Annotated in this window: 49 protein-coding genes (1 of these 49 running past the window's edge); 33 read left to right on the top strand and 16 right to left on the bottom strand. The window is 72.3% G+C overall.

Features of this window, described 5'->3' with window-relative positions; genetic code table 11:
* From ACFQ7Q_RS18880 to ACFQ7Q_RS18865, 4 genes are all read left to right on the top strand, one after another.
* Positions 1-198 carry the final stretch of an anti-sigma factor family protein gene (locus tag ACFQ7Q_RS18880; protein ID WP_383556275.1) on the top strand. It extends 768 nt beyond the left edge of the window, so only the last 198 of its 966 coding nucleotides appear in the window; the start codon falls outside the window, past its left edge; it ends in the stop codon at positions 196-198.
* A gap of 77 nt (positions 199-275) precedes the next feature.
* Positions 276-2,279 carry a trypsin-like peptidase domain-containing protein gene (locus tag ACFQ7Q_RS18875; RefSeq protein WP_383556273.1) on the top strand — a complete coding sequence of 668 codons (2,004 nt, stop codon included), beginning with the start codon at positions 276-278 and terminating at the stop codon, positions 2,277-2,279.
* A gap of 91 nt (positions 2,280-2,370) precedes the next feature.
* Positions 2,371-2,841: a sec-independent translocase gene (locus tag ACFQ7Q_RS18870; RefSeq protein WP_383556271.1), complete on the top strand. Its 471-nt coding sequence runs from the start codon at positions 2,371-2,373 to the stop codon at positions 2,839-2,841.
* A gap of 93 nt (positions 2,842-2,934) precedes the next feature.
* On the top strand, positions 2,935-3,561 hold the full coding sequence (locus tag ACFQ7Q_RS18865) for a hypothetical protein (protein WP_383556269.1): 627 nt from the start codon (positions 2,935-2,937) through the stop codon (positions 3,559-3,561).
* Positions 3,562-3,698: 137 nt separating this feature from the next.
* On the opposite strand, the gene ACFQ7Q_RS18860 is transcribed toward ACFQ7Q_RS18865, so the two are convergent.
* From ACFQ7Q_RS18860 to ACFQ7Q_RS18850, 3 genes are read right to left on the bottom strand one after another with little or no spacing between them, the layout of a single operon-like run.
* Positions 3,699-4,832: an Mrp/NBP35 family ATP-binding protein gene (locus tag ACFQ7Q_RS18860; RefSeq protein WP_383556267.1), complete on the bottom strand. Its 1,134-nt coding sequence runs from the start codon at positions 4,830-4,832 to the stop codon at positions 3,699-3,701.
* A gap of 42 nt (positions 4,833-4,874) precedes the next feature.
* On the bottom strand, positions 4,875-5,453 hold the full coding sequence (locus ACFQ7Q_RS18855; protein ID WP_383556264.1) for a DUF1003 domain-containing protein: 579 nt from the start codon (positions 5,451-5,453) through the stop codon (positions 4,875-4,877).
* Positions 5,443-6,717 carry a magnesium transporter MgtE N-terminal domain-containing protein gene (locus ACFQ7Q_RS18850; RefSeq protein WP_383556262.1) on the bottom strand — a complete coding sequence of 425 codons (1,275 nt, stop codon included), beginning with the start codon at positions 6,715-6,717 and terminating at the stop codon, positions 5,443-5,445. The genes ACFQ7Q_RS18855 and ACFQ7Q_RS18850 overlap by 11 nt, the downstream gene beginning before the upstream one ends.
* Positions 6,718-6,903: 186 nt before the next feature.
* On the opposite strand from ACFQ7Q_RS18850, the gene ACFQ7Q_RS18845 reads away from it, so the two are divergent.
* Positions 6,904-7,707, top strand: a complete 804-nt coding sequence (locus ACFQ7Q_RS18845; protein WP_383556260.1) for a hypothetical protein — start codon at positions 6,904-6,906, stop codon at positions 7,705-7,707.
* Between the two features lie 114 nt (positions 7,708-7,821).
* Here ACFQ7Q_RS18845 and ACFQ7Q_RS18840 read toward each other — a convergent pair whose 3' ends face one another.
* Both ACFQ7Q_RS18840 and ACFQ7Q_RS18835 read right to left on the bottom strand, forming a co-directional pair.
* A complete protein-coding gene (locus tag ACFQ7Q_RS18840) occupies positions 7,822-8,331 on the bottom strand; it encodes a hypothetical protein (RefSeq protein ID WP_383556257.1) in 510 nt (169 codons plus the stop codon).
* Between the two features lie 36 nt (positions 8,332-8,367).
* Complete coding sequence (locus ACFQ7Q_RS18835; RefSeq protein ID WP_383556254.1) at positions 8,368-9,507, bottom strand: magnesium and cobalt transport protein CorA; 1,140 nt, start codon at positions 9,505-9,507, stop codon at positions 8,368-8,370.
* 413 nt (positions 9,508-9,920) lie between these two features.
* On the opposite strand from ACFQ7Q_RS18835, the gene ACFQ7Q_RS18830 reads away from it, so the two are divergent.
* The 4 genes from ACFQ7Q_RS18830 (at position 9,921) to ACFQ7Q_RS18815 (ending at position 13,558) form a co-directional block, all read left to right on the top strand.
* Positions 9,921-10,505, top strand: a complete 585-nt coding sequence (locus ACFQ7Q_RS18830; protein ID WP_383556252.1) for a suppressor of fused domain protein — start codon at positions 9,921-9,923, stop codon at positions 10,503-10,505.
* A gap of 164 nt (positions 10,506-10,669) precedes the next feature.
* A complete protein-coding gene (locus ACFQ7Q_RS18825) occupies positions 10,670-11,308 on the top strand; it encodes a DUF6758 family protein (RefSeq protein WP_383556250.1) in 639 nt (212 codons plus the stop codon).
* A gap of 114 nt (positions 11,309-11,422) precedes the next feature.
* Complete coding sequence (locus ACFQ7Q_RS18820) at positions 11,423-12,283, top strand: PHP domain-containing protein (RefSeq protein ID WP_383556304.1); 861 nt, start codon at positions 11,423-11,425, stop codon at positions 12,281-12,283.
* A gap of 669 nt (positions 12,284-12,952) precedes the next feature.
* Entirely contained in the window at positions 12,953-13,558 is a 606-nt protein-coding gene (locus tag ACFQ7Q_RS18815) for a MarC family protein (protein ID WP_383556248.1), read from the top strand.
* Between the two features lie 94 nt (positions 13,559-13,652).
* Here ACFQ7Q_RS18815 and ACFQ7Q_RS18810 read toward each other — a convergent pair whose 3' ends face one another.
* Entirely contained in the window at positions 13,653-13,805 is a 153-nt protein-coding gene (locus tag ACFQ7Q_RS18810) for a hypothetical protein (RefSeq protein WP_318103221.1), read from the bottom strand.
* A gap of 180 nt (positions 13,806-13,985) precedes the next feature.
* On the opposite strand from ACFQ7Q_RS18810, the gene ACFQ7Q_RS18805 reads away from it, so the two are divergent.
* A complete protein-coding gene (locus tag ACFQ7Q_RS18805) occupies positions 13,986-14,912 on the top strand; it encodes an NYN domain-containing protein (RefSeq protein WP_383556246.1) in 927 nt (308 codons plus the stop codon).
* A gap of 19 nt (positions 14,913-14,931) precedes the next feature.
* On the opposite strand, the gene ACFQ7Q_RS18800 is transcribed toward ACFQ7Q_RS18805, so the two are convergent.
* Together ACFQ7Q_RS18800 and ACFQ7Q_RS18795 are read right to left on the bottom strand one after the other, a co-directional pair.
* Entirely contained in the window at positions 14,932-15,792 is an 861-nt protein-coding gene (locus ACFQ7Q_RS18800) for an alpha/beta fold hydrolase (protein WP_383556244.1), read from the bottom strand.
* A gap of 95 nt (positions 15,793-15,887) precedes the next feature.
* Entirely contained in the window at positions 15,888-17,906 is a 2,019-nt protein-coding gene (locus tag ACFQ7Q_RS18795) for a DEAD/DEAH box helicase (protein WP_383556241.1), read from the bottom strand.
* Between the two features lie 490 nt (positions 17,907-18,396).
* Here ACFQ7Q_RS18795 and ACFQ7Q_RS18790 point away from each other — a divergent pair, with 490 nt between their 5' ends.
* The gene (locus ACFQ7Q_RS18790; protein WP_383556239.1) at positions 18,397-19,155 is read left to right on the top strand and encodes a ferritin-like fold-containing protein; all 759 of its coding nucleotides are present in this window, start codon (positions 18,397-18,399) and stop codon (positions 19,153-19,155) included.
* Positions 19,156-19,191: 36 nt separating this feature from the next.
* Here ACFQ7Q_RS18790 and ACFQ7Q_RS18785 read toward each other — a convergent pair whose 3' ends face one another.
* The 4 genes from ACFQ7Q_RS18785 to ACFQ7Q_RS18770 all read right to left on the bottom strand — a co-directional run bounded on the left by ACFQ7Q_RS18785 (position 19,192) and on the right by ACFQ7Q_RS18770 (position 21,056).
* Complete coding sequence (locus ACFQ7Q_RS18785) at positions 19,192-19,458, bottom strand: hypothetical protein (RefSeq protein ID WP_383556237.1); 267 nt, start codon at positions 19,456-19,458, stop codon at positions 19,192-19,194.
* Between the two features lie 194 nt (positions 19,459-19,652).
* Positions 19,653-19,880, bottom strand: coding sequence for a DUF3107 domain-containing protein (locus ACFQ7Q_RS18780; RefSeq protein ID WP_383556234.1), 228 nt, complete (start codon positions 19,878-19,880; stop codon positions 19,653-19,655).
* A 154-nt stretch (positions 19,881-20,034) separates the two neighbouring features.
* Positions 20,035-20,694 carry a TetR/AcrR family transcriptional regulator gene (locus ACFQ7Q_RS18775; protein WP_383556232.1) on the bottom strand — a complete coding sequence of 220 codons (660 nt, stop codon included), beginning with the start codon at positions 20,692-20,694 and terminating at the stop codon, positions 20,035-20,037.
* Between the two features lie 146 nt (positions 20,695-20,840).
* Positions 20,841-21,056, bottom strand: a complete 216-nt coding sequence (locus tag ACFQ7Q_RS18770; RefSeq protein WP_383556229.1) for a hypothetical protein — start codon at positions 21,054-21,056, stop codon at positions 20,841-20,843.
* A gap of 134 nt (positions 21,057-21,190) precedes the next feature.
* Here ACFQ7Q_RS18770 and ACFQ7Q_RS18765 point away from each other — a divergent pair, with 134 nt between their 5' ends.
* The 12 genes from ACFQ7Q_RS18765 (at position 21,191) to moeZ (ending at position 35,701) form a co-directional block, all read left to right on the top strand.
* Positions 21,191-22,177: an alpha/beta fold hydrolase gene (locus ACFQ7Q_RS18765; RefSeq protein WP_383556225.1), complete on the top strand. Its 987-nt coding sequence runs from the start codon at positions 21,191-21,193 to the stop codon at positions 22,175-22,177.
* Between the two features lie 8 nt (positions 22,178-22,185).
* On the top strand, positions 22,186-23,583 hold the full coding sequence (locus tag ACFQ7Q_RS18760) for a DUF3152 domain-containing protein (protein WP_383556222.1): 1,398 nt from the start codon (positions 22,186-22,188) through the stop codon (positions 23,581-23,583).
* A 112-nt stretch (positions 23,584-23,695) separates the two neighbouring features.
* Positions 23,696-23,791, top strand: coding sequence for an Ms4533A family Cys-rich leader peptide (locus ACFQ7Q_RS18755; protein ID WP_376445070.1), 96 nt, complete (start codon positions 23,696-23,698; stop codon positions 23,789-23,791).
* Between the two features lie 208 nt (positions 23,792-23,999).
* The gene (locus tag ACFQ7Q_RS18750; protein ID WP_383556219.1) at positions 24,000-25,730 is read left to right on the top strand and encodes an ABC transporter substrate-binding protein; all 1,731 of its coding nucleotides are present in this window, start codon (positions 24,000-24,002) and stop codon (positions 25,728-25,730) included.
* The gene (locus ACFQ7Q_RS18745; RefSeq protein ID WP_383556216.1) at positions 25,727-26,794 is read left to right on the top strand and encodes an ABC transporter permease; all 1,068 of its coding nucleotides are present in this window, start codon (positions 25,727-25,729) and stop codon (positions 26,792-26,794) included. Before ACFQ7Q_RS18750 ends, ACFQ7Q_RS18745 begins: the two co-directional genes overlap by 4 nt.
* Complete coding sequence (locus ACFQ7Q_RS18740) at positions 26,791-27,780, top strand: ABC transporter permease (protein WP_383556213.1); 990 nt, start codon at positions 26,791-26,793, stop codon at positions 27,778-27,780. Before ACFQ7Q_RS18745 ends, ACFQ7Q_RS18740 begins: the two co-directional genes overlap by 4 nt.
* A complete protein-coding gene (locus ACFQ7Q_RS18735) occupies positions 27,777-29,378 on the top strand; it encodes a dipeptide ABC transporter ATP-binding protein (RefSeq protein ID WP_383556211.1) in 1,602 nt (533 codons plus the stop codon). The genes ACFQ7Q_RS18740 and ACFQ7Q_RS18735 overlap by 4 nt, the downstream gene beginning before the upstream one ends.
* A gap of 189 nt (positions 29,379-29,567) precedes the next feature.
* Positions 29,568-31,187, top strand: coding sequence for a DUF3492 domain-containing protein (locus ACFQ7Q_RS18730; RefSeq protein ID WP_383556209.1), 1,620 nt, complete (start codon positions 29,568-29,570; stop codon positions 31,185-31,187).
* A gap of 13 nt (positions 31,188-31,200) precedes the next feature.
* Positions 31,201-32,625, top strand: a complete 1,425-nt coding sequence (locus ACFQ7Q_RS18725) for a hypothetical protein (RefSeq protein WP_383556206.1) — start codon at positions 31,201-31,203, stop codon at positions 32,623-32,625.
* Between the two features lie 128 nt (positions 32,626-32,753).
* A complete protein-coding gene (locus ACFQ7Q_RS18720; RefSeq protein ID WP_383556204.1) occupies positions 32,754-33,722 on the top strand; it encodes an NAD-dependent epimerase/dehydratase family protein in 969 nt (322 codons plus the stop codon).
* Positions 33,710-34,459, top strand: coding sequence for a spherulation-specific family 4 protein (locus ACFQ7Q_RS18715; RefSeq protein WP_383556202.1), 750 nt, complete (start codon positions 33,710-33,712; stop codon positions 34,457-34,459). Before ACFQ7Q_RS18720 ends, ACFQ7Q_RS18715 begins: the two co-directional genes overlap by 13 nt.
* Positions 34,460-34,522: 63 nt before the next feature.
* Positions 34,523-35,701, top strand: coding sequence for an adenylyltransferase/sulfurtransferase MoeZ (moeZ, locus tag ACFQ7Q_RS18710; RefSeq protein ID WP_383556200.1), 1,179 nt, complete (start codon positions 34,523-34,525; stop codon positions 35,699-35,701).
* A gap of 65 nt (positions 35,702-35,766) precedes the next feature.
* Here moeZ and ACFQ7Q_RS18705 read toward each other — a convergent pair whose 3' ends face one another.
* The 3 genes from ACFQ7Q_RS18705 to ACFQ7Q_RS18695 all read right to left on the bottom strand — a co-directional run bounded on the left by ACFQ7Q_RS18705 (position 35,767) and on the right by ACFQ7Q_RS18695 (position 41,829).
* The gene (locus ACFQ7Q_RS18705) at positions 35,767-37,308 is read right to left on the bottom strand and encodes an alpha/beta hydrolase (RefSeq protein WP_383556197.1); all 1,542 of its coding nucleotides are present in this window, start codon (positions 37,306-37,308) and stop codon (positions 35,767-35,769) included.
* Positions 37,309-37,360: 52 nt separating this feature from the next.
* Entirely contained in the window at positions 37,361-38,929 is a 1,569-nt protein-coding gene (locus ACFQ7Q_RS18700; protein ID WP_383556195.1) for an alpha/beta hydrolase, read from the bottom strand.
* Between the two features lie 227 nt (positions 38,930-39,156).
* Complete coding sequence (locus ACFQ7Q_RS18695; protein ID WP_383556301.1) at positions 39,157-41,829, bottom strand: lysylphosphatidylglycerol synthase domain-containing protein; 2,673 nt, start codon at positions 41,827-41,829, stop codon at positions 39,157-39,159.
* Between the two features lie 195 nt (positions 41,830-42,024).
* Here ACFQ7Q_RS18695 and ACFQ7Q_RS18690 point away from each other — a divergent pair, with 195 nt between their 5' ends.
* The 6 genes from ACFQ7Q_RS18690 to nudC all read left to right on the top strand — a co-directional run bounded on the left by ACFQ7Q_RS18690 (position 42,025) and on the right by nudC (position 52,938).
* Positions 42,025-42,402 (top strand): MGMT family protein, encoded by a 378-nt coding sequence (locus ACFQ7Q_RS18690; RefSeq protein ID WP_383556193.1) that lies wholly within the window; start codon positions 42,025-42,027, stop codon positions 42,400-42,402.
* A 149-nt stretch (positions 42,403-42,551) separates the two neighbouring features.
* Positions 42,552-46,007 (top strand): ATP-dependent helicase, encoded by a 3,456-nt coding sequence (locus ACFQ7Q_RS18685; protein ID WP_383556190.1) that lies wholly within the window; start codon positions 42,552-42,554, stop codon positions 46,005-46,007.
* Between the two features lie 103 nt (positions 46,008-46,110).
* Positions 46,111-46,953 carry a hypothetical protein gene (locus ACFQ7Q_RS18680; RefSeq protein ID WP_383556187.1) on the top strand — a complete coding sequence of 281 codons (843 nt, stop codon included), beginning with the start codon at positions 46,111-46,113 and terminating at the stop codon, positions 46,951-46,953.
* A gap of 63 nt (positions 46,954-47,016) precedes the next feature.
* On the top strand, positions 47,017-50,511 hold the full coding sequence (locus tag ACFQ7Q_RS18675) for a UvrD-helicase domain-containing protein (RefSeq protein ID WP_383556185.1): 3,495 nt from the start codon (positions 47,017-47,019) through the stop codon (positions 50,509-50,511).
* Positions 50,512-50,521: 10 nt separating this feature from the next.
* A complete protein-coding gene (locus ACFQ7Q_RS18670) occupies positions 50,522-51,955 on the top strand; it encodes a dipeptidase (protein WP_383556182.1) in 1,434 nt (477 codons plus the stop codon).
* Positions 51,956-51,990: 35 nt separating this feature from the next.
* Entirely contained in the window at positions 51,991-52,938 is a 948-nt protein-coding gene (nudC, locus tag ACFQ7Q_RS18665; RefSeq protein ID WP_383556179.1) for an NAD(+) diphosphatase, read from the top strand.
* 29 nt (positions 52,939-52,967) lie between these two features.
* Here the strand turns inward: nudC and ACFQ7Q_RS18660 are convergent, their stop codons facing one another.
* Positions 52,968-53,210 (bottom strand): mycoredoxin, encoded by a 243-nt coding sequence (locus ACFQ7Q_RS18660; protein WP_147981115.1) that lies wholly within the window; start codon positions 53,208-53,210, stop codon positions 52,968-52,970.
* 161 nt (positions 53,211-53,371) lie between these two features.
* Here ACFQ7Q_RS18660 and ACFQ7Q_RS18655 point away from each other — a divergent pair, with 161 nt between their 5' ends.
* From ACFQ7Q_RS18655 to ACFQ7Q_RS18640, 4 genes are all read left to right on the top strand, one after another.
* The gene (locus ACFQ7Q_RS18655) at positions 53,372-55,561 is read left to right on the top strand and encodes an ATP-dependent DNA helicase UvrD2 (RefSeq protein WP_383556176.1); all 2,190 of its coding nucleotides are present in this window, start codon (positions 53,372-53,374) and stop codon (positions 55,559-55,561) included.
* A gap of 180 nt (positions 55,562-55,741) precedes the next feature.
* On the top strand, positions 55,742-56,104 hold the full coding sequence (locus ACFQ7Q_RS18650) for a hypothetical protein (RefSeq protein WP_383556298.1): 363 nt from the start codon (positions 55,742-55,744) through the stop codon (positions 56,102-56,104).
* 173 nt (positions 56,105-56,277) lie between these two features.
* Complete coding sequence (locus ACFQ7Q_RS18645) at positions 56,278-56,646, top strand: WhiB family transcriptional regulator (RefSeq protein WP_137993472.1); 369 nt, start codon at positions 56,278-56,280, stop codon at positions 56,644-56,646.
* Positions 56,643-56,966 carry a hypothetical protein gene (locus tag ACFQ7Q_RS18640; RefSeq protein ID WP_329116269.1) on the top strand — a complete coding sequence of 108 codons (324 nt, stop codon included), beginning with the start codon at positions 56,643-56,645 and terminating at the stop codon, positions 56,964-56,966. The genes ACFQ7Q_RS18645 and ACFQ7Q_RS18640 overlap by 4 nt, the downstream gene beginning before the upstream one ends.
* Positions 56,967-57,104: the final 138 nt, after the last annotated feature.

Here is a 57,104-nt window from a genome sequence, read left to right as displayed (position 1 = left end):
GCGGTGGCCGGCCGGCTCCAGGACCAGGCTCCGCCGTCGCTGCTGGCCCTCTCGCCGTTCATACGGCCGACGGGACCGGCGCTGCACCTGGCGTTCACGTCCGGGCTCAACACGCTCGGCGCCCCGACCGCCACCGCGGCCCCGACCACGTCGACGGCCTCCGGCTCGTCGACGATCCCGCTCACCTCCCAACGCTGACCCGGGACCTGGTTGAATCCAGGTCACGAGTGCCCGACGCAGTCGGGCGCGGACAGGCCAGCTGTTGCGGGGAGAGCATGAACGACGGGAAGCCCACCGGCCAGAAGCCGAAGTGGTGGAGCCGGCCCACGACGCCGTCGGCCGGGGGTCACCCCGGACGGGGGCAGGCCGAGATATCGGAGCCGCCGGCCACGGACGAGGGAGACTTCACGCTCGCCGCACCCGCGGCCACGGACGGCCCCGCGGTCTCCGAGCCACCCGCCGACGCGGCACCCGCGGACCAGGGCGCGTCCCTGGGGCAGGTCCAGGACCAGGCCGACGTCTCGGGCCAGGACCGGGACCAGGCCGACGTCTCGACCCAGGACCGGCTCCGGAAGCCGGACCAGGACCAGGTCACGATCCCGAACCGGGATCACGGCGCGATCCCGAACCAGGACCAGGTCGCGCTTCCGAACCAGGACCACGTCGTCCCGGACCAGGACCACGGCCTGATCCCGGACCATGACCAGGGCCCGGTTCCGGCTCATGTCTCCGGCGAGGTCCATGCCCAGGCCCCGGCTCACGATGCCGTGCCGCCCCTCGCCACGGTTCCGGGCTCCGGGGCGGACACGGCTCCCGGGCCCGTCGCCGCGCCGCAGCCGCTTCACGAGCCCGACGAGTACCGGACCCCGCCCTACGGCGGGCCCGGCCCCTGGGCGCCCGCCCCGCCGGTGCAGCACCCGGTGACGACTCCGGCCCACGGGGTCGCCGTACCTCCGCAGCCCGCACCCCCGCAGGCCGCGCCCGCGGCGCCCCACCCGGCGCCCGCACCGCAGCCGATGCCGCAGCATGCCGCGCCACAGCCCCACCCCCAGCCTCAGCAGCCCGCGCAGTGGGTGCAGTACGACCCCTGGGGCGCCCCAGGGGCCGCCGCTGGCACCCCGCTCTCCCCGCTGACCATCGGCGCGGAGCCGCCCGTCAAGCGGCGCCGCTCCCGGCGCGGACTCGCGCTCACGGGCGCGCTGGTCTTCGCGATGATCACGGGCGTGCTCGGCGGCGCGGTCGGTGCCTACGTCGAGCGCCACGGGGGCATCAGCACGATCGAGCTGCCCCAGGCCGACGTCGAGGACTCCGGACGCGCCCCCGACAGCGTCGCCGGTATCGCCGCCAGTGCCCTGCCCAGCGTGGTCACCCTCCACGTCAGCGGCGGCGGCGCCTCGGGCACCGGCACCGGCTTCGTCCTGGACACCCAGGGCCACATCCTGACCAACAACCACGTGGTCGACGCGGCCTCCTCCTCCGGGGACATCTCGGTCACCTTCAGCAGCGGTGAGACCGCGAGCGCCAAGCTGGTCGGCAAGGACAGCGGCTACGACCTCGCCGTCGTGAAGGTCACCGGCGTGTCGGGGCTCAAGCCCCTGCCGCTGGGCAACTCCGACAACGTGCGGGTCGGCGACCCCGTCGTGGCCATCGGCGCCCCCTTCGACCTCCAGAACACCGTCACCTCCGGCATCATCAGCGCCAAGGAGCGGCCCATCACGGCCGGCGGCGAGAAGGGCGACGGCAGCGACGTCAGCTATGTCGACGCGCTCCAGACCGACGCGCCGATAAACCCCGGCAATTCGGGCGGTCCGCTGGTCGACTCGAAGGCCCGGGTCATCGGCATCAACAGCGCCATCCGCGCCGCCGGTGGCGGCGAAGGCGGCGAGAGCGGCGGCCAGTCCGGCTCCATCGGCCTGGGCTTCGCCATCCCGATCAACCAGGGCAAGCGGGTCGCCGAGGAGCTGATCAACACCGGCAAGGCCACCCACCCCGTGATCGGTGTGAGCCTCGACATGCAGTTCAACGGCGACGGCGCGCGCGTGGGGGAGAAGGGCAAGGACGGCTCGGCCTCCGTCACCCCCGGCGGCCCGGCCGCCAAGGCGGGCGTCCGTCCCGGCGACGTGATCACCAAGGTCGACGGCCAGCGGGTGCACAGCGGCGAGGAGCTGATCGTCAAGATCCGCGCCCACCGCCCGGGGGACCGGCTGGAGCTGACGCTGACGCGCGGTGGCAAGGAGCAGACCAAGACGTTGACGCTCGGTTCCTCGCAAGGCGACTGAGCGCCATGTGGGAGACACCGCAAGGTACCCGCCCGGCGGTTTCGGCGGGTACCGTGGAGCGGGCCCCGGACCCCGTGTAAGGAGCAGCAAGGTGTTCAACGACCTAGGCATACTCGAGCTCGTGACGCTCGTGGTCCTCGCTGTGCTCGTTTTCGGCCCGGACAAGCTGCCGAAGGTCATCCAGGACGTCTCGCGCTTCGTCCGGAAGGTCCGGGACTTCTCGGAGAGCGCGAAGGCCGACATCCGCACCGAGCTGGGGCCCGAGTTCAAGGACTTCGAGTTCGAGGACCTCAACCCGAAGACGTTCCTGCGCAAGCAGCTCGACGGCAACGAGGACTTCAAGGAGCTGAAGGAGCTGCGCGGCAGCTTCGACCTCAAGAAGGAGATGAACGAGGTCGCCGACGCGGTGCACGGCCGCGAGACGGAGACCCCGTCGGTTCCGGCCGCCGTTGGGGGCACCTCCCGTGCCGAAGGCCACGGGGGAGGTTCACCGGACCTCCTCAAGAAGCAGGACAAGCCGGGCACGGGCGAGCGGCCGCCGTACGACTCCGACGCGACCTGACCACCTGGGCTGACACCACCGGACGCACACCGGTGGCTATCCTCCATCTGTTGTCCGCCGACGCGGGCACAACGGATCGAGGAGGCGGCCGAGATGGAGACGACGAGTCGGGTGGAGGGAGTGCCCGCTGCCCGGCGCACGGCCGAAGGCTTTCTGCGCGCGCCCTTCACCTGGTACGGACTTGACGAGGCGTTCACCGGGCCTCGCTGGCTGATGCAGGTCGGCACGGCGGCGGACGGGACCGTCCAGCACGGGTCGATGGGCCACGGGGACGAGCCGTCCATAAAGTCCGACGCGAGCGGGGTCGAGAAGGAGCGCTTCGCGGTCGTCGTGACGGTCGCCGCGAACCCGGTGAGGCGCTCTGCCGACGGTACGGGGGTCCTGGACGCCACCACGGTCGCCTCGGCCGCCTGGCTGGCCGGCTCGGGGCTTCTCGCGTACACCTGGCCGGCGCAGCTGGATCACACGCTGCGGGACGACTGGCTGGACCAGCAGACGGAGACGGCCTTCGAGCTCGCGGACGACCTGACGGGGCCGGAGTGGTCGACGCTCTCGCTGCCGGTGGACGGGGTTCCGGTGCCGTTCCACTACCGGGAGTCGGAGTTCGGGTGGGTGCTGGCCGGGTCCGCGGGTGAGGTGCACATCGGGGCGTACGGGCGCGGCATGAGCGCGTACGGGTTGGGTTTCTCGGGCGTCGAGGACCTCGACGCGTACGCGTAGACCCGAGGCGCGCAGGCACGACGAAAGGGGCACCCCGGACCGGGGTGCCCCTTTTCGCGTCGCGCGGCCGGCCGGAGGCCGGTGGGCGGGTTGTGCCCACCCTGCGGAACGGCGGCCCGCGACCGGGCCGCCGTGTTCTAGAACTTGTTGCGCGGGGTGATGCCCAGGCTCATGCCCGACAGGCCCCTGGCGCGGCCGCCGAGCTTGCCGGCGATGGCGCGGAGGGCCGAGCCCGCGGGGGAGTCCGGGTCGGTCAGGACGACCGGCTTGCCCTCGTCGCCGCCCTCGCGCAGGCGGACGTCGATCGGGATGGACCCGAGGACCGGGACCGTCGCGCCCGTGGTCCTCGTCAGGCCGTCCGCGACCCTCTGGCCACCGCCCGTGCCGAAGACGTCGACCATCTCGTCGCAGTGAGGGCACGGCAGGCCCGACATGTTCTCGACGACGCCGACGATCTTCTGATGGGTCTGGACGGCGATCGAGCCGGCGCGCTCGGCGACCTCGGCCGCCGCCTGCTGCGGGGTCGTGACGACCAGGATCTCGGCGTTCGGCACCAGCTGTGCCACCGAGATCGCGATGTCGCCGGTGCCCGGGGGCAGGTCGAGCAGCAGGACGTCCAGGTCGCCCCAGTACACGTCCGCGAGGAACTGCTGGAGCGCGCGGTGGAGCATCGGGCCGCGCCACACGACCGGGGCGTTGCCCGGGGTGAACATGCCGATGGAGATGACCTTCACGCCGTTCGCGGACGGCGGCATGATCATGTTCTCGACCTGGGTCGGACGGCCGTCCGCGCCCAGCATCCGGGGCACCGAGTGTCCGTAGATGTCGGCGTCGACGACACCGACCTTCAGCCCGTCCGCGGCCATCGCCGCGGCGAGGTTCACGGTCACCGAGGACTTGCCGACGCCGCCCTTGCCGGAGGCGACCGCGTACACGCGGGTCAGCGAGCCGGGCTTGGCGAATGGGACCTCACGCTCGGCCGTCGTGCCGCGCAGCGCCGCCGCCAGCTCCTTGCGCTGTTCGTCGCTCATCACGTCGAGCGTCACGTCGACGCCGGAGACGCCCTCGACCCGGGAGACCGCGTCGGTGACGCGCTGGGTGATCGTGTCGCGCATCGGGCAGCCGGAGACGGTGAGATAGACCGTGACGGCGACCCTGCCGTCGGATCCGATCTCCACCGATTTGACCATGCCGAGCTCGGTGATCGGTTTGTTGATCTCGGGGTCGTTCACCGTCGCCAGTGCTTCACGCACCGCGTCTTCCGTAGCCATATGGAGATGGTACGGCGCGGACCACCGGCGCCGGAAAGTCTCTCAGCGGTCGGGTACGTCACTTCCGCGATCGCCGGCGGGGGGGAATAGATCGCGAGGACCCCGGTGGCCGTCGCTCCGCTCCTCCATCTCCTTGATCAGATCCTGGAGCTCCGAGCGGATCCAGTCGCGGGTCGCCACCTCTCCCAGACCCATCCGCAGCGCCGCGATCTCCCGGGTCAGGTACTCGGTGTCGGCGATGGACCGCTCGTTCTGCTTGCGGTCCTGTTCGAGATTGACCCGGTCCCGGTCGTCCTGGCGGTTCTGGGCGAGCAGGATCAGCGGGGCCGCGTACGAGGCCTGGAGCGACAGGGCGAGCGTCAGGAAGATGAACGGGTACTCGTCGAACTTCAGTGACGACGGCGCGAAGATGTTCCACAGCACCCAGACGATGATGGTGATCGTCATCCAGACGATGAAGCGTCCCGTCCCCAGAAAGCGCGCGATCCGCTCGGAGATCCGGCCGAAGGCCTCCGGGTCGTACTCCGGCAGCAGCCTGGCCCGCCGCTCGCGCGGGAGGTCGAGCCGGATCCGCGGCATGGAGCGCTCGCGCTCCCTCTCCTGCGCACGCTCAGCCCCCATGCGCGGCCTCCTCGCCGTGGAACTCCGTCTCCCGCCAGTCCTCCGGCAGCAGATGGTCGAGTACGTCGTCGACGGTGACCGCGCCGAGCAGCGACCCGCTCTCGTCCACCACCGGCGCCGCGACCATGTTGTACGCGGCGAGATAGCTGGCGACGCCGGGCAGCGGGGTGTCCGGGGACAGCGGCGGCAGATCGCTGTCGGCCAGCGAGCTGACCAGCGTGAACGGCGGGTCGCGCAGCAGCCGCTGGAAGTGCACCGTGCCCAGGTACTTGCCCGTCGGGGTCTCGTCCGGCGGCCGGCAGACGTACACCTGCGCCGCGAGCGCCGGGGACAGGTCCTGCTGGCGTACGCGCGCCAGGGCGTCCGCGACCGTGGCGTCGGGGCGCAGCACGATCGGCTCGGTCGTCATCAGGCCGCCCGCGGTCCGCTCCTCGTACGACATCAGCCGGCGCACGTCGGCGGCGTCGTCGGGCCGCATCAGGGTGAGCAGCCGTTCCTTGTCCTCCTCCGGCAGTTCGGAGAGCAGGTCGGCGGCGTCGTCCGGGTCCATCGCCTCCAGGACGTCGGCGGCCCTCTCCTCCTTCAGCTTGCCCAGGATCTCGATCTGGTCGTCCTCCGGCAGCTCCTCCAGGACGTCGGCGAGCCGGTCGTCGTCGAGGGCGGCGGCGACCTCGGCCCGCCGCTTGGGGGAGAGGTGGTGCAGCACGTTGGCCAGGTCGGCGGGGCGCAGCCGCTCGAAGGTGGCGACCAGGTTCTCGGCGCCCTGGCCCTCCTCCTCCAGCGAGAAGCCGGTGACGGCCGACCACTCCACGGTCAGGGTCTCGCCCTTGCGGCGCAGCGCGCCCGGCTTGCCGCGCCGTACGAAGACCTTGTCGATCTCCCAGTCGCGGCGGGCCGGCAGCTGCTGGATGGCCACGTCCAGGACGGTGACCTCCTCGTCCGTCTCCACGAGCCGCACCCGGCGGTCGAGGAGCTCCCCGAGGACGAGCCGTTCGGTGGGGCGCTGCTCGAAGCGGCGCATGTTGACCACGCCCGTGGTGATGACCTGGCCGGACTCGACGCCGGTGATACGGGTCATCGGGACGAAGACGCGGCGGCGGCTGAGGACCTCGACGACCATGCCGAGCAGCCGGGGCGGCCGGCGGCCGCCCACCCGGAGCATGGCGACGAGGTCGCTGACCCGGCCGACCTGGTCACCGTTGGGGTCGAACACGGGGACGCCGGCGATGTGCGAGACGAAGACCCGGGGGGCGCCTGCCACCATGCCACGCGCCTCCTCGATGTCGCACGATTCGGGTCATTGCCGAGATATGCCGGGTTCAGGCTAGCCCGTGCCCTTCCGTGGCGCCCCGGCAGAGCGCCCGTACGGCTGCCTGCGGGGACGACGCGCCGCCCGGGTACGCTGCGGTCTGCCGTCCCCCCCACCGACGACATTCGAGAGGCAGCGCAGGTGACCGCACTCCCCACTGCATCGCGCATCCGCCGGGCCGTCCTGCCCGTGGCGCTCTGCGCCGGGCTCGTGGCGGGTCTGACCGCCTGCGCATCGGACCCGGACGAGGGGACGAACGGGGTCGGGAAGCTGGAGGCGACCGTCATCGAGCAGAAGGCCCAGTCCGCGGCCGATGCGGCGAAGGCGGTACGGCTGGCCGGGACCCTGGTCAGCAAGGGCGGCACGTACAAGCTGAACATGCGGCTCAAGCAGGACGGCGCGAGCGGTTCGGTGACGACGAAGAACAGCACGTTCGAGCTGCTGCGGATCGGCGAGGCGCTCTATCTGAAGGCCGACGCGGGGTTCTGGGCGCACGACGAGGGGGCGTCCGACGGCAAGGCGAACGGTGGCTCGGCCTCCGGCGGCGCGGAGCCCGAGGCGCCGACCGAGTCGGACAGCGAGGCCGCCGACAAGCTCGACGACAAGTACGTGAAGGTGCCGCAGGACGACCCCTCGTACAAGCAGCTGCGCGGCTTCACCGACATGGACCTGCTGCTCGACGGGCTCATCGGGCTGCACGGCGACGTCGTCAAGGGCGACCGCGACAAGATCGGCGGCATCCGCACGGTCAAGGTCAAGGGCGGCGAGGACGGCGAGGGCGGCACGCTGGACGTCGCCCTGGAGGGGACTCCGTTCCCGCTCCAGTTCGCGCGCGGTGGTGGTGCGGGGGTGGTGGTGCTGTCCGAGTGGGACAAGGACTTCCCGCTGGAAGAGCCGTCGAAGGACCAGACCCTGGACTACGGCAAGCAGTTGCCCCGTACGTGAGGCGCCGCGTCGGGCCGGCGCCCGCGTGGTTGAGGTACCGCGTCGGCCGGCGCCCGCGTGGGTGAGGCCCACGTCGGGGCAGCGCCCGCGCGCGTGAGGGCCCCGCGTCGGGTGTCAGCGCTTGCGGCGCTTCAGGAGCAGGCGGGGCAGCGCGGCCGGTACCGGGCGCCTCGTCGTGGCGTCCGACGGCTGCGGGACCGCCGCCAGGGACCCGTCCGGCAGCTCGGTCGTCGAGTCCCGCGGAGTGAGCCGCAGCACCCGGCACTCCCGCGCCCACCGGTCCGGCATCGCCTCGCCGTCCGTCGCGTTCAGGCGCTTGCCCTTCAGCTCGGCGACCGCGGCGTCCCACTCCTCCGTACCCGGAGCCAGTTCGCTCACCGCGGCCGTCCAGGCGACGATCCGGCCGCCCTTGTCCTTGCTGCGGACCGTGACCTCGGCCGTCGCGCCGTCGACGAGGCCGGGGAGCGGCTGCTCGCCCGGGCCGTCGCCCACGACGTGCGCCGCGCCCTCGTGCCAGACGTGCCACAGCGCCCGGGCCGCGGGGGCGTCGCCCCGGACCCAGATGAGGCCGGACTTCTTGGTGGCCTCCTCGACGAGGGCGAGGCCCAGCAGCGTGTCTGTCATGCCCCGCAGCCTATCCAGTGCCGAACGGTGCGCCGCCTAGAGCCAGCCGTTGCGCTTGAGGGTGCGGTGGATGGCGAAGCAGGCCGTGGCGATGCCGACGAGCACCATCGGGTAGCCGTACTTCCACTCCAGCTCCGGCATGTGGTCGAAGTTCATGCCGTACACCCCGCAGACCGCCGTCGGGACGGCGATGATGGCCGCCCAGGAGGTGATCTTGCGCATGTCCTCGTTCTGCGTGACGGTCGCCTGGGCCAGGTTGGCCTGGAGGATCGAGTTGAGGAGTTCGTCGAAGCCGACGACCTGCTCCTGTACGCGCGCGAGGTGGTCGGCGACGTCGCGGAAGTACTTCTGGATGTCCGGGTCGACCAGCCGCATCGGGCGCTCGGACAGCAGCTGCATCGGGCGCAGCAGCGGGGTGACGGCCCGCTTGAACTCCAGTACCTCGCGCTTGAGCTGGTAGATCCGGCCGGTGTCGGTGCCGCGCGTGGAGCCCTTGGCGGGCGGGGAGAAGACGTCGATCTCGATCTGGTCGATGTCGAGCTCGACCGCGTCGGCGACCGCGATGTAGCCGTCGACGACATGGTCGGCGATGGCGTGCAGGACGGCGGAGGGGCCCTTGGCGAGCAGTTCGGGCTCGCCCTGGAGGCGGTGGCGCAGGTTGCGCAGTGAACCCTGGCCGCCGTGCCGGACGGTGATGACGAAGTCGGGGCCGGTGAAGCACATCACCTCGCCGGTCTCGACGACCTCGCTGGTGGCGGTGAGCTCGGCGTGCTCGACGTAGTGGATCGTCTTGAAGACGGTGAAGAGGGTGTCGTCGTACCGCTCCAGCTTGGGCCGCTGGTGGGCGTGGACGGCGTCCTCGACGGCGAGCGGGTGGAGCCCGAACTCGGCGGCGATACCGGCGAATTCGGACTCGGTCGGCTCGTGCAGACCGATCCATGCGAAGCCGCCGCTCTCCCGCACCTGGCGCATGGCGCCGCGGGGCGTCAGGCAGGCGCGGTCGTCGATGCGACGGCCGTCGCGGTAGACGGCGCAGTCGACGACGGCGCTGGAGGCGGAGGGGTCGCGGGTGGCGTCGTAGTTGGCGTAGGGGGAGGCGAGGGTGGAGCCGCCCTTGCGCAGCGAGGGGCGCAGGGAGGGGCGGACCGCGGCACGGAGGTCACGGATCATCGACATTTGGCATGCTCCTTCACGGAGAAGCCGTCGGCGAGGCGTGGCACAGCCCGGAATGGGGACGTGGAGCTACGTCGTCCACAAAGCGGGCGGCACCGCGGGATCGCGGTGACGGCGTTCGCTACAGACAGGCAAAGGCGAAGTGCTCTTCCGTCGTGCGAGATGCCGGATGACGGGGCGGACCGGGGTGCGGAAGGCCTCAGATCACCGGGAGGAACGCACCGGGCTCGGGTGCGGGGCGGAAGAGCGGTTGGTACTGCCCGATCGACTTCGATCCACGCAGCCCCACCTCCTCCAGCCGGTCCCCCATGGGGGATGACGAGTAGTCGGGAGTCCCGACCAGCGGCCAAGACTATCAGCCGACAGAGGGTCAATCCCTTCCTTTGCCCGTTCCGTACGCGCTTTATGCTCGCGTCATGGGAGAAGTTCTTGCTCTGGTCGAGGCCCGGCTACGTACGGCGCTCGGTGAACCGGACGCGCGGGCCGCGGTGACGTTCCTCGGTACGGATCGGATCGAGGTGCTCCGCTTCGTCGACGGCGATGTCGTGCGGTACGCCACCCTCGGTATGTCCGCGCACCCGATGACCGATCCGACGTCCGCGCTCGCCGACCCCGTGAAGGGCCCGCGCGCGGAGTTGGTGCTGTCGGTACGGGGCGGGCTCGCCGACACCGACAAGGTGCTGCGCCCGCTCGCCGTCCTCGCCTCGACCCCGCAGGTCGAGGGCGTGGTGGTGGCCGCCGGCGCCTCGCTCGACGTGGGTGAACCCCTGTGGCCGGGGGCCCCGTTCAGCTCGGTCCTCGTCGCGGAGCCGGGTGGTCTGGTGGAGGACCTGGAGCTCGACGAACCGATGGAACCGGTGCGGTTCCTGCCGCTGCTGCCGATGACGTCCAACGAGGCGGCGTGGAAGCGGGTCCACGGCGCGGAGGCGCTCCAGGAGCGCTGGCTGACGAACGGCACGGATCTGCGGGACCCGCTGCGCAGGTCCGTGTCGTTGGACTGAGGGCGCGCCGCCCTCGCGTGGGTGCGTCGGTGGGTGAGGCGTACACGGAACGGGCCGGTCGAGTCGATGTGTGTCTACGGCATCTATTACTGGGGGTGAACTGGTCGGTCCGGACGGGTGATCGTCCTTGACGTGGACGCGGTGGGGTAGGACCGTTGGGCTCTATGAGGGGCGAACCCAGTTGCCCGAAGTGTGGTGGCCGGGTCAGGGCGCCCGGTCTTTTTGCCGACTCGTGGCAGTGCGACGTGCACGGCTCGGTGCACCCGCTGCAACCCGTGATCCCGCCCAGCGTCGAGGCCCTCGGTGTCGTGGTGCACCGGACCCAGGTGCCCGTGTGGATGCCGTGGCCCCTGCCCGTCGGATGGCTCTTCACCGGGGTCGCCTACGCCGGCGACGACCGCAGCGGAGGGCGCGCTACGGCCGTCGCCTGTTCCGGTCCCGGGCCGCTCGGCGGGATCGGTGAGCTGCTGCTCGTCGCGGAGGAGCTCGGCGTCGGACTCGGTGCGCGGTACGCCGGGATCGACGGACCCGACCCCGGTCCTCACATGGCCATCGAGAAGGCCGCCCAGACGAAGGTGCTCGCGGCCGGCCGCCCGACGCCGCTCTGGCACGTGAACGGAGCGCCGCAGGACCGCGCCGTGTTCGCGGGGGAGGCGCGCGGGCTGTGGCTCTGGGCGATCGTGTGGCCCGAGCAGTCCGGACTGCTGATGTACGACGAGCTGGTGCTGACGGATCTGCGGGACGCGGGCGCGGAGGTCGAACTGCTGCCGTGCGGGGCGCTGACGCCGCGTTTGCTGACGTAGAGGGCCCGCCGGGCCCGGGCCTGCGGGCGGGACGCCGCGGGGGCGGGGGTGTTCGATTCCCCCGTTATGCTGGAGCGTCCCCTTCGTCCGCCCCGAGCCCTGGAGTACCGCGTCGTGCGCATCGATCTGCACACCCACTCCACCGCCTCGGACGGTACGGACACCCCGGCCGAGCTGGTCCGCAACGCGGCGGCCGCCGGACTCGACGTCGTCGCCCTCACCGACCACGACACGACGCGTGGGTACGCCGAGGCGATCGCCGCGCTTCCCGCGGGGCTGACCCTCGTCACCGGAGCCGAACTGTCCTGCCGGGTCGACGGGGTCGGGCTGCACATGCTCGCCTACCTCTTCGACCCCGAGGAGCCCGAGCTGGCCGCCGAGCGCGAGCTGGTCAGGGACGACCGGGTGCCGCGCGCCCGCGCGATGGTCGGCAAGCTCCGGGAGCTCGGCGTCCCGGTCTCCTGGGAGCAGGTCGCCCGGATCGCGGGGGACGGCTCGGTGGGCCGCCCGCACGTCGCGGAGGCGCTCGTCGAGCTCGGCGTCGTACCCGACGTGTCCGGAGCGTTCACGCCGGAGTGGCTGGCGGACGGCGGACGGGCGTACGTGGAGAAGCACGAGCTCGACCCGTTCGACGCGATCCGGCTCGTCAAGGCGGCCGGCGGCGTCACGGTCTTCGCGCACCCGCTCGCCGTCAAGCGCGGCGAGGTCGTGCCGGAGTCCGCGATCGCGCGGCTCGCGGAGGCCGGCCTCGACGGCATCGAGGTGGACCACATGGACCACGACGAGGCGACGCGGGCGCGGCTGCGGGGGCTGGCGAAGGAGCTCGGGCTGCTGACGACGGGCTCCAGCGACTACCACGGCAGCCGCAAGACGTGCCGCCTCGGGGACTTCACCACGGATCCCGAGATCTACGGCGAGATCACCCGCCGCGCCACGGGCGCCTTCCCGGTCCCGGGCACGGGCGGACCGGCGTAGTCCCTACCGGGACCACCAACCGGAGACCCCCACGCCGACCCTCCCGGGGCCTTGCCCCGGGAAGCCCTGCGTCCCCCGCGACCCGGCCCTGACGGAGCCCTCCGTCGAAACCCTCGTGGAACCCGACTGGGGCCGGAGCCCCTGAGGGAGCCGACTGGGACCACCTGAGGGAGCCGTTGTCGGAGCCTTTGCGGGACCCGACTCGGCCACCTGACGGAGCCGTCGTCGGCGCCCCTGCGGGGCCCGACTCGGCCCCGACGGAGACCTTCCGGAACCCTGCCGGATCCGACCCGGCCCCTGACGGAGCCTTCCTCGGACCCTGCGAGACCCGACTCGGTCACCTGACGGAGACCTTCCCGGAGCCCTGCGGAACCCCGGTCCGGGGCCCGGCGGTCCCGGCGGAGGCCTTCCGGCGGCGAGCCGCCCGGGGCGCTGGGCCGGTGGGTTCCTGACGGCCTCCGTATGGTCCGGCGTTCGTCCTCGGTGGTCGCCGGGCCGGTTCGGGCGGTCCCGTCGGGTGCCGTCCGGTGGTCTCCGGCCGGGGCCTCCCGCCGGTCCCGGCGAAGGCCCACTCCGGAGCGTCCGGGATGCCGCCCACGCTCTCCACACGCCGCCCGCCAAGGGCGCCGCGTCCCCACCCCTCGTACACCCCATATCGCAAGGCTCAACGTGTTCGACGTCGCCGTATTCGGCTCGCTCTTCCTGACCCTGTTCGTGATCATGGATCCCCCTGGGATCACCCCGATCTTCCTCGCCCTCACCTCCGGACGGCCCGCCAAGGTCCAACGGCGCATGGCCTGGCAGGCCGTCGCCGTGGCCTTCGGGGTCATCACCGTCTTCGGGATCCTCGGGCAGCAGATCCTCGACTATCTGCACGTGTCCGTCCCCGCGCTGATGATCGCGGGCGGTCTGCTCCTGCTGCTCATCGCGCTCGACCTGCTCACCGGCAAGACCGACGAGCCCAAGCAGACCAAGGACGTCAACGTCGCCCTCGTCCCCCTCGGGATGCCGCTGCTCGCCGGGCCCGGCGCGATCGTGTCCGTGATCCTCGCCGTGCAGCACGCCGACGGCGCCTCCGCCCAGGTCTCGGTCTGGGCCGCCATCGTGGCCATGCACGTCGTGCTCTGGCTGACCATGCGCTACTCGCTGGTGATCATCCGCGTCATCAAGGACGGCGGCGTCGTGCTCGTCACCCGGCTCGCCGGGATGATGCTGTCGGCCATCGCCGTCCAGCAGATCATCAACGGCGTCACCCAGGTCGTCCAGGGCTCCTAGGGAGCCTGGGACCCCCAGGACGCCACTGCGCCCCCGTACGGATTCCGGTTCACGGAGTCCATGCGGGGGCGCGGTGCGTCTGAGCGTTGCCTTGCTACGAGGCCGTGGTGTCGGCCGGGCGGATCCAGATGCGCTGGCCGATCGATGCGGCCTGCTGCACGATCCGGTTGACGGAGGCGGCGTCCACGACGGTCCGGTCGACGGGCGTGCCGTCGATGTCGTCCAGTCGCAGGATTTCGAAGCGCACAGGCTTCTCCCTTCGTCTGAGTTGATCCTCCTGCTGGAGAACTGCGATGCGAGTTACACCTGTCCAACGGGATGCAGCCTGCAAACATTCCCTACGCTAAGGAAAATTTTCGAATGACTAACTACTAAGCGGTAGGGGACGTTGGCCATGGAGCCGGGACCGGCGGAGAATGAGGCCCGTATGAACGACGCAGAGATACCTCAGACGGCGCCCGGCGACCCGGTCCACGACCTCGCCGCCCGCCTGGAGCGCACCAATGAGCTCCTCCAGCGGATGCTCGCCGAAGTGGCCAAGACCCCCTCGACGCATGCCATCTTCGTCGACGCGGGTTACGTCTATGCTGCGGCCGGGTTGCTGGTGGCGGGCACCGAGGACCGTCGCTCCTTCGACCTTGACGCCGAGGGACTGATCGAGGCCTTCATCGACAAGGCCCGCACGATCTTCGCGGACAGCCGGCTGCTGCGCGTCTACTGGTACGACGGCGCACGGCGCAGGATCCACACCCCCGAGCAGCAGTCGATCGCCGAGCTGCCCGACGTCAAGGTCCGCCTCGGCAACCTCAACGCCAACAACCAGCAGAAGGGCGTCGACTCCCTCATCCGCTCCGATCTGGAGTCCCTCGCCCGCCACCGCGCCATCAGCGACGCCGCCCTCGTCGGAGGCGACGAGGACCTCGTCTCGGCCGTCGAGGCGGCCCAGGGGTACGGGGCCCGCGTCCACCTCTGGGGCATCGAGGCCGCCGACGGCCGCAACCAGGCCGAGCCGCTGCTCTGGGAGGTCGACAGTCAGCGCACCTTCGACCTCGACTTCTGGCGCCCCTACGTCACCCGGCGCCCCGTCACCACGTACGAGAACGAGGGCGAGCCGCCGCCCTCGCGCGACGAGGTCCGCTTCGTCGGCGCCCAGATCGCCGCTACCTGGCTCGTCGAGCGAGGCCCCGACGCCCTGGCCGAGCTGCTGCCCGGGCATCCGTATCTCCCGGGACCGGTCGACCAGGACCTGCTCATCGAGGCGGAGAGGCTCCTCAGCCGCTCCCTGCGGGGACACGCGGCGCTGAGAAGGGCGCTGCGGGACGGGTTCTGGCAGCACATCCAGGCCCAGTTCTGACGGCCGGCCCGCCGGGGCGCTACGAGCAGCGTTCCCAGAACGCGGTCAGCCGGTCGGCCAGCTCCTGCGGGTGGGACACGTTGGGGGAGTGCCCCGCACCCGCGACCACCGTGTGATGCGCCCCGGTCCGCCGCGCCGCCTCCGCGAGGGCCGCCGTCGGCCAGACCATCTCCTCGTCCCCGTACGCGATGTGCAGCGGCACGGTCAGCTGCGCCAGTTGAGCCGTGCCGTCCCGGTCGCGCCTCAACAGCCGCCCCGTGGCGGACAGTTGGACGATCCGCGTACGCATCCAGCGGCGCCGCAGGAAGCTCACGATCTCCGGCGGGTCGGTCACGCCCGGCTCCTCGCCCCGGCTGTCCAGCCAGCGCGTCGCCAGCCAGACGCGCTCCTTGGGCAGCAGCGCGAGCGCCCCGCGCAGCACCCGGACGCGGACGCGCTGCGGCCGGGCCACCCGGCCGGGCCCCGACGAGAGCAGGGTCAGCGAGAGGAACGCCTCCGGTGCCACCGAGACCGCGGCCCTCGCCACCAGCCCGCCGAAGGAGTGGCCCAGAAGGTGCACGGGCCCTTCGCCGAGCGCGAGGGCCTGCGCCACGGCGTCGAGCGCCAGCGCACGCCGGCTGTACGCGCCCCGGTGCCGCGGTCCCGGGCTCTCGTGCTGGCCCCGGCCGTCGACCGCGACGGCACGGTAGCCGGCGTCGCTCAGCGGCCCGAGCAGCGCGAGGAAGTCCTCCTTGCTGCCGGTGTAGCCGGGCAGCAGCAGCACCGTTCCGCGGGCCTCGCCCTCGGGCACGGTGTCCAGGACGGCGAAGACGCCGCGGGCCGTCATCAGCCGGTAGGCACGGGTGCGCGGCGGCGGTGCCAGGGACCGGGGCTTGCTCATAGAGGGACTGTAACCGCTGTTCGAAAGGGGTCGGACAGCACGGCGGCCCGGCCCCTGAGCAGGGACCGGGCCGCCGAGTGCGGTGCGACGACGCGTCAGCTCTCGGGCTGCGCGGCCGCGGCCTTCTTCGTCGTGCGGCGGCGCGGGGCCTTGGGGGCCTCGGCCGTCTCGGTGGCCTCCGCCGGAGCGGCGGCCGCCTTCTTCACCGTGCGGCGGCGCGGCGCCGCCTTCGGCTCCGAGGCGTCGGGGGCCTCGGCGGCGACGGTCTTCTTCGTCGTACGGCGACGGGGAGCCTTGGGAGCCTCCTCGACGACCGGGGCGGCCTCGACGACCGGGGCGGCCTCGACGGCCACGGGGGCCGTCTCGACGACCGCGGCGGCGGCCTTCTTCGTCGTACGGCGACGAGGCGCCTTCTTGGGCTCCTCGACCGTCTCGACCGGGGCGACGATGGCGACGGTCTCCACCGGTGCGGACGCCGCGAGGGCGGCGGCGGCCGTCTCCGGAGTCTGGAAGGACACGGTCTCGTCGGCCTTCACGATGCGCGTACGGCGACGGCGTGGAGCCTTGGGGGCCTCCTCGACCGCGGGAGCCTTGGCGGCGGCGGGAACCACCGGAGCGGCGGGAGCCTTGGCGGCGGGAGCCTTCGTGGCCACGGCGACCCGGGCCGCGGGAGCCTCGGTCACCGGGGCGACGGTGGCCTCCGCGACCGGCACGCCCGTCGCGCCGGCCGTACGGGTACGGCGACGGCGGCGCGGGGTGCGCGGCTCCGCGGCGGCGTCCTCCGCCACCGGAGTGGCGACGGCGGCCGCCGTCTCGTCCACGGTGGATCCGCCACGCGTACGGCGGCGCTGGCGCGGGGTGCGCGTACGCTCCGGACGCTCCTCGGCAACCGGTGCGGCGGCCTTCTTGCGACCGCGCCCGCCGGGCTCGCCCAGGTCCTCCAGCTCCTCCGCGCCCAGACCCGCACGGGTCCGCTCGGCGCGGGGCAGGACGCCCTTGGTGCCCGCCGGGATGTCCAGCTCCTCGTACAGGTGCGGGGAGCTGGAGTACGTCTCCACCGGCTCGTGGAAGTCCAGCCCGAGCGCCTTGTTGACGAGCTGCCAGCGCGGGATGTCGTCCCAGTCGACCAGGGTGACGGCCGTGCCCTTGGCGCCCGCGCGGCCGGTGCGGCCCACGCGGTGGAGGAACGTCTTCTCGTCCTCGGGCGACTGGTAGTTGATGACGTGCGTGACGCCCTCGACGTCGATACCGCGAGCGGCGACGTCGGTGCAGACGAGCACGTCGACCTTGCCGTTGCGGAACGCGCGCAGGGCCTGCTCGCGTGCGCCCTGGCCGAGGTCGCCGTGGACCGCGCCGGAGGCGAAGCCGCGACGCTGCAGCTGCTCGGCGATGTCGGCCGCCGTGCGCTTCGTACGGCAGAAGATCATCGCGAGCCCGCGGCCGTTGGCCTGCAGGATGCGGGAGACCATCTCCGGCTTGTCCATGGAGTGCGCGCGGAAGACGTGCTGCTTGATGTTGGCGACGGTGACGCCCTCGCCGTCGGGCGACGTGGCGCGGATGTGCGTCGGCTGCGACATGTAGCGACGGGCCAGACCGATGACGGCGCCCGGCATGGTCGCCGAGAACAGCATGGTCTGACGCTTCGCCGGAAGCATGTTCATGATCTTCTCGACGTCGGGCAGGAAGCCCAGGTCGAGCATCTCGTCGGCCTCGTCGAGGACGAGGGCCTTGACGTGCGACAGGTCCAGCTTGCGCTGGCCGGCCAGGTCGAGCAGGCGGCCCGGGGTGCCGACGATGACGTCGACGCCCTTCTTGAGCGCCTCGACCTGGGGCTCGTACGCCCGGCCGCCGTAGATGGCGAGCACGCGGACGTTACGGACCTTGCCGGCGGTCAGCAGGTCGTTGGTGACCTGGGTGCACAGCTCGCGCGTGGGGACGACGACCAGGGCCTGCGGGGCGTCGGTCAGCTGCTCGGGCTTGGCCCGGCCGGCCTCGACGTCCGCGGGGACGGTGACGCGCTCCAGGAGCGGCAGACCGAAGCCGAGCGTCTTGCCGGTGCCGGTCTTGGCCTGGCCGATGACGTCGGTGCCGGAGAGCGCGACCGGAAGGGTCATCTCCTGGATGGGGAAGGGGGACACGATGCCGACGGCTTCGAGCGCCTCGGCCGTCTCGGGAAGAATCCCGAGCTCTCGGAAAGTCGTAGTCAGGGTGCTGCCTCTTCTGTGAGACGCGGCGCGAGGCGAACGCTGGGGGTCGTACCGTGCCGATTCGCTTCCGGCCGGATCGACGAATGGATCACAGCCGGGTGGCGCGGGACCACTGCCGTCGCTCGAGCGTCGTGCCGCTTGAGGGACCCTCTCCTGCAGGTGCGCGGGGAGGGCTGTCGGGTCGGAGCCAGTCGGGCCACCGACCGGGCATCCTCATTCATGAGTCGGCCCACCGGGTACGTCCGAACGTGCGAAAGCATGTCCGCATACTCAGCAGGCGCTTTACCACTGTACCCCGGATTCGCGCATGTGTGTTGGGGGAATTCGTGATGAGGGCGCGGTCACAGTGACTGACCAGGGCCTTACGCCGGTCGGGGAGCGGGCTATTGTGCGCTTCATGGAGACGCCTGACAACGCCACGCCCGCCGGAGAGACCGCCGCGGAGTCCGCCGAAGAGTTCACCGGGATCGCCGCCCAGGACTGGGCCACGGCTTCCGCCGAGCCGCAGTACCGCGCCGCGGTCGTCGATCTGCTCGGGGCACTGGCCTACGGCGAGCTGGCGGCCTTCGAGCGGCTGGCCGAGGACGCCAAGCTCGCGCCGACGCTCGCGGACAAGGCGGAGCTGGCGAAGATGGCCTCCGCGGAGTTCCACCACTTCGAGCAGCTGCGGGACCGACTGGCCGCCGTCGACGCCGAGCCGACGGCCGCGATGGAGCCGTTCGCCAAGGCGCTGGACGACTTCCACCGGCAGACCGCGCCGTCGGACTGGCTGGAGGGCCTGGTCAAGGCGTACGTCGGCGACTCGATCGCCTCGGACTTCTACCGGGAGGTCGCGGCGCGCCTCGACTCCGACACGCGCCGGCTGGTGCTCTCGGTGCTCGACGACACGGGTCACGGCAACTTCGCCGTGGAGAAGGTCCGTGCCGCGATCGAGGCCGACCCGCGCGTCGGCGGGCGGCTGGCGCTGTGGGCCCGCCGGCTGATGGGCGAGGCGCTCTCCCAGGCGCAGCGCGTGGTCGCCGAGCGCGACGCGCTCTCCACGATGCTGGTCGGCGGTGTCGCCGACGGGTTCGACCTGGCGGAGGTCGGCAGGATGTTCTCCCGAATCACCGAGGCGCACACCAAGCGCATGGCGGCGCTGGGTCTGGCGGCCTAGGCGCGTCGACCGCGGGGGCGTGTGTGGCGGCGCTGTTCACGCCGCCGCTGATCGCCGCAGCCGCGAGGCGGGGCGGATCAGCAGCGAGAGCAGGACCGTGGCGACCGCGACCGCGCCGAGCAGCGTGGCCAGGGCGTGACCGGGGCCCAGCGCCCCGTGTGTCACCAGGGCGCCGAAGACGGCACCCAGCGAGCCCGTGGTGAGGACGACCCCACGTGCGGGGAGCCGGTCGGGGAGCCGGTGCACGGCGGCCCAGGCCAGGGCGAGTCCGAGCAGGGCGGAGCCGAGAGCTTCCAGGAACACGGGATCACCTCGCGTGCGGTGCGGGGCGGGCAATTCGGTCACAGGCCGTCCTACCCGGGCCGCCCCGGACGCAATCCTCTTCGGCATCCCTCACCAGGACATTCGCCCATGGCTCAGGCGCCGGCCGGGGCCAGGACGCACGGAAGGCCCGGCGGATCGGATCCGCCGGGCCTTCCCCTGTTCGGCCGTACGTCTCAGAGCGCGCCGAAGCCGACGCGGCGGACCGCGGGCTCACCGATCTCCACGTACGCGATCTTCTCGGCCGGGACCAGGACCTTGCGGCCCTTGTCGTCCGTGAGGCTGAGCAGCTGCGCCTTGCCGGCCAGCGCGTCGGCCACGGCGCGCTCGACCTCCTCGGCGGACTGCCCGCTCTCCAGAACGATCTCCCGGGGTGCGTGCTGCACGCCGATCTTGACCTCCACGGCTATGTCCCTCCGAACGGTCAGCGTTGCGCGTCTCCCGCGCCGTACGCTGCACACATTAGCCCGGTGAGGGGACCCGCACGGCGCACCTGGCGAACGCCAGGAGCGAACAGCCGGGAGGGAATAGGCCGGACCGAGGGGCCGGGAGCGGGGCTCAGTCGCCGTCGGTGACCGACTGGCCGTCGGTCGGGTGCAGCGGGAAGCCCGCGATACCGCGCCAGGCCAGCGAGGTCAGCAGCGCCACCGCCTTGTCGCGGGGGATGGCGGACTCGCTGGAGAGCCAGTACCGCGCCACGACCTGCGAGACGCCGCCCAGGCCCACGGCCAGCAGCATCGACTCGTCCTTGGACAGGTTGGTGTCCTCGGCGATGACGTCCGAGATCGCCTCGGCGCACTGGAGGCTGACCCGGTCCACGCGCTCGCGCACGGCCGGCTCGTTGGTCAGGTCGGACTCGAAGACGAGACGGAAGGCGCCGCCCTCGTCCTCGACGTACGCGAAGTAGGCGTCCATCGTCGCCTCGACCCGGAGCTTGTTGTCCGTCGTCGACGCCAGCGCCGTGCGCACGGCCTGGAGGAGCGCCTCGCAGTGCTGGTCGAGCAGGGCCAGGTAGAGCTCGAGCTTCCCCGGGAAGTGCTGGTAGAGCACCGGCTTGCTGACGCCGGCCCGTTCGGCGATGTCGTCCATCGCGGCGGAGTGGTACCCCTGTGCGACGAACACCTCCTGGGCCGCACCCAGAAGCTGGTTCCGTCGGGCTCGGCGCGGAAGGCGCGTGCCCCGAGGGCGTGCTGCCTCTGTCTGCTCGATGGCTGTCACGCCGCCTCCCAAAAATCGATCCATGCGCACTGTGGTGCCGCGCCGCCATCGTACTTTTGGGTAACCCGGCTGTGCGCGGTGCGGACGCAGAATTTCACGGACCGGACGTCCGAGGCGACAGGCGATTCAACGTTAAACCGAACAAATCAGCGGTAGTCGTCTTCGTCCAGGGTGACGACCCGTGCCTGCTCGGACGCGTCCGCCGGGTTCGCGGAGTCCTGTTCGAGATGGGTGGGCCGGTCCTCCTCCTGCTGCTGGACATCCGTGTGCTGCTCGGCGGCGTCGGCCTCCGGGATTTCCTCGTCGAGCACTGCGACCTCTTCCACGGCGAATGTGTCCGGCTCGGTCGGATCGACAGTCATGCGATTCCTTCCGGCATGCGGGTCCTCTCCGATGGCCCTCTCTTCGAGCGTAGGAGCACACCTGGCGCGGCGCACCCGTACCTGTGACGCCACACACACGCGCCGCCGCGTGATCGTCTCGTAATATTGCGGCCATGTCGTCGACCGAGCTGCCGGAAACCCGGACCGCTGCCGCACCGCCCGCGTCGCGAACCCGCGCCGTACGGGTGGCGGACGGCGAGGAGTTGCGGTCCGTCGCGCTGCCCGGGCTCACGCTGACCGTGCGCGCCCGCCCAGGTGACCGGCCGGGCCTGCCGCCCGCTCTCTACGTCCACGGGCTCGGCGGCTCCTCGCAGAACTGGTCGGCACTGATGCCGCTGCTCGCCGACCGGGTCGACGGCGAGGCCGTCGACCTGCCCGGCTTCGGAGACTCCCCGCCGCCCGACGACGGCAACTACTCGGTCACGGGACACGCCCGGGCGGTCATCCGATTTCTCGACGCCGCCGGCCGCGGCCCGGTCCACCTGATCGGCAACTCGCTCGGCGGCGCCGTCTCCACCCGCGTCGCCGCGGTCCGACCCGACCTGGTCCGCACCCTCACCCTGGTCTCCCCGGCCCTGCCCGAGCTGCGCGCCCAGCGCACCGCCTGGCCGACCGTGATGCTCGCCGTTCCGGGCGTCGCGCCCCTGTTCTCCAGGCTGACCAGGGGCTGGACCCCGGAGCAGCGGGTCCGCGGGGTGCTCTCCCTCTGTTACGGAGACCCCGCCCGGGTCTCCGACGAGGGCTTCCGCCACGCCGTGGAGGAGATGGAGCGGCGCCTGGAACTCCCGTACTTCTGGGACGTCATGGCCCGCTCCTCGCGTGGCATCGTCGACGCGTACACCCTCGGCGGTCAACACGGTCTGTGGCGGCAGGCGGAACGGGTGCTGGCGCCGACGCTCCTCATCTACGGGGGCCGTGACCAGCTGGTTTCGTACCGGATGGCGCGCAAGGCGGCCGCCGCGTTCCGCGGCTCGCGCCTCCTGACGCTCCCGGACGCCGGGCATGTGGCCATGATGGAGTACCCCGAGACGGTCGCGAAGGCCGTCCGGGAACTGATCGAAGCCGACGAAGACGGCACAGACGACAGCGGCGGGAGCTGATCCGGGGCGTGGGACGACATAGTCGGAAGGGCCCCGCGCCCGCTCCCCCCGTCGATACGGGGCGGCGCGAAGCGGCGGAGTCGGGGACGGGACGCCGAAGGCGCGCGCCGGGCCAGGACGGGTACGCCCCGCCGGCCCAGGAACAGCAGAGTCCGTACGGGCAGAGCGGTTACGGCCGCCCCGGACCGCACCAGGGCGCCGGGCAGACCGGCTACGCCCAGGGCACGTACGGGCAGGGCCCGCGCCCACAGGGCCAGGGCACGCAGAGCCCGCGTACCCAGAGCGGCTACGGGCAGAGCGGGTACGGGCAGGGGGCGTACGGGCCCGGTGGCGGTCGGCCGGTCTGGGACACGCCGATGCACGGCACGCCGATCTACACCGCACCCGGCGACACGGCGGTACGGGGCGGGCATCCCGAGCACACCGACACTCCGGCGCGGCCCCAGCGCTACCTGGACTTCCAGGAGGCGCCCTCGCCGACCCGGGAGGAGAGCGCGCCACAGGCCCCCTTCATCCCGGGTCAGCGGCGCGAGTCCCGCCCCGAGGAGCTTCCCGAGGAACCGCCCGCCAGGACCGGCGGCAAGGGCCGGGCCTTCACCGGCATCGCGGCCGCCGCCGTCACCACCGTCCTCGCCGTCGTCGTGGCCGGTCAGGTGGCCGAACGGGAATCCGGCAGCCCGCTGGCCCACTCGGCCGACGGCTCAGCCGACCGGGCCATCGAGGACGACGGCGCCTCGCGCTCCGACATCCGGCCGACACCCGCGCAGGCAGCGCCGGCCGCGCCCAGCGCCCCCGCCGCGCCGCCCACGTACGAGCAGTTGATGTCACGTCAGTTCCCCATCGACCCCAAGCTCAAGGGCTCCGGCGAGTTCGAGGCCGTCGGCGGCTTCGACAAGGCGCCGGGCAAGGGGAAGAAGATCCGCTATCGGGTCGACGTCGAGAAGGGACTCGGACTCGACGCGGCGCTCTTCGCGCAGGCCGTGCAGAAGACCCTCAACGACGAACGGAGCTGGGCCGGTCAGGGCGAGATGACCTTCGAGCGGATTTCCAGCGGGGAACCGCAGTTCGTGATCACACTCGCCAGTCCCGGTACCACCGGCGTCTGGTGCGCGAAGTCCGACCTGGACACCACCGTCGACAATGTCTCCTGCGACTCCGCGTCCACCTCCCGGGTGATGATCAACGCATTCCGCTGGGCGCAGGGCTCGGAGACCTTCGGCCCCAAGGCGATGTTCGCCTATCGGCAGATGCTCATCAACCACGAGGTCGGACACCGGCTCGGACACAGCCACGTGACCTGCCGTACGCCCGGCGCCCTCGCCCCCGTGATGCAGCAGCAGACCAAGTCCCTGGACATCGACGGCGTCAAATGCCGCCCCAACCCCTGGGTGCATCCCGGGAGTTGAGGCTGCGTCCGCAGGGTCGGTCCCGTCAGGGGTGTCCGCATCGCGAGACGGGTGTCTCGAATTCACTGACGACGCGTTGACATCGGTCGCGCGTTCGTAGATATTTCTCGGCATGTCGCACCGTCACGTCACCTTCGAGCGCGCCGCCATTGAGCTGGCGCTCATCGGCGTGACCGGACACACCGTGTCCGACATTCTCTGTAGCTGACTCCGCCCGAGCGCGCGTCGGCCCTTCACCTCCTTTCCGGACTCTGCCGCCGCATTTTCCGCGCCCGGGCTTTCATCCGCTCGCAGGCGCGGCTTTCACGTACTCACCGGGGTTCTCCCTCTCGTCGCCGCTGCCCGCGTGCGGAAATTCCGCATTCCCTTCTGCGCCGCACCGCGCGGTATCGGCATTCATCCGAGAGGTCTTTCCCATGCGTCAACCGTCCGTCATATCGCGCCGCCTGGCGGCGGCCGCCATCGGTCTCGTCCTGGCCTCGGGCGCCGTCGCCTGCGCCGGACCCCAGGGCGGATCGGGCGACAAGGCCGCCGGTGGCACGAGCGAGGGCGCGCCGCAGAAGGGCGGCACTCTCACCGTCCTCAACGCCGATGCGCAGTCCGACTTCGACCCCGCCCGCCTCTACACCTCCGGCGGCGGCAACGTTCCCTCCCTCGTCTTCCGTACCCTCACCACCCGCAACCGCGAGGCGGGCGCCGCCGGTACGCAGGTCGTCCCCGACCTCGCCACCGACACCGGCCGCGCCAACAAGGACGCCACCGAGTGGACGTACACGCTGAAGGACGGCCTGAAGTTCGAGGACGGCACGCCGATCACCAGCGCCGACGTCAAGTACGGCATCGAGCGCTCCTTCGCGGCCGAACTCTCCGGCGGCGCACCGTACTTGCGTGACTGGCTGATCGGCGGCGACAGCTACCAGGGCCCGTACAAGGACAAGAAGGGCCTCGCCTCGATCGTCACGCCCGACGCGAAGACGATCGTCTTCAAGCTGAAGAAGCCCGAGGGCGAGTTCCCGTTCCTCGCCACCCAGACCCAGTTCGCCCCGGTCCCCAAGGCCAAGGACACCGGTGCGAAGTACGAGGAGCACCCGGTCTCCTCCGGCCCGTACAAGGTCGTCACGAACAAGAACGACGGCGAGCACCTCGTCCTGGAGCGCAACGAGCACTGGGACCCCAAGACCGACGAGGAGCGCAAGGCCTACCCCGACAAGATCGACGTCAGGTCGGGTCTGGACGAGGCCGTCATCAACCAGCGCCTGTCCACCTCCTCGGGCGCCGACGCCGCCGCCCTCACCACCGACACCAACCTCGGCCCGGCCGAACTGGCCCAGATCGGCTCCGACAAGGAGCTCGCCGCCCGCGTCGGCACCGGCCACTTCGGCTTCACCAACTACATCGCCTTCAACCCGAAGGTGAAGCCCTTCGACAACATCAAGGTGCGCCAGGCGATCTCGTACGCGATCAACCGCACCAGCGTCGTCAACGCGGCCGGCGGCTCCGCGCTCGCCGAGCCCGCCACCACCTTCCTGCCCGAGCAGAAGGCGTTCGGCTTCACGCCCTACGACCACTTCCCGGCAGGCAAGACGGGTGACCCGGCCAAGGCCAAGGAGCTCCTGAAGGAAGCCGGCTACCCGAACGGCCTCACCGTCACGCTGCTGCACTCCACCGCGCAGAACCGCACCACCAGCCCGGAGATCGCCACCGCCGTCCAGGAGGCGCTCGGCAAGGCCGGCATCACGGTGAAGCTGGACGGCCAGGAGCCCAACTCCTTCAACGAGAAGCGCTGGAGCGTCAAGGACGCGCCCGGCTTCTTCCTCTCCCGCTGGGGTGCCGACTGGCCCGCCGGCGGCCCGTTCCTCGCGCCGATCTTCGACGGGCGCCAGATCGTCACCAACGGCTCCAACTACAACCACGCGCAGCTGAACGACCCGGCGGTCAACAAGGAGATCGACGAGATCAACAAGCTGTCCGACCTCAAGGCCGCCGCCGCCCGCTGGGGCGCCCTCGACAAGAAGATCGGCGAGCAGGCGCTCGACGTGCCGCTCTTCCACCCCGTCTACAAGCAGCTCGTCGGCAAGGACGTCAAGAACATCGTCATCAGCGACTGGACCGGCGTCCTCGACATCTCGCAGGTCGCGGTCAAGTGACCGCGCTGACCGAAGCGACGGTGCCCGTGGCGGAGATCCCCGCCACGGGCGCCGCCCGGCAGGTCTGGCGGCGCCTGCGCACCCGCCCCTCGGCGCTCGTCGCCGCCGGGGTCCTCGCCCTTCTCGTCCTCCTCGCGGCCGCCGCACCGCTCCTCGCCGCGTTGTCCGGCCAGGACGCCACCACGTACCACGACGACCTCGTCGACTCGGCCCGCGGCGGGGTCCCGCTCGGCTCCTTCGGCGGGATCAGCGCCGACCACTGGCTCGGCGTCGAACCGGGCACCGGCCGCGACCTCTTCGTACGGCTCCTGTACGGCGCACGGATCTCCCTGCTCGTCGCCGTCGGCGCGACCGTCGTCCAGGTGCTCCTCGGGCTCGTGATCGGCCTGGCCGCCGGGCTCGGCAACCGTGCCGTCGACGCCGTCCTCGGCCGTCTCACCGATGTCCTGGTCGCGCTGCCGATGCTCGTCCTCGCCATCGCCCTGACCGCCGTCGTCCCCCCGGACTTCCCGCGCCCGCTGCTGCTGATCCTCGTGATCGGCGTCCTCGGCTGGGGCGGTACCTCCAAGATCGTGCGGGCGCAGACCCTCACCCTCAAGAGCCTGGACTTCGTGGCCGCGGCGCGGCTCGCGGGCTCCGGCCGGTGGCGGGTGGCGCGGCGCGAGCTCGTCCCCTCGCTCGCCGCGCCGGTCATCACCTACGCGGCGATCCTCGTGCCCGTGAACATGGTCGTCGAGGCCTCGCTCTCCTTCCTCGGTGTGGGGGTGAAGCCGCCGACGCCGTCGTGGGGACAGATGCTGTCGACCGCGCAGACCTGGTTCCGCGCCGATCCGACGTACGTCCTGCTGCCCGCCGGAATGCTCTTCGTCACCGTGCTCGCCTTCACGGTGCTCGGGGACGCGGTGCGCGCGGCCCTCGACCCGCGCGAGGCGAGCCGTCTCGGCGTCGGTACACGCAAGGACTCGCGTACGGGCACGGACCCGCGCACCGGGTCGCGCAAGGAGTCGCCCACAGGCACGCGCGAAGACGCGCGTACGGGAACCCGCAAGGAGACGTCCTCATGACGCGCTTCGTCCTGAAGCGGCTCGCCGGGGCCGCGCTCGTCCTCCTCGCGCTGTCCGTCCTCGTCTACGCGCTCTTCTACCTCGCACCCGGCGACCCCGCCCGGCTCGCCTGCGGCGACCGCTGCAGCCCCCGGCAGGTGGCGCAGGTGCGCGAACAACTCGGCCTGAACCAGAGCGTCTTCGCCCAGTACGGCCAGTTCCTCCAAGGCGTCCTCGTCGGCCGTGACTACAGCACCGGAACCTCCGTGCTCCACTGCGACGCGCCCTGCCTCGGCCTGTCGTACCAGACCGACCAGCAGGTCACCCGGCTCATCCTGGAGCGGCTGCCCGCCACCGCCTCGCTCGCCCTGGGCGCGATGGTCATCTGGCTCGTCGTCGGCGTCGGCACCGGGCTGCTCTCCGCGCTGCGCCGCGGCGGTCTCACCGAGCGCACGCTGACCGTGCTGACCCTCGCCGGGACCGGCACGCCCGTCTTCATCCTCGGCCTGCTCCTGCTGATGGCGGTCTGCGCGTACCTGCAATGGCTGCCGTTCCCGACGTACGTACCGCTCGGCGAGGACCCCGAGCAGTGGGCATGGAACATGCTCCTGCCCTGGATCACCCTCGGCTTCTTCGAGTCGGCCAAGTACGCGCGGCTGACCAGGAGTTCCACGCTGGAGACGCTCGCGGAGGACCACATCCGCACCTTCCGGGCATACGGCGTGGGCGAGCGGACGGTCGTCGGGCGGCATGCGCTGCGCGGAGCCGTGCCGCCGGTGATCGCGCTCAGCGCGGTCGACCTCGGCTCGATGTTCGGAGGGGCGGTGCTCACCGAGTCCCTCTTCGGCATCCCCGGGCTCGGCAAGACCCTCATCGACGGGGTGCGGGAGATCGACCTGCCGGTGGTGGTGGGTGTCGTGATGGTGATCGGCACGGCCGTGGTCCTGGCGAACGTGATCGCCGACCTGCTGTACGCCGCCGCCGACCGAAGGGTGGTACTGACATGAGCGCGCTGGTGGAGGTCGACGGCCTCACGGTGGAGTTCGACGAGGCGGTACGTGCCGTGGACGGCCTGTCGTTCACGCTGGACGCGGGCCGTGCGCTGGCCCTGGTCGGAGAGTCCGGCAGCGGCAAGTCGACGGTCGCCGGCGCGCTCCTCGGGCTGCACCGGGGGACGGGCGCACGGGTGGAGGGGACGGTCGAGGTCGGCGGGATCGACGTCGGCCGTGCCTCCGCCGCCGAACTGCGCGCGCTGCGGGGCGGGGTGGCGGCGATGGTCTTCCAGGACCCGCTGTCGTCCCTCGATCCGTACCTCGCCGTCGGCGACCAGATCGCCGAGGTGTACCGGATCCACCACCCGGCATCCGGAAGGGCCGCCCGCGCCCGCGCCGTCGAGGTCCTGGACCGCGTCGGCATCCCCGACGCCGCACGCCGCTCCCGATCCCGCCCGCACGAGTTCAGCGGCGGTATGCGACAGCGCGCGCTCATCGCGATGGCGCTCGCCTGCGAGCCGCGGCTGCTGATCGCCGACGAACCCACCACCGCGCTCGACGTCACCGTCCAGGCCCAGATCCTCGACCTGCTGCACGAACTGCGGCGCGAGACGGGCATGGGCCTGCTGCTCGTCACCCACGACGTGGGCGTGGCGGCGGAGAGCGTCGACGAGGTGCTCGTCATGCGGGCGGGGCGGGAGGTCGAACGCGGCCCGGTGCGGGAGGTCCTCGCCGAGCCTTCGGAGCCGTACACCCGGACCCTGCTCACCGCGGTGCCCCGCCTCGACGGGCCCCTGCGCGAGCGGCCGCCGGCGGTGGGCGAGCCGCTGCTCGAAGCGGTCGAGCTGCGGCGGGAGTTCGGGCGCGGGAAGCGGCGCGTCACGGCCGTCGACGGCGTGTCGCTCGGCGTGCGTGCGGGGGAGACCCTGGGGATCGTGGGCGAGTCCGGCAGCGGAAAGACGACGCTCGGCCGGATGCTGGTGGGGCTGCTCGATCCGACCGGCGGCCTGCTCCGATACGAAGGAGAGGGGCTCGGGAGGCTCTCGCGGGAACTGCAGATGGTGTTCCAGGACCCCGTCTCCTCGCTCAACCCGCGCCGCTCGATCGGCGAGTCCGTCGCCGACCCCCTGCGCGCGGCGGGCGACCGCGACGACACCCGGATCCGGGGCCGGGTACGGGAGTTGCTCGACCGCGTCGGGCTCGACCCCGACCGCTACGACGCCTATCCGCACGAGTTCAGCGGCGGGCAGCGCCAGCGCGTCGGCATCGCCCGCGCGCTGGCCGCCGAGCCGAAGGTGATCGTCTGCGACGAACCCGTCTCCGCGCTCGACGTGACCACCCAGGCACAGGTGACCGCGCTCCTCGCGGAGCTCCAGCGTGAACTCGGGCTCGCCCTGGTCTTCATCGCCCATGACCTGGCCGTGGTACGGCAGGTCAGCGACCGGGTCGCGGTCATGCGGCGGGGCCGGGTCGTCGAGCAGGGCGCGGTCGAGGAGGTGTACGGATCGCCCCAGGATCCGTACACGAGGCAGCTGCTCGCCGCCGTCCCGTCCCTCGATCCCGTCCTCGCGACGGCGCGCCGAGAACGGCGCCAGGAGCTGGCCGCAGCCTGACTCTCCGTAGATGAAACGCCCCGTACCGCGACGGAACGCGACCGGGGTGGGAAAGTTACGTGCATTCACCCCTTCCGGTGGCGCGACGGACAACCGTCCGTCGCGCCACCGGTATATCCGCTTACGTTCTTCCCGCTGCGAGTCGCCGAGCCACGGCGCCGCCTGGCAAGGGAGATCGGGGGTGTGCTCATGCGGATCGGACTGCTTACGGAGGGTGGCTACCCGTTCGCCACGGGTGAGTCCAGGCTCTGGTGCGACCGGCTCGTGCGCGGGCTCGCGCCGCACGACTTCGACCTGTACGCCCTCAGCCGCAGCGCCCGGCAGGAGGAGGCCGGCTGGGTCGACCTGCCCCCGCAGGTCCGACGCGTCCGCACGGCCCCGCTCTGGGCACCCGAGGACGACGGACACACCTACGGCCGGCGCGAACGACGCTCCTTCGCCCGCCACTTCGGGGCGCTCGCGACCGGTGTCTGCGCCGAGGACGACGCGTTGGCCGTACGCGCCTTCGCCGACGGACTCTACGGACTGGCCGAGCTCGCCCGCGAGCGTGGCGGCCTCTATGCGGCCCTCCGCTCCGAACTCGCCGTCCGCACCCTGGAGTCCGCCTGCCGCGCCCCCGGCGCACGCCGGGGCGTGGCGGACGCCACCGTGCCCGACTACCTCGCCTTCGTCGACCAGCTGGAGCGCGCCCTGCGCCCGCTGTCACTCGACTGGTACGGCGAGGACGGGCTCGGCGCGGTCGACCTCTGCCACGCCGCGTCCGGCGGATCGGCGGCGCTTCCCGGCCTGTTGGCCAAACGCTTCTTCGGCACTCCGCTGCTGGTCACCGAGTACGGCGTCCAGCTGCGCGCGCACTACCTCGCCGCCGGCGACGCGCCGCTGTCCGCGCCCGTACGCGCTCTGCTCGCCGCCTTCCACGGCCGGCTCGCCGCCGAGGTCTACCGGCAGGCCGCGCTCCTCACCCCCGGCAACACGCACGCGCGCCGCTGGCAGGAGAGGTGCGGGGCCGACCGGGCCAGACTGCGCACGGTCTATCCGGGCATGGAGTCCGAGCGGTTCACCGAGGTCGGCGAGGACGAGGAGAGCGGCGACCCGGCGACCCTCGTCTGGGTCGGCCGCGTCGAACCCGCCAAGGACCTGATCGCGCTGCTGCATGCCTTCGCCGAGGTGCGCAAGGCCCAGCCCGACGTCCGGCTGCGGATCATCGCGGCCCCGGTGCGCGACTCCGGCGCCGAGGCGTACCTCGCGCACTGCCGGGCGCTCGCGGCGCAGCTCTTCCCCGACGAGGCCGCCGGGGCGCACGACGTCGGCGAGAACCCGGTCACCTTCGAGGAGATCGGCGGACCGGAGGCGCCGACGCTCGCCGAGGCGTACGCGGCGGGCGCGGTCGTGGTCCTCTCCAGCGTCGTCGAGGGCTTCCCGATCAGCCTCGTCGAGGCGATGTTCTGCGCGAGGGCGACGGTCTCGACGGACGTGGGCGCGGTCGTCGAGGTCATCGGCGGCACCGGACTCGTCGTGCCCCCGCGCAATCCGCGGGCGCTCGCGGACGCGTGCCTCGCGCTGCTGCGCGACCCCGAGCGGCGCTATCGCCTGGGAGCCGCGGCACGCGCCCGCGCGCTCGAACTCTTCACCGTCGAACAGAACCTCGCGGCATTTCGCGGCATCTACCTCGAACTCCTCTCCCGCGCACCGGTGCGCCGCCCCGCCGCCGAGGGCGTCCCCTTCGCCCACCCGGCGGAGGCGTACGTCCCCGGCACCTGGGCGGACCAGCCCGTGAGCGCCGCCGTCGCGGGAGACCCCGATGCCTGAAGGAGGCACCCCCATGCGCGGCCCCGCCGCCTCGGACTCCCACGCCGAGGCGCTCCTCGAGACGACGGCGCTGACCGTGGCCGTGACGGTCTCCGTGAAGACCGACGGGCAGCCGCCGGCGGCGACCCCGGGGTGGGCCCGCCGGACCCTGCCGGGAACGACCGACACCGCTCCCGCGGGCCCGCTCGGACCCGCCGGCACGGGGACGGGCGCCACCGTGCCCGGCGCGAGGCCCGCCACGGCGGAGTCCGGAGACCTCGCCCGGCGCGGCACGGACCTCGACCTGAGGGCGGTCGGCGGCCAGGACGCGAAGCCTCAGGCCGCACCGCACCCGCATGCCGCCCGCGGTGACGAGGCCCCCGCGCCGGCCGCCGGGCACGAACCCGTCGGCAAGAGCCGGCGGCGGCGGTCCGCCGATCCCGTCAAGGCGCTCATGCACCGGCACCGGGAGCTGTGCGAGCGGGCCGTCGATCCGCTGGAGATCGCCGCCGGTCTTGAGGCCCATGGAGTCACCGACCGGACCGCGGCGCGGTTCCGGCATCGGGACGTCTTCTCGCTCGCCGAGGAGCTGTACGCGCGCGTGCCCCGGCGGAACGGGGCGCCCCCGCGTCCCGCGACCGAGGGTGTCGAGCGCTCCGGGTGGGCAGGGTGGACCGTTGCCGCCCTCGCGCCCGGCGCCGTCACCGCCCTCACCGTCACCGGACTCGCGCTCACCGAAGGGCCCGTGCGCCTCGCCGTCGGCGCGGCCGGGGCCCTCGGCCTGGCCGCCGCACTCGCCGTCGCCGTCCGGCGCGGCCCCCTGCGCGCCGCCGGCCGCACCGTCCCCGCCGCCCGCGTCTGGACCCTCTGGCTCCTCGCGTACGCGGTCGGCGGGGACGGCCTTCTCCGGCAGGTGCTCGCCGGCGGGCCCGACGGCGCCTGGGACATCACGCTTCAGCCCCTTCTCGGTCTCGCACTCGCCGTCGCCCCCGCCGCCTGGTGCGCCCGGTTCTTCGCCGCAAGGGCCCGCCGCCGGCTCGCCGCCAGCCGGGGGCTGGAGGACTTCGCCGCCGGCACCCGCCCGCTGCTCCTGGCCACCGTCGCCCTCCATCTGACCGCCCTCGCGGGCCTGTTGGGCCTGACGGGCTTCGCGCCCGGCGCCCTCGCCCTCGGCGCTCTGCTCCTGCTCGCCCGGCTCCTCGCCGTCCACGGGTATCCCGAGACCGCCGCGAGCTGCCTCGCCGCCGCCTGCGCCGCCGAGGCGCTCGCCCTCGCGAGCGTCCTGGCGGGCCGCATGCCCGGCTGCGACCTCCTCGCCGTCCCGGTCCGCGCCCTCGCCGACATCTGGGGACCCGGAGCCGTACCCACCCTCGTCTGCGGCGCCGCGGCGCTCGGCCTGCTGGCCCACGCCACCGCCGCCCTCTCCCGGGCCTCGGCCCACGCCGCCACCGGCACCTGAACCCCCGGCGCACCCGCGGAGCCGACGCCGCGGGCGCACCCACCGCGCAGGACCCCATCCCAAGGAGACGAAAGAGACATGACCTCCCAACGCCCAGCAACGGCCGGTCGGCACGAAGGGGCCGCACGATGAGGGTTCTGCTGCTCGGAGCCAATGGATTCCTCGGCCGCTTCGTCGCCGACCGGCTGCTCGCCGACCCGGCCGTGCACCTCACCGCACTCGGGCGGGGCGACGACGCCGACGTACGGTTCGACCTCGCCGGCGGCAGCCCCGGTGCCCTGACCCGGTTCCTGGACGCCGTCCACCCCGGAGTCGTCGTCAACTGCGCCGGCGCCACCCGCGGCGGCGCCCGCGAACTGACCCGGCACAACACCGTCGCCGTCGCGACGGTCTGCGAGGCCCTGCGCCGCAGCGGCTGCGGCGCCCGGCTCGTCCAGGTCGGCTGCGCCTCGGAGTACGGGCCGAGCCAGCCCGGATCCTCCACCGCCGAGGACGCCGTCCCCCGCCCCGGCGGCCCCTACGGGGTGTCGAAACTGGCGGCGACCGAACTCGTCCTCGGCTCGGGGCTCGACGCCGTGGTGCTCCGGGTGTTCTCGCCCGTGGGTCCCGGCACTCCCGCCGGCTCCCCGCTCGGCCGTCTCGCCGAGGCCATGCGCCGCGCCATGCAGGCGGGCGACGGCGAGCTCAAGCTCAGCGGCCTCGGCGTGCAGCGCGACTTCGTCGACGTACGGGACGTGGCCCGCGCCGTTCACGCGGCCTCGCTCTCCGCGGCGCAGGGCGTCGTCAACATCGGCACCGGCCGCGCGGTCAGGCTGCGCGACGCCGCCGCCGTGCTGGCCCGCGTCGCCGGATTCGCCGGGACCCTCCACGAACTCGACGGCCCGCACGGCCCGCCCCAGCGACCCGTCATCGGCGCCCCCCGCACCGAGACCATCGCCGAACAACTGGCCGCCGCGCCGTACCCGTACCCCGACGGCTGCGGCAGCTGGCAGCAGGCCGACGTCCGCACCGCACGCGACCGGCTCGGCTGGCGCCCCAGGATCAACCTGGAGGAGTCGCTCGCCGACATCTGGATGGAGGCGGCATGTCGCATCTGACCACGAGCACCACCGGGGCCGTACAGATGGCGGAGCTGGGCTTCGGGGTCCCCGGCTACGCCCACCCGCTGCTCGCGCCCGTCGAATGGGCCGAACTGACCCGCCCCGGCACCCCTCTGCACTGGGCCGTGCTCAACGTCGCCGGGGGGCCGGGGGACCGGCCCGACCCGCACTGTCTGGAGGCGGCCGGCCGGCTGCGGAACGCGGGGATCCGGGTCCTCGGGCATCTGGACCTCTGCCACGGTTCGCGCGAGTTCGGCGAGATCGTCTCGGACGCCCACCGCTTCCTCGACTGGTACAAGGTCGACGGCTTCTACCTGGACCGGTGCCCCACCGACCGGGTCGACCTGCCCGAGGTGCGGCGCGTCACGGCCACCCTGGAGGCGGTCCTCGACGGCGAGGCCCATCTCGTCCTCGGCCATGGCACCCACCCGTACCCGGGCTACGCCGAGACGGCCGACCAGCTGGTCACCTTCTCCGGGCCGTGGACGGACTACCGCTGGTCGCAGGTGGCCGAGTGGACCGCCGAGTACCCGCCGGAGAAGTTCGTCCATCTCGTCCACGGAGTGCCGCGCAGTCATCTGGAAGAGGCGATGCGGATCGCCCGCTGGCAGGGAGCGGGAACGATCTTCTTCACGGACCACGTGGACCGTGCGGGACAAAACGACCCATTCCAAACTCTGCCCGGCTACTGGGACGAAATCGTCTCGCGCATTGGACCGGGTGTCTCGGAATGAGAAGGGGCGTGGCAGTGTTACGGGGAGAACAACCGTACTGACATACCGACCAACGGAGCCCCCGTGTCGCTGCCACCCCTGGTCGAGCCGGCTGCCGAGCTCACCGTAGACGAGGTCCGCAGGTACTCCCGCCACCTGATCATCCCGGATGTCGGGATGGACGGGCAGAAGCGGCTGAAGAACGCCAAGGTGCTCTGTGTGGGCGCCGGTGGCCTCGGTTCGCCGGCCCTGATGTACCTGGCCGCGGCCGGTGTGGGCACGCTCGGCATCGTGGAGTTCGACGAGGTCGACGAGTCGAACCTGCAGCGCCAGATCATCCACAGCCAGGCGGACATCGGCCGCTCCAAGGCGGAGTCCGCCAAGGACTCGGTGCTCGGCATCAACCCGTACGTGAACGTGATCCTCCACGAAGAGCGGCTCGAGGCCGAGAACGTGATGGACATCTTCAGCCAGTACGACCTGATCGTCGACGGCACGGACAACTTCGCCACGCGTTACCTCGTCAACGACGCGTGCGTGCTGCTGAACAAGCCGTACGTCTGGGGCTCGATCTACCGCTTCGACGGCCAGGCCTCCGTCTTCTGGTCCGAGTACGGCCCCTGCTACCGCTGCCTCTACCCGGAGCCCCCGCCGCCGGGCATGGTCCCGTCCTGCGCCGAGGGCGGCGTCCTGGGCGTGCTCTGCGCGTCCATCGGCTCCATCCAGGTCACCGAGGCGATCAAGGTCCTGGCCGGCGTGGGCGACCCGCTGGTCGGCCGACTGATGATCTACGACGCCCTGGAGATGCAGTACCGCCAGGTGAAGGTCCGCAAGGACCCGAACTGCGCGGTCTGCGGTGAGAATCCGACCGTCACCGAGCTCATCGACTACGAGGCCTTCTGCGGTGTCGTGTCCGAGGAGGCCCAGGAGGCGGCGCTCGGCTCGACGATCACTCCCAAGCAGCTCAAGGAGTGGATCGACGAGGGCGAGAACATCGACATCATCGATGTCCGGGAGATCAACGAGTACGAGATCGTCTCGATCCCCGGCGCGCGGCTGATCCCGAAGAACGAGTTCCTGATGGGCAACGCCCTCCAGGACCTCCCGCAGGACAAGCGGATCGTCCTGCACTGCAAGACGGGTGTCCGCAGTGCGGAGGTCCTCGCCGTGCTCAAGTCCGCGGGCTTCGCGGACGCGGTGCACGTCGGCGGCGGCGTCATCGGCTGGGTGAACCAGATCGAGCCCGAGAAGCCGGTCTACTAGACCGCGCAGGTGTACGAGAAGGGCCCGGACCTCACATCAGGTCCGGGCCCTTCTCGTACCTCCGACTAGGAGCAGCGCGTGCCGTACTTCGGGACCGTGCCGTCCAGGAGATAGGCGTCGACCGTCCGCGTCACACAGGGCGACGTGCCGTAGGCGCCATGGCCCTCGCCCTCGTTGCTGACCAGGACGCCGACGCCGGTGCCCAGCTCCTTCGCCATCCGCTCGGCCCCCTCGTACGGGGTCGCCGGGTCGCCGGTCGTACCGACGACCAGGATCGGGCCGGCACCGGGCGCGCTCACGTCCGGGTCGACCCGCTCGCCCTCGACCGGCCACTGCGCGCACCAGCCGGCCGTGTCCCAGGCCAGGAACGCGCCGAAGACCGGCGAGAGCTTGCGGAACTCCGGCAGCAGCGTCTTCGCCTGGTCGATCGTGGCCCGCTCGGCGGAGTCGGCGCAGGAGATCGCCCGCTGGGAGTGGGACTGGGTCGAGTAGTGCCCGGACGCGTCCCGGTCGTTGTACAGGTCGGCCAGGGCGAGCAGCTCCGCGCCGTTGCGGTTCCGGGCCTGCTCCAGGGCGGAGGTCAGCAGGGGCCAGCTGCTCTCCGAGTAGAGCGTGACCGCGATGCCGGTGAGTGCCAGACCGTCGGTGAGCTTCCGGTCGCCGACGATCAGCGGGTCGCCGTCCAGGCGCTCCAGCAGACGGGCGATGCGGGCCGTCCCCTTCTCCGGGTCCTCGCCGGTGCTCTTCAGATAGTTGTCCAGGGCGCGCTGGAAGCCGATCGTCTGGTTGCGGGCATGGCCCGCGGTGTCGGCGGTCGGGTCGACGACCGCGTCGAGGACCGTCCGGCCGACGTGCGCAGGGAACAGATGGGCGTAGGCGCCGCCGAGCTGGGTCCCGTAGGAGATGCCGAAGTAGTTCAGCTTGTCGTCGCCGAGGACGTGCCGGACCAGGTCCAGGTCACGGGCGGTGTTGCTGGTGGTGGTGTGCGGGATGACCTTGCCGGAGCGGCGGGCGCACCCGGCGCCGAAGGAGGTGCCGTCCGCGCGGAACGCGACCTCCTCCGCCGGCGTCTCCGGCGTCGCGTCGACGGTCTCCGCGGCGGCCAGCTCCTTGTCGTCCCGGCACACGACACCGGCGCTCTGCCGGACGCCGCGGGGGTCGAAGCCGACCAGGTCGTAGCGGCGGTTCAGCCCGCTGTACTCCTGGGCCGCGCGGGGGAGTATCTCGACGCCGGAGGCGCCGGGGCCGCCGAAGTTGAAGAGCAGGGAGCCGATCCGCCGGTTCTTGTCGCGGGCCTCCTTGCGGATCAGCGCGACCGGGATCGTCTCGCCCTCGGGCCGCCGGTAGTCGAGCGGGACCCGCACCTCGGCGCAGCGCCAGTCGGCGCCGGGCTTCTCGCCGCCCTCGGGCGCGGCGCAGGGCTTCCACTCGGGGCGCTGCCCGGTGAGCGAGGCGGGCAGCTCGACGTCCTTCGGCTGCTTGTCGTCCGCGCTCGGCGGCGTCTTGCCGATGCTGCGGGGCGTCTCGGTGGGCGTCCCGGTGCTCGTGCAGCCCGCGACCAGCAGCCCGGTGACGGCCACGGCCGCCACTCGTATCCGTATGGACAAGAAAACCCCCGTGATCCGGACCCGAAGCCGCCATCCTAGGCGCCGCGGTGCGTTACTTGCAGACGGTCCCGGAGGCCGGCACCTTCCCCTCCAGGAAGTACGCGTTGACGGTGTTCTGCACGCATGCGTTGCCGCCGTTGTACGCGCCGTGCCCCTCGCCCTCGTACGTCAGTTCCACGCCGACGCCCTCGCCGAGCGCGTCCACCATCGCCCGGGTTCCCCCGTACGGGGTCGCCGGGTCGCCCGTCGTGCCGAGCACCAGGATCGGGGCGGAGCCGGGCGCCGAGACGTCTGGGTGCTCCCAGGCGCCCGGAACCGGCCACTGGGAGCAGCCCGACAGGGCCCAGCCCATGTAGTCCCCGAAGACGGCGGAGGCCTTCTGGAACTCCGGGAGCCGTTCCTTTGCCTGGCCGAGGGTGAAGCGCTCCTTGAAGTCCACGCAGTTGATGGCCGCGTTGGCCGCCTGGATGTTGCTGTAACTGCCGTTCTGGTCACGCCCGTTCATGGAGTCGGAGAGGGCGAGCAGCAGTCCGCCGTCGCCGCCATCGGCCGAGTCGAGCCCCTGCTCCAGGTACTGCCAGAACTCCTTGGAGTACAGGGCCTGCGCGATTCCGTTGGTGGCCTGGGTCTGGGTGAGCTTGCGGTCCCCGATCCCGGGGATCGGCTTCTCGTCGAGCTCGTCGAGGAGGCCGATGATGAACGCCTCGATCTCGGCGACCGTCGAGCCGGGCAGTGTGCAGGCGTCGCCGCGGGCCACGCAGTCCTTGGCGAAGTTGTCGAGGGCGAGCTGGAAGCCCTGGGCCTGGCCGAGCGCGCCTTCCTCCGTGCCGGAGTTCGGGTCGATGACCGCGTCGAAGAGGGCGCGGCCGACGTTCTTCGGGAACAAGTGGGCGTAGACACCGCCCAGTTGTGTGCCGTACGAGATGCCGAAGTAGTGGAGCTTCTCGTCGCCGAGGACCTGGCGCATCAGGTCCAGGTCGCGGGCGGCGTTCTCGGTGCCGACGTGGGGGAGGACGGTGCCGGACTCGTTCTCGCAGCCGGCGGCGTACTTCTTCTGGGCGTCGGACATCGTCCGTTCCTCGGAGGCGTCGTCCGGGGTGAAGTCCATCGCGTAGTAGGCGTCCAGCTCCTTGTCGGTCAGGCACTGGACGTCCGCGCTGCGGCCGACGCCACGGGGGTCGAAGGAGACGAGGTCGTAGCGTGTGCGGAGCTTCTCGTAGTCCGGGGCGAAGGACGGCAGACCGGTGACGCCGGAGCCGCCGGGCCCGCCGAAGTTGTAGATCATGGAGCCGATCCGCTGGTCGGGATTGCTGGTCCGGGCGCGGATCAGGGCCAGCTCGATGGTCTCGCCTCCGGGGTCCGCGTAGTCGAGCGGCGCGTCCATGAACGAACACTCCCAGGCGGTCCCGCCGGGCAGCGGGGAGGGCGCGGTGCCGCCGCCCTCCGCGGCGGACGGGGGCGGACAGGCGGCCCACTCCAGCTCCTGCGTGGCGAATCCGGAGAGATCCGTGGGCGAGTCGGAGGCCGTTCCGCCGCTGTCCGAGCATCCGACGACGCCGACGGCGAGCACCATGGTGGTCGCGGTGAGCAGGGCGGCACGCTGCGCGGCGGAGATCGGCATGAATCCATGGTGAGCCGAACAAAGCCACCCCGCGCGGGCGGGCACCCACACGGGTGTCACGACCCCGGGGCGCGGGGAACCGCGCGACCGGCCCGCGGACTGCGCACGAGCCCCGCCGCCCGCTCTTGCCCGGCCCGCGGACTGCGCACGAGCCCCGCCGCCCGCTCTTGCCCGGCCCGCGGACTCCGTACGAGCTCCCGACGCCGCCCGCTCCCGCCCGTCGGCGGCTAGAGCGCGCCCCGCTTCGTCAGCCAGTTGAAGCACAACCACCCCGGCAGCACCGGCAGCCACAGGGTCAGGAGCCGGTACAGCAGCACCGCCGGCGTCGCGACCTCGATGGGGAGGCCGACCGCGACCAGACCGAGGGTCAGCGCACCCTCGACCGCGCCCACACCGCCGGGCGTCGGCGCCGCCGAGCCGAGCGCGTTGCCCGCGAGGAAGACGACCGCCACGCTGGCGTAACTGAGTCCCTGGCTCTCGTGCCCGAACGCCCGGATCGACGCGTCGAGACAGAGCACGAACACACCGGTCAGGAGCAGCATCCCGCCGATGCCCGTGAGCAGCTTCAGCGGCCGCTGGAGCACGTCCAGCATGCGCGGCACGACACCCGCGAACAGCGACCGCAGCCGCGTGGAGACGAACTTCCGCATGAACGGGATGGCGGTCACCACCAGCACCAGGACCGCGACCGTCAGCAGACCGGCGATGACCGTCCTCGACGGGGTGAACGACTGCGACTTCTCCGTACCGGTCAGATAGCCGAAGGCGAGCAGCAGCAGGATGTGCGCCCCGAGCCCGAAGAGCTGCGACGCGCCGACGCTCGCCACCGCGAGCCCCGGCCGCACTCCCGAGCGCTGGAGGAACCGGGTGTTCAGCGCGACACCGCCGACCGCCGCCGGAGCGACGATCTTCACGAACGACCCGGCCACCTGCGCGACCACGGTCCGCCAGAACCCGACCCGCTCCGGTACGAAGCCGAGCAGGCTCATCGCGGCGGCGATGTAGCTCAGCGCCGAGAACAGCACGGCCGCCGCCACCCATCGCCAGTCGGCCGAGCTGATCGTGGACAGCGGCGTCCGGGCGATCTGCGACAGCAGGAAGTACGCGGCGACGGCGCCGGCGATGAGACTGATGAGCGTGCGCGGCTTGATCCGCTCCAGACGGACCGGTTCGACCGGGGCCTGGGGCCGGATCAGCAGCACCTGCCGACGGATCTGCGCCAGCAGGTCCTCGTCGCGGGCCTCGTCGAGCGCCTCGTCGATGGCCCGCTTCTCGGCCTGCTTCTCCGCCTTCTCCAGCTTCCGGTCGGACTTGCGGTCGATCTTGGCCTCGGCCGAGCCCGCGTCGGAGGCCGCCGCTTCCACCCGGGCCCGCTTGGCCGCCTCGGAGGCCTCCAGGACGGCTTCGCGCTCGCGCTTCGACCGCTCCCTGGCCAGCCTCCTGAGCGTCGCGCGCGTGGAGCGGCTCAGCGCGATCGGCTGGAGGAGGGGGAGACAGTCGGCGATCGCGTCCGGGCCGAGCACGTCCACGGCACCGGCCACCGCGCGCTCGGCGCCCACCCGCAGACCGAGGGTGGTGAGCAGCTGGGCGATGTCCATCCGCAGGATCAGGTCGCCTGCGGCGATCTCACCGCCCCGCAGATCCGTCAGGATCACCTTGCCGGAACGATCCACCAGAATCGCGTCGCCCGCGAGCCTGCGGTGCGCGATCCGGCGCGACTGGAGCGCGCGGACCTGCCGCCAGGCGCTGCGCACCAGCCCGTCGGTGATCTCCTCGTCGTCCAGCGAGTCCAGGGTCCGGCCGCCCAGGTGCTCGTAGACGAGCATCACGGCGTCCGGACCGAGCTCGGAGGTGGCGATCAGCTTCGGCGCGTTCGCCCCGGCGGCGATCGCCGCGTACGCGAGGAGGGCCTCCTGCTCCAGCGCCTGGCGCAACGAGACGATCGACCGGCGGGTGGTGATCGCGCGCAGGGTGATCCTGCGCCAGACCCGGTAGAAGAAGCCGTGCGCCTGCTGCTCCCGGTCCACGACGGTGACGTCGAGCGGCGGCCCGTCCTCCAGCGTGACGATGTAGCGGCGGCCGCGGTCGCCGCTGTCCGCCGAGTCGGGCACGCCCACGCCCTCGGCACGCAGCGCCGTGACGGGTCGGAAGCCGACCCGGCGCAGACCGGCCAGGAGCGTCTGCCCGGTGGGGCGGACGTTGGGGGAGCCGACCGCGTACAGCGTTCCGTACGCGACGGTCCAGCCGATCAGCACGGTCAGGATGATGGAGAACGCGGTGGTGTACCCGGCGACCAGCATCGTGAACGCGTCGAGCAGCAGCACCGCCCACAGGCTCACCCGCCAGCGCGGGCGCCGGGCCATGCCGACGGCGGTCATGTACGCGATGACGGGCGCGAGGTAGTTGTGCACCGGGTCGGTGAGCCCGCCGCCCGTGGCCGGCTGGGTCAGCGCGTCCTGGATGGTGCCGGGCGCCGCCTTGGCGACCCAGAGGTCGGTGGCGAGGGTGACGCCGTGGGCGAGCACGGCGGCGAGGACGCCGTCGGCGATCCGCAGTCCGTCCCGTTTGATCAGCCGCTCGATGGCGAAGGCCACCGGTACGAGCAGGACGGCGATGCTGGAGACCAGGCCGGCGATCTTGACGAAGACGTCCGGCGCGCCGCCGGCGCCCTTGTTGATGTCCTGTTCGAGACCCGAGGTGGTGCCGTGGGCGAAGGCGGCGATGGCGATGACGAGGGCGATCGCGAGGACGCCGACGAGCAGCCGCATCAGGTCGGAGGGACGGTGCACACGGGCGGCGAGCAGCGGTTCGTCCTGCGAGACGGGCTCGCTCGGCTCCCCCTCGGGCGAGGGCAGGTCGGGGTGAGCCCCCTCCTCAGGAGGCCGAGCGTCGTACCCCATCACCGTGTCCGTCTCTGCTTGTGCCGCGTGCTCGTCGTGCGACGCGTCCCGCATTTCGAATTGTTGTTCTTCTCGGTCGTCTTGTCGCTCTTGATCTCGTATCACCAGTCACCGCCCGGACGATGGTGGCACGAAGCGGCGCCCGACGGAGGCATCAGGGCCTTGTCGGTGGGGTTGTCGGTGGGGTGAGGCAGGATGGGGCGGATGAGCGTGGAGGAGCTTCCGGAGTACGCGGAGCGGGTCCTTGAAGTCGCCGAGCTGATCCCGCCGGGCCGGGTGATGACCTACGGGGACGTGGCCGAATGGCTCGGCGAGGGCGGACCGCGCCAGGTCGGCCGGGTGATGGCGCTGTACGGCGGGGCCGTGCCGTGGTGGCGTGTGGTGCGCTCCGACGGCACTCTGCTGCCCGGTCACGAGCTGCGCGCCCTCGGTCACTACCGGGACGAGGGCACCCCGCTGCGCCAGGCAGGGCGCAGCGCCGAGGGGCACGTACCCAGGCTCGACATGCGGCGGGCGCGGTGGGACGGCACGGACGGCGCCGGCCCGGATCCGCGTGCGGGAACTCACACGTGAGGGGATCGCCCATGGCAGGACGGGTTGGGCGGCCCGATGAGGGCGCGGAGGCCCGTACGGAGTACCGCTCGGACGCCCTCCGTTTCCCGTAACGTCGTCGTTCGCCCCGTACACCTCTCCACCTCTTCGCTCAGGACCGGTCGATCCACGTGAGTTCCTCCTCCACCACCCGGCGCACGCCGTACCAGGGGCGGACCGCGGGCGCGTACCGACTGGTGCGGACGGCCCCGACCCAGGTGGATCCCCCTCTGCTGGACGCAGCGCAGCGAGAAGTGGTTGACCACACGGGCGGACCGTTGCTCGTCCTCGCGGGACCGGGCACCGGCAAGACGACGACGCTGGTGGAGGCGGTGGCGGCCCGCGTCGAGAAGGGGACGGACCCGGAGCGGATCCTCGTCCTCACCTTCAGCCGCAAGGCCGCCGTGGAGCTGCGCGACCGGATGGCGGCGCGGCTGGGAGGATCGCGACCTCCGCAGGCGACGACCTTCCACTCGTACTGCTACGCCCTGATCCGCGCCCACCAGGACGCCGAACTCTTCGCCGAGCCGCTGCGCCTGCTGTCGGGACCGGAGCAGGACCTGTTCGTACGGGAGCTGCTCGCGGGCCAGATCGACCTGGAGAAGGCCGGGCTCGCGGGGATCCGGTGGCCCGACGAGCTGCGGGCCTGCCTGACGACGCGCGGCTTCGCCGACGAGGTGCGGGCCGTCCTCGCGCGCTCGCGCGAGCTGGGGCTCGGGCCGCGGGCGCTGGCCGAGTTCGCCCAGCGGGTGGGGCGCCCGGACTGGAGGGCGGCGGCCGGCTTCCTGGCGGAGTACCTGGACGTCCTGGACCTGCAGGGGGTCCTCGACTACACGGAGCTCGTGCACCGGGCGGTGCTGCTGTCGGAGAGCGTGACGCTGCCCGACTACGACGCCGTCTTCGTGGACGAGTACCAGGACACGGACCCGGCGCAGGTGCGGCTGTTGCGCGCGCTGGCGGGGGGTGGCCGCACGGTGGTCGCCTTCGGCGATCCGGACCAGTCGATCTACGCGTTCCGGGGCGCCGATGTGAACGGCATCCTCGACTTCCCCGACGCCTTCCGGCGGCTCGACGGCCGGCCCTCGGACGTCCGGGTCCTCACGGGCTCCCGCCGCTCGGGTGCCGGGCTGCTCGCCGCGACGCGCGAACTCACCCGGCGGATGCCCCTGCCACGACTGCCCGGCGACAAGGTCCGCGCCCACCGGGAGCCGGCGGCGACGCGCGGGGGCGGCCGGGTCGAGGTCTACACCTACCCCACGGCCTCCACCGAGTCCGACAACATCGCCGACCTCCTGCGCCGCGCGCACCTGGAGGACGGGGTCCCCTGGCAGGACATGGCCGTCCTGGTCCGCGCGGGCACCACCGTCCCGGGTCTCCGCCGCGCCCTCACCTCGGCCGGTGTCCCCCTGGAGACCGACACCGCCGACACCCCCCTCCGCCACGAACCGGCGGTGGCCCCGCTGCTGCTCGCCCTGCGCGCGGCGGCGCCCCTGGGCACGGACGACCCCGCGGACCCGGGCACCGAGCCCTTCGACGCACTCGCCGACGGTGCCGACGACCTGGCCGGTTTGCCCGCGCTCGCCGACGCTGCCGCCGACCCGGCCGGTTCGCCCGCGCCCGCCGACGCTGCCGCCGACCCGGCCGGTTCGCCCGCGCCCGCCGACGGTGCCGCCGTGGAGTCCGGTGCCGAGGAGGCGGACCCGGCCGTCGGCGCCTGGCTCGACACCGAGACCGCTCTCACTCTGCTCGCCTCGCCCCTCGCCGCCATGGATCCCGCCGATCTGCGCCGCCTCGGCCGTGCGCTGCGCGACGAGGAGCGGGCCGGGGGGAACCAGGTGCCGCCGCCCTCCGACGTACTCCTCGCCCGTGCGCTCGCCGAGCCCGAGCGGCTCGTCGCGCACGACCAGTCGTACGCCCGCGGCGCCAAGCGGCTCGGTGATCTGCTCCGACAGGCCCGCAACCGTCTCGCCGCGGGCGGCACCGCCGAAGAGGCCCTCTGGCTGCTGTGGAACGGCACCCCCTGGCCCGGCCGGCTGGAGCGCGCGGCCCTCCGCGGCGGCCCGGCGGGCCGCAACGCGGACCGCGACCTCGACGCCGTCTGCGCCCTCTTCGAGGCCGCGGCCCGCGCCGAGGACCGCGTCGGAGGCCGGGGCGCCCTGAACTTCCTCGAAGAGCTCGACGCCCAGGACATCGCCGCCGACACCCTCTCCAAGCGCCAGACCCGTCCCGACGCCGTCCGTCTGATGACCGCCCACCGCGCCAAGGGCCTGGAATGGAGCCTCGTCGTCGTCGCCGGCGTCCAGGAGGGCCTCTGGCCCGACCTCCGCCGTCGCGGCTCCCTCCTCGAAGCCGACCGCATCGGCCGCGACGGGCTCGCCGAACCCCTCACCCCCGGCGCCCTCCTCGCGGAGGAGCGCCGCCTCTTCTACGTCGCCGCCACCCGCGCCCGCGACCGGCTCGTCGTGACAGCCGTCAAGACCCCCGCCGACGACGGCGACCAGCCCTCCCGCTTCCTCACCGAACTCGGCACGGAGCCGAAGGACGTCCCGGGCCGCCCCCGCCGCCCCCTCGCCGTGGCCGCCCTCGTCGCCGAACTGCGCGCCACCACCGTCGACCCGGCCGTCTCCGAGGCGCTCCGCGCCGCCGCCGCCCAGCGCCTCGCCCGGCTCGCCGCGCTCACCGACGACGAGGGTCAGCCGCTGGTCCCGGCCGCCCACCCGGACCGCTGGTGGGGCCTGTTCGAACCCACCCGCAGCCGGGTCCCGCTCCGCGACCGCGACCATCCCGTCGCCCTCTCCGGCTCCGCCCTCGACCAGCTCGCCAACACCTGCGCCCTCCAGTGGTTCCTGGGCCGCGAGGTCAAGGCCGACGCCCCCGCCACCGCCGCGCAGGGCTTCGGCAACGTCGTCCACGTCCTCGCCGACGAGGTCGCCTCCGGCCGTACCCCCGCCGACCTCGACGTCCTCATGGCCCGCCTGGACTCGGTCTGGGACGGGCTCGCCTTCGACGCCCCCTGGAAGTCCGCGCAGGAGAAGGAGCACGCGCGCGTGGCGCTGGAACGCTTCCTGCGCTGGCACGTCATGGACCGCGGCGGCCGCACGCCCGCCGCGACCGAGCACGACTTCGACGTGACCCTCGAAGCCGGTGCGTACGAGGTCCGGATCCGCGGCTCCATGGACCGCGTCGAGACCGACGAACACGGCCGCGCCTACGTCGTCGACTTCAAGACCGGCAAGTCCGCCCCCACCAGGGACGAGGTCGCCCACCACCCCCAGCTCGCCGTGTACCAGCTCGCGGTACGCGAAGGGGCCCTCGACGAGGTCTTCGACGGCCACCGCCCCGACCCCGGCGGCGCCGAACTCGTACAGCTGCGCCAGCCCGCCCCCAAGAAGGAGGGCGGCGAGACCCTCCCGAAGGTCCAGGCCCAGGAGCCCCTGGCGGGGGAGTGGGTCGGCGACCTCCTGGCCACGGCGGCCGGCCGGGTCCTCGACGAGCGCTTCACCCCCACCACGGGCCAGCACTGCACCCACTGCGCCTTCCGCGCCTCCTGCAGCGCCCAGCCCGAGGGCCGCCACATCGTGGAGTAGCCCGTCCGGTGCCGGGACGCCGGTGCCACCCGCCGTAGCGAAGTCGCGGGCGCACGTCCCAGGGGTGACGCTGGTGGACAGGGGAATCCGCGAGGAGGCTCGCATGGCGTCCCAGCGACGAATGCTCCGCACCGCGACGGCCACCGTGGCGGCCGGCGCGACGGCCGTCTGTACGGCAGTGCTCGTCGGTGCCGCTCCGGCGGCCGGGGCCCTGGCCCCTCCTCCACCGGCGTACGCGCAGGCCGCCGCCCCCAGCCCTTCGCCCGACCCCTTCGCGGGCCTGACCGCCGACGAGATCGGCGACCGGGCCGTCACCGCCACCCAGTCCGCGACCTCCCTGCGGATGACCGGCCGGGTCGAGTCGGACGGGCAGCCGCTGGACATCGACCTCGCCGTCAACGACAAGCGCGAGTGCACCGGGCGGATGACGATCGGGGGCGGCAAGGCGGAGCTCCGGCAGACCGACGGGATCACCTACATGAAGGGCGACGAGCGGTTCTGGCGGGTCTCCATGACCTCCCAGGGGATACCGGAGCCCCAGATCGGCCCCACGATCGAGCTCCTCAAGGGCCGCTGGCTGAAGATCACCCCCGGTCAGGCGGGCAGTGGCGATCTGAGCGGGGTCTGCGACCTCAAGGATCTCCTCGCCGACCTGGACAAGGACGACGGCGAGCGCAGGGGCCTGACCCGGGGCCCCGACGCCGAGGTCGAGGGAACCCCGGTCGCCACCCTGGTGAAGAAGAAGCCCGGCGGCGAGACGACCACGGTGTCCGTCTCCCAGGAGGGCAAGCCCTACATCCTCAAGCTGGTCAAGACCGGGGGAGAGGAGCCCGGGACGCTCGACTTCTCCGACTACGACAAGCCGGTCGAGGTCGTCGTGCCGCCCGCGGACGAGACCGTGGACCTCACCAAGCTCGATCAGGGCACGACGACCCGGGCGGCCTGAGGCGCCCCCGCTCGCGTTCCGCCGTGGTCGGCGCTGTCGGTGGTCCCCGTTAGCCTCTTTGGGGTGACCGCACGCATCACCGACCCCGAGCAGCTCAAGGAGCTCCTCGGCATCCCGTTCACCCCGGAGCAGACGGCCTGCATCATCGCGCCGCCCGCCCCGCAGGTCATCGTGGCCGGAGCCGGTTCCGGCAAGACGACGGTGATGGCAGCCCGGGTGGTCTGGCTGGTCGGCACGGGCCAGGTCGCGCCCGAACAGGTCCTCGGCCTCACCTTCACCAACAAGGCCGCCGGCGAACTCGCCGAGCGCGTCCGCACCGCCCTCGTCCGCGCCGGCGTCACGGACCCCGACGTCATCGACCCCGACAACCCCCCGGGCGAGCCCCGCATCTCCACGTACCACGCCTTCGCCGGGCAGCTCCTGACCGATCACGGTCTGCGCATCGGCCTGGAGCCCACCTCCCGCCTCCTCGCCGACGCCACCCGCTACCAGCTCGCCGCGCGCGTCCTGCGGGAGGCGCCCGGACCGTACCCCGCCCTGACCAAGTCGTTCCCGACCCTGGTCAGCGACCTCCTCGCGCTCGACGCCGAGCTGGCCGAACATCTCGTACGGCCCGAGGACCTCAAGGCGTACGACACCGATCTGCTCGACGCCCTCTCCCGCGCCAGACTCTCCAACGCCGACCTGCGCAAGGTCCCCGAGACGGCCGCTGCCCGGCGCGATCTGCTCGACCTCGTGATCCGGTACCGCGCGGCCAAACGCTCCCGCGACCTGCTCGACTTCGGCGACCAGATCGCCCTCTCCGCCGAACTCGCCACCACGCGCGCGGAGGTCGGCGCCATCCTGCGCGACGAGTTCAGGGTCGTGCTGCTCGACGAGTACCAGGACACCTCCGTCGCCCAACGGCTGCTGCTCTCCGGCCTCTTCGGCGCGGGCACCGGGCACGCCGTGACCGCGGTCGGCGACCCCTGCCAGGCCATCTACGGCTGGCGCGGCGCGTCCGTCGCCAACCTGGACGACTTCCCCACCCACTTCCCGTACGAGGACGGCAGCCCCGCCACCCGTTACGCGCTCTCCGAGAACCGGCGCAGCGGCGGCCGCCTCCTCGACCTGGCCAACGGCCTCGCCACGCCCCTGCGGGCCATGCACGCGGGCGTGGAGGCGCTGCGCCCGGCGCCCGGCGCGGAGCGGGACGGATCGGTACGGATCGCCCTCCTCCCCACCCACGCGGAGGAGATCGACTGGCTCGCCGACTCCCTCGCCCACCTGGTCCGCACGGGCAAGGAGCCCGGTGAGATCGCGGTCCTGTGCCGGACGGCGACCGACTTCCCCGCCATCCAGGCCGCTCTGGTGGCCCGTGACGTCCCCGTCGAGGTCGTCGGCCTCTCTGGCCTTCTCCACCTGCCCGAGATCGCCGACCTGGTCGCGGTCTGCGAGGTCCTCCAGGACCCCGGCGCCAACGCCTCCCTGGTCCGTCTCCTGACCGGCCCCCGCTGGCGCATCGGCCCGCGCGACCTGGCCCTCCTCGGCCGCCGCGCCCGGCTGCTCGTCCACCGGGACCGGGACGGCGACGCCGACGCCGACCAGCGGCTCGCCGCGGCCGTCGAGGGCGTCGACCCCGCCGAGGTCATCTCGCTCGCGGACGCGCTCGACACGTTCCTCGACTCCGGCGGCGAGGACGACGGCCTGCCGTTCTCCGTCGAGGCCCGGGTTCGCTTCGCCCGGCTCGCCACGGAACTGCGCATGCTGCGCTCCTCGCTCGCCGACCCGCTGATGGACGTCCTGCACCGGGTCCTGTCCACCACCGGCCTGGAGGTCGAGCTCTCCGCCTCCCCGCACGCCCTCGCCGCCCGGCGCCGCGAAACCCTCTCGAACTTCCTCGACACAGCGGCCGGCTTCGCCTCCCTGGACGGAGAGGCGACCCTGCTGGCCTTCCTCGGCTTCCTGCGCACCGCCGCGCAGTACGAGAAGGGCCTCGACAACGCGCTCCCGGGCGGCGAGAACACGGTCAAGGTCCTCACCGCCCACAAGTCCAAGGGCCTGGAGTGGGACGTCGTGGCGGTGCCCGGCCTGGTTTCCGCCCAGTTCCCGAGCACCAGGTCCCGCGAGTCGTGGACCTCCCAGCCCCAGGTGCTGCCGCACGCCCTGCGCGGCGACACGGCGACGCTGCCCGCCATCACGACCTGGGACGCGGCCTCCCTGAAGAGCTTCAAGGAGGCGATGCGCGATCACCAGCACACCGAGGAGCTCCGCCTCGGCTACGTGACCTTCACCCGCCCCCGCTCCCTCCTCCTGGGTTCCGCCCACTGGTGGGGCCCGGCGCAGAAGAAGCCCCGAGGCCCCTCGGACTTCCTCCACGCCCTGTACGACCACTGCGCGGCAGGCTTCGGCGAGATCGAGGCGTGGGCGGACGAACCGGAGAAGGACGCCGAGAACCCTTCCCTGACGGAACACCTCGCGGACCAGGCATGGCCCCTGCCGCTGGACGAGGAGTCGCTCGTACGGCGCCGCAAGGCCGCGGCCGCCGTCGAGGCGGCGCTGTGGGCCATCGTTCCGCAGGGCGGTGGGGGCACCCCCGGACGAGGTCCGGGCGCGGCTGGGCACAACGCCACGGACGCGCTGCCCGCGCAAGGGTCCGCACTCCAGGACCCCGAGGACCTCTGGCCCGATGAGGAACCCGTCTGGGACGACGAGCCTCTCTGGGAGGACGAGCTCCTCCGGGACGACGCCCCCGAGCCCGACGAGATCCCCATGGCCGACGAGATCCCCGTGCCGGACCCGATCCCCATGGCCGACGAGATCCCCGCCCCCCGGGCCCCCGAGCGGGCACTCACCCCGGAGGACCGGAGAACCCTCGCCTCCTGGGACCGTGATCTCACCGCGCTCACCACCGAACTGAGGCGCGCCCGCGCCACCACCCGCGACGTCCTCCTGCCCGCCTACCTCTCCGCCTCCCAGGTCCTCCGCCTCGCCGCCGACCCCGACGGCTTCGCCCAGGACCTGGCCCGCCCCATGCCCCGCCCCCCGCAGCCGGCCGCCCGCCGCGGCACCCGGTTCCACGCGTGGGTGGAGTCGCGGTTCGAGGAGCTCCCGCTCCCCATGCTCGGCCCGGACGAGCTCCCCGGCGGCGAGGAGTTCGCCGGCGAACCGGAGATCGTGGACGAGCGCGACCTCGACGCGCTCAAGGACGCCTTCGCCCTCACCCCGTACGCCCACCGCACCCCGTACCGCGTCGAGGTCCCCGTCCATCTCTCCCTCGCGGGCCGGGTCGTCCGGGGCAGGATCGACGCCGTCTACCGCGACCCGGACACCGGCGCGTACGAGATCGTCGACTGGAAGACGAGCCATCTGCGCACCGCCGACCCCCTCCAGCTCGCGATCTACCGTCTCGCCTGGGCCGAGCAGCACGGCCTCGCCCCCGACGAGGTCGCCGCCGCCTTCGTCTACGTACGGACGGGAGAGGTCGTACGGCCCCGGAGGCTCCCCGGCCGTACCGAGCTGGAGGGGATCCTCCGGGGCGGACCCACCCCGGACAGACCCGCCCCGGACGCCGGATAGGCTCAGGAGCATGAGCGAGACCCCGGACAACGCCGTCCAGACCGTACGTACCCAGGCCGTACGCACGTACATCGAGCAGCACCGCGCCGCCTTCCTCGACGACCTCGCCGCCTGGTTGCGCATCCCCTCCGTGTCGGCGCAGCCCGCCCACGCCGAGGACGTACGGCGCAGCGCCCGGTGGCTCGCCGACAAGCTGACCGACACGGGGTTCACGACGGTCGAGGTCTGGGAGACGGACGGCGCGCCCGCGGTCTTCGCCGAATGGCCCTCCGAGGACCCGGACGCCCCGACCGTGCTCGTCTACGGCCACCACGACGTCCAGCCGGCCGCCCGCGAGGACGGCTGGCACACGGACCCGTTCGAGCCGCACGTCACCGACGGCCGGATGTACGCGCGCGGTGCCGCCGACGACAAGGGCCAGGTCTTCTTCCACACCCTCGGCGTCCGCGCCCACCTCGCCGCGACCGGGCGGACCGCCCCCGCGGTCAACCTCAAGCTGATCGTCGAGGGCGAGGAGGAGTCGGGCTCCCCGCACTTCCGGGCCCTCGTCGAGGCCCACGCGGACCGGCTCGCGGCCGATGCCGTGATCGTCTCCGACACGGGCATGTGGTCCGAGGACACCCCGACGGTCTGCACCGGGATGCGGGGCGTCGCGGACTGCGAGATCGAGCTGTACGGCCCCGACCAGGACATCCACTCCGGTTCCTTCGGCGGCGCCGTGCCCAATCCGGCCACCGTCGCCGGTCGCCTGGTCGCCGCCCTGCACGACGAGGACGAGCACGTCGCGATCGCCGGGTTCTACGACGGTGTCACCGAGCTGTCGGACGCCGAGCGGGCCCTCATCGCCGAGCTGCCCTTCGACGAGGCGCGCTGGCTGACCACCGCCAAGTCCCACGGCACCCTGGGCGAGTCCGGCTTCTCCACCCTGGAGCGCGTCTGGGCCCGCCCGACCGCCGAGGTCAACGGCATCGGCGGCGGCTACCAGGGCCCCGGCGGCAAGACGATCGTCCCCGCCTCCGCGCAGCTGAAGCTCTCCTTCCGGCTGGTCGCCGGCCAGGACCCGGACAAGATCGAGCTCGCCGTACGGGACTGGCTCGCCGCCCGGGTCCCCGCGGGCATCCGCCACGAGATCGTCTTCGGCGCCCCGACCCGGCCCTGCCTCACCCCGCTCGACCACCCGGCCCTCAAGGCGGTCGCGGGCGCGATGAGCCGCGCCTTCGACGGCGCCAAGGTCCGCTACACCCGCGAGGGCGGCTCGGGCCCGGCCGCCGACCTCCAGGACGTCCTGGGCGCACCGGTGCTGTTCCTCGGCATCTCGGTGCCGTCCGACGGCTGGCACGCCCCCAACGAGAAGATCGAGCTCGATCTCCTCCTCAAGGGCGTCGAGACCACCGCCCATCTGTGGAGCGACCTGCCCGCCGCACTCCACACAGCCGCGCGATGAACCCACACAACGATCCGGGGGAGTTGGAAGTACCTGTGTCCACCTTGAACAGCCAGTTCGCGGACCGGCCGATCTCGCTCACCGCCCCGAGCGGCATCGACCGCGCCGCTCACCACCGTCTCGACGAGGCCTGGCTCGCGGCGGCCTGGAGCCACCCCACGACCCGCGTCTTCGTGGTCTCCGGCGGTCAGGTGCTGATCGACGACACCCCCGACGGCCGCACCGAGCTCGTCATGACCCCGGCCTTCGAAGCGCCGGTCACCGAGACGCACCGCTACTTCCTGGGCACGGACGCCGACGGTGTCTCCTACTTCGCCCTCCAGAAGGACGCACTGCCCGGCCGGATGGACCAGTCCGCCCGGCCCGCGGGGCTGCGCGAAGCCGGCCTGCTGCTCTCGCCCAGGGACGCGGGCCTCATGGTGCACGCCGTCGCCCTGGAGAACTGGCAGCGGCTCCACCGCTTCTGCTCCCGCTGCGGCGAGCGCACGGTGATCGCGGCCGCCGGCCACATCCGTCGCTGCCAGGCCTGCGGCGCCGAGCACTACCCGCGGACGGATCCGGCGGTCATCATGGCCGTCACGGACGAGCAGGACCGCATCCTGCTCGGTCGCCAGGTCCACTGGCCCGAGGGCCGCTTCTCGACCCTCGCGGGCTTCGTCGAGCCCGGCGAGTCGATCGAGACCGCCGTGATCCGCGAGGTCTTCGAGGAGGCCGGTGTCACGGTCGGCGAGGTCGAGTACGTCGCCAGCCAGCCCTGGCCCTTCCCGTCCAGCCTGATGCTGGGCTTCATCGCGCACGCCACCTCCTCGGAGATACACGTGGACGGCGAGGAGATCCACGAGGCCCGCTGGTTCTCCCGCGAGGAGCTGGCCGCCGCCTTCGAGTCCGGCGAGGTGCTGCCCCCGTACGGCATCTCGATCGCCTCCCGGCTGATCGAGCTCTGGTACGGCAAGCCGCTGCCGAAGCCGGGCGATGTCGTCTGACGCCCGCACCCATGGCTGGGCGCGTCGCGTCAGACGCCGACCTTCTGCTTGACCTGGGCGAGCGACGGGTTCGTCAGCGTCGTGCCGTCGGCGAAGAGCACGGTCGGGACGGTCTGATTGCCCCCGTTGGCCTTCTCCACGAACGCGGCCGAGTCGGGGTCCTGCTCGATGTTGATCTCCGTGTACGCGATGCCCTCGCGGTCCATCTGGCTCTTCAGCCGACGGCAGTAGCCGCACCACGTGGTGCTGTACATCGTCACAGTGCCCTGCATGGCCTGGCGCTCCTCTGTTCGCGGGGTGGGTGCCGAGGGAAAGAACGTACGCGCCCCCGTGCCCATTCCCGCATGCGGGAGAGCGTGATTCGTATGACCGCACGCCCGGCCCTGTGGACAACGCGACGCGGCGCCCCTCGCGAACCTGGCAGCATGGCGGGGTGACAGCAGCAACGCACTCCACTCTCTTCCCGCAGGTCCCCGAGTCGGCCGACGCGGTGCTCGACGGGCTCGACCCCGAGCAGCGCGAGGTCGCCCTTGCCCTGCACGGTCCGGTGTGCGTCCTGGCGGGAGCCGGTACGGGCAAGACGCGGGCCATCACGCACCGCATCGCGTACGGGGTCCGGGCGGGCATACTCCAGCCCGGCAGTGTGCTGGCCGTCACGTTCACCAACCGGGCGGCCGGGGAGATGCGCGGCCGGCTCCGCGAGCTCGGCGCGGGCGGGGTGCAGGCGCGCACCTTCCACTCCGCGGCCCTGCGCCAGCTCCAGTACTTCTGGCCGAAAGTCGTCGGTGGCGATCTTCCCCGGCTCCTTGAGCGCAAGGTCCAGCTCGTGGCCGAGGCCGCCGCGCGCTGCCGTGTCCGGCTCGACCGCAACGAGCTGCGCGACGTCACCGGAGAGATCGAGTGGGCCAAGGTCACCCAGACCGTCCCCGCCGACTATCCCGCGGTCGTCGCCAAGTCGGTCCGTGACGCTCCCCGCGACCCGGCCGAGATCGGCCAGATCTACGCGATGTACGAGCAGCTCAAGCGCGACCGCTCGGTGATCGACTTCGAGGACGTGCTGCTGCTCACGGTCGCCATCCTCCAGGACCGGCACGACATCGCCGACCAGATCCGCAGCCAGTACCAGCACTTCGTGGTGGACGAGTACCAGGACGTCTCCCCGCTCCAGCAGCGGCTCCTCGACCTGTGGCTCGGCGACCGCGACAGCCTGTGCGTCGTCGGCGACGCCAGCCAGACCATCTACTCCTTCACCGGGGCCACCCCCGACCACCTGCTGAACTTCCGCACCCGGCACCCGAACGCCACGGTGGTCAAGCTCGTCCGCGACTACCGCTCCACCCCCCAGGTCGTCCACCTCGCCAACGGACTGCTCAGCCAGGCCCGCGGCCGCGCCGCCGAGCACCGCCTGGAGCTGATCTCCCAGCGCGACCCCGGCCCCGAGCCCGGCTACACCGAGTACGCCGACGAGCCCGCCGAGGCAGAGGGCACCGCCCGCCGCATCCGCGACCTGATCGCGGCCGGTGTCCCGGCCGGCGAGATCGCCGTGCTCTACCGCATCAACGCCCAGTCCGAGGTCTACGAGCAGGCCCTCGCCGACGCCGGAGTGCCCTACCAGCTGCGCGGCGCCGAGCGCTTCTTCGAGCGCCAGGAGGTACGGGAGGCGGGCATCGCCCTGCGCGGCGCCGCCCGCGCCGGGGGCAACGACTCCCTTCTCGACGACGCCGATGACCTGCCCTCCCAGGTCCGGGCCGTGCTCTCCACCAAGGGCTGGACCACCGAACCGCCCGCCGGCTCCGGTGCCGTCCGCGACCGCTGGGAGTCCCTCGCCGCCCTGGTCCGCCTCGCCGAGGACTTCGCCCGCGCCAGGAGCGGTGCCACGCTCTCGGACCTCGTCGCCGAGCTCGACGAGCGGGCCGCCGCCCAGCACGCCCCGACCGTCCAGGGCGTCACCCTCGCCTCGCTGCACGCGGCCAAGGGCCTGGAGTGGGACGCCGTCTTCCTGGTCGGCCTCACCGAGGGCATGATGCCGATCACCTACGCCAAGACCGACGAGCAGATCGAGGAGGAGCGGCGCCTGCTGTACGTCGGGGTCACCCGCGCCCGGCTGCACCTCACGCTCTCCTGGGCGCTCTCCCGCTCCCCGGGCGGCCGCGCCTCCCGGCGCCCCACCCGGTTCCTCAAGGGGCTGCGTCCCGGCTCCGGCGCTCTCGGCGGTCTCGGCGCGGGCGGTGGCGGCTCCATCGAGCGGGGCGGAGCCGCCCGGCGCAAGCACCGCGGTCCGGTGCTTTGCCGCGTCTGTGGCGCCACGCTCACCGAAGCCGGCGAGATGAAGCTGATGCGCTGCGAGGACTGCCCCTCCGACATGGACGAGGCGCTCTACGAGCGGCTGCGCGACTGGCGCGCCGACCAGGCCAAGGAGCTCGGGCAGCCCGCGTACTGCGTGTTCACCGACAAGACGCTGATGGCGATCGCCGAGCGCATGCCGTCCACGGACGGAGAACTGGCCGGGATCTCCGGCGTCGGCGTCCGCAAGCTCGACCGCTTCGGGGCCGACGTCCTCGCCATCTGCGCGGGCGAAGAGCCAGGTGGGGAGCCTGGAGGAGACGACGAGGAGGACTCTTGAAAACTCGTCGGAAAAATAGTTTGCGCACCCCCCGTCAAGCCCCATAGGTTCTTAACCACGGAAACAGCGGCTTCTTCGAAGCCCTGCCTTCGTGCTGTACTTGTCCAAATGAACATGAGGGTCCGGCTCACCCCGAGCCCTCCGAGACGCCGAGAGGAGGCGATTCCAGTGATCAGCAACATCAACAGCACCAACGTCAGCTTCGTCAGCACCGACAAAATGACCGATCGCTCGGTCGTCTCCGCCTGCTCGCTCGGCCTCTCCGGCTCGGCGTTCATTGGCAGCGGTCTTCCTGGCACCGGTCTGTCCGGCGCTGGTATGGCCGGCGCCGCCGCTGCCCTGCGGCCGGCCGCCGCCCTTGCGGGCCTGCTCGTCATGGAGCGCGATGAGCGACCGACCAAGGCACTGGAAGCAGGAGTAGCAGCAGTCGAGGCCAAGGCCTATGACTTTGCGGCGACCGGTGCCGAAACCAAGCAGCAGACGACGCAGCACCACACGATGTGGGCCTTCCGTGGGCTCGAACCCTGGAGTGATCCAGCCTGATCGACGATCAGGCCGGCGCCTTCAGGGCCGCGGAACCCCACCCGGGATCCGCGGCCCTTCTGTTTGTCCCCGAACGGGGACGACGGAGCGAAGGGGCCTCGGGACCAGCAGAACCCGGTACCAGCCGAAACCCCGGCCAACAGGCCGGAACGACCAGACGAGGAAACACCACCGTGCAACTCGAAGCGCACGCCCCGTCCGTACCGCCTTCCGAAACGATCCCCCCGCCCGGCCTCACGGAGGACTCCACCTTGACCCCCCTCACCGCGCTCACCGCGCTCGACGACGCCATCGAGAACCTCGGCGTACCCGTCCCCTGCCGCTCGTTCGATCCGGAGGTCTTCTTCGCCGAGTCCCCGGCCGATGTCGAGTACGCCAAGTCCCTCTGCCGCACCTGTCCGCTGATGGAGGCCTGCCTCGCCGGCGCGAAGGAGCGGCGTGAGCCGTGGGGCGTCTGGGGCGGCGAGCTGTTCGTCCAGGGAGTCGTCGTGGCCCGCAAGCGGCCGCGTGGTCGCCCGCGCAAGAACCCGGTCGCGGCATGAACGTCACCGGAACCATCGACCGACCCCTCACGCACGATCCCCAGAAGCAGGCCCCGATGACCTCTTCCACCAGCGAGCCCTCCGGCTCCGCGACCCCAGACGTTTCCATCACCGGCGCGAACGCCTCGCGTCAGAACAGGACCCGTGAGATGCAACTCATCCCAGAAGCCCTGGCTCGTGCTCATATGCACGACCGCCTGCGGGAAGCCGACGCGGAACGCCAGGCCGTGCGCCTGGTCGCCGCCCGGCGGATGCAGCGGCGTGCCGAGCGCGTCTCCCTGCGCGCCCGCCGCGCGCTGGCCATGGCCGTCATGCACTGACGAAACGAACCCCGCGGGGGCCGGGCCCAACCGACCCGCCCCCCCCGGGGGGTTGGCGCGGCCCCGGCGCCCCCCGACAAAAGGAGGTGAGGTTAAACAAGCCCCCCCCCGCAAAGAGCCCCAAGTATTCACCCCCAG

The organism is Streptomyces sp. NPDC056527 (assembly GCF_042794475.1).
GTDB lineage: Bacteria > Actinomycetota > Actinomycetes > Streptomycetales > Streptomycetaceae > Streptomyces.
This window is presented reverse-complemented; position numbering and strand designations above follow the sequence as displayed.

Excerpts from the sequence above, each read along its gene's own strand:
- ACFQ7Q_RS18875 (WP_383556273.1), top strand. The coding sequence starts at position 276 with ATGAACGACGGGAAGCCCACCGGCCAGAAGCCGAAGTGGTGGAGCCGG.
- ACFQ7Q_RS18865 (WP_383556269.1), top strand. The coding sequence starts at position 2,935 with ATGGAGACGACGAGTCGGGTGGAGGGAGTGCCCGCTGCCCGGCGCACG.
- ACFQ7Q_RS18860 (WP_383556267.1), bottom strand. The coding sequence starts at position 4,832 with ATGGCTACGGAAGACGCGGTGCGTGAAGCACTGGCGACGGTGAACGAC.
- ACFQ7Q_RS18855 (WP_383556264.1), bottom strand. The coding sequence starts at position 5,453 with ATGGGGGCTGAGCGTGCGCAGGAGAGGGAGCGCGAGCGCTCCATGCCG.
- ACFQ7Q_RS18850 (WP_383556262.1), bottom strand. The coding sequence starts at position 6,717 with ATGGTGGCAGGCGCCCCCCGGGTCTTCGTCTCGCACATCGCCGGCGTC.
- ACFQ7Q_RS18840 (WP_383556257.1), bottom strand. The coding sequence starts at position 8,331 with ATGACAGACACGCTGCTGGGCCTCGCCCTCGTCGAGGAGGCCACCAAG.
- ACFQ7Q_RS18835 (WP_383556254.1), bottom strand. The coding sequence starts at position 9,507 with ATGTCGATGATCCGTGACCTCCGTGCCGCGGTCCGCCCCTCCCTGCGC.
- ACFQ7Q_RS18830 (WP_383556252.1), top strand. The coding sequence starts at position 9,921 with ATGGGAGAAGTTCTTGCTCTGGTCGAGGCCCGGCTACGTACGGCGCTC.
- ACFQ7Q_RS18825 (WP_383556250.1), top strand. The coding sequence starts at position 10,670 with ATGAGGGGCGAACCCAGTTGCCCGAAGTGTGGTGGCCGGGTCAGGGCG.
- ACFQ7Q_RS18805 (WP_383556246.1), top strand. The coding sequence starts at position 13,986 with ATGAACGACGCAGAGATACCTCAGACGGCGCCCGGCGACCCGGTCCAC.
- ACFQ7Q_RS18800 (WP_383556244.1), bottom strand. The coding sequence starts at position 15,792 with ATGAGCAAGCCCCGGTCCCTGGCACCGCCGCCGCGCACCCGTGCCTAC.
- ACFQ7Q_RS18795 (WP_383556241.1), bottom strand. The coding sequence starts at position 17,906 with ATGACCCTTCCGGTCGCGCTCTCCGGCACCGACGTCATCGGCCAGGCC.
- ACFQ7Q_RS18790 (WP_383556239.1), top strand. The coding sequence starts at position 18,397 with ATGGAGACGCCTGACAACGCCACGCCCGCCGGAGAGACCGCCGCGGAG.
- ACFQ7Q_RS18770 (WP_383556229.1), bottom strand. The coding sequence starts at position 21,056 with ATGACTGTCGATCCGACCGAGCCGGACACATTCGCCGTGGAAGAGGTC.
- ACFQ7Q_RS18765 (WP_383556225.1), top strand. The coding sequence starts at position 21,191 with ATGTCGTCGACCGAGCTGCCGGAAACCCGGACCGCTGCCGCACCGCCC.
- ACFQ7Q_RS18755 (WP_376445070.1), top strand. The coding sequence starts at position 23,696 with ATGTCGCACCGTCACGTCACCTTCGAGCGCGCCGCCATTGAGCTGGCG.
- ACFQ7Q_RS18750 (WP_383556219.1), top strand. The coding sequence starts at position 24,000 with ATGCGTCAACCGTCCGTCATATCGCGCCGCCTGGCGGCGGCCGCCATC.
- ACFQ7Q_RS18740 (WP_383556213.1), top strand. The coding sequence starts at position 26,791 with ATGACGCGCTTCGTCCTGAAGCGGCTCGCCGGGGCCGCGCTCGTCCTC.
- ACFQ7Q_RS18735 (WP_383556211.1), top strand. The coding sequence starts at position 27,777 with ATGAGCGCGCTGGTGGAGGTCGACGGCCTCACGGTGGAGTTCGACGAG.
- ACFQ7Q_RS18730 (WP_383556209.1), top strand. The coding sequence starts at position 29,568 with ATGCGGATCGGACTGCTTACGGAGGGTGGCTACCCGTTCGCCACGGGT.
- ACFQ7Q_RS18725 (WP_383556206.1), top strand. The coding sequence starts at position 31,201 with ATGCGCGGCCCCGCCGCCTCGGACTCCCACGCCGAGGCGCTCCTCGAG.
- ACFQ7Q_RS18720 (WP_383556204.1), top strand. The coding sequence starts at position 32,754 with ATGAGGGTTCTGCTGCTCGGAGCCAATGGATTCCTCGGCCGCTTCGTC.
- ACFQ7Q_RS18715 (WP_383556202.1), top strand. The coding sequence starts at position 33,710 with ATGTCGCATCTGACCACGAGCACCACCGGGGCCGTACAGATGGCGGAG.
- ACFQ7Q_RS18700 (WP_383556195.1), bottom strand. The coding sequence starts at position 38,929 with ATGCCGATCTCCGCCGCGCAGCGTGCCGCCCTGCTCACCGCGACCACC.
- ACFQ7Q_RS18695 (WP_383556301.1), bottom strand. The coding sequence starts at position 41,829 with ATGGGGTACGACGCTCGGCCTCCTGAGGAGGGGGCTCACCCCGACCTG.
- ACFQ7Q_RS18690 (WP_383556193.1), top strand. The coding sequence starts at position 42,025 with ATGGGGCGGATGAGCGTGGAGGAGCTTCCGGAGTACGCGGAGCGGGTC.
- ACFQ7Q_RS18680 (WP_383556187.1), top strand. The coding sequence starts at position 46,111 with ATGGCGTCCCAGCGACGAATGCTCCGCACCGCGACGGCCACCGTGGCG.
- ACFQ7Q_RS18670 (WP_383556182.1), top strand. The coding sequence starts at position 50,522 with ATGAGCGAGACCCCGGACAACGCCGTCCAGACCGTACGTACCCAGGCC.
- ACFQ7Q_RS18660 (WP_147981115.1), bottom strand. The coding sequence starts at position 53,210 with ATGCAGGGCACTGTGACGATGTACAGCACCACGTGGTGCGGCTACTGC.
- ACFQ7Q_RS18640 (WP_329116269.1), top strand. The coding sequence starts at position 56,643 with ATGAACGTCACCGGAACCATCGACCGACCCCTCACGCACGATCCCCAG.